Genomic DNA, 42,921 nt, shown 5'->3' on the forward strand with positions numbered 1-42,921 from the left:
CTGTTTAGCTGGAGCGAAGCGTGGTTTTTAAAAGTCACGGAGGGGTCTGCCATTCGTCGTATTGGCCACCTGCGCTGGCTGCGAAATATCGCCGTTGCGTTGGGCAATGCTCCCTGGGATGAAGCCATTCTTCACGCACTGGAAAGTCGCAGAGGTGAGCACCCACTTCTCGACGAACACATAGAGTGGGCGGTTGCTCAGCAAATCGAGAAGAGAAATGCCTGCGTAGTTGAGGTGCAGCTACCGCAGAAACAACGTTTGGTCAGGGTCATTGAGAAGGGTCTGCCGCGCGACGCTTAAGTCATCCACAGCTTGTGTATAAAAATAAAAACACATTGATATTCAAGAGGGAAAAAATCGTCAAGTGATCGCATTAACAATTTGCAATGATAATTAAATTAATAATTTCAAATAGTTAAAATGATACTATTCACCCGGCGAAGTTTTTTGCATTCCAGGAATAATACCCGAACCTGTGGATAAGTCTGTTTACAAGAGTATGTCAATGACGAAACAAAACGTCCCCAACGCGATTATTCGTTGTGGATATTTTTATTGGGGTAAGAATTTGGAGCGGGAAACGAGACTCGAACTCGCGACCCCGACCTTGGCAAGGTCGTGCTCTACCAACTGAGCTATTCCCGCTTGGGTGTGTCTGTGCTTAATAAGCACTTTCAAATTTTGGAGCGGGAAACGAGACTCGAACTCGCGACCCCGACCTTGGCAAGGTCGTGCTCTACCAACTGAGCTATTCCCGCTTGGGTGTGTCTGTGCTTAATAAGCACTTTCAAATTTTGGAGCGGGAAACGAGACTCGAACTCGCGACCCCGACCTTGGCAAGGTCGTGCTCTACCAACTGAGCTATTCCCGCAAATCTGTACTGCTTTTGTTGCTGTCGTAATTCGCATTTCTGCGTCTTTACGGGAGGCGCATTATACGAGAAATCCGTTTAGCTGCAACCCCCCTGAAAGCGTTTTTTTCGAAAATTCGTTCAAATGATTAATTTACAATCAAGCTGAACAATTTAGCGTCAAAAAACCGGTGACGCAAGCCACCGGAGAACAAAATCAAAGATTAATAAAATGTTCGCGATAGTAAGCAAGCTCAGCAACAGATTCACGAATGTCGTCCATCGCCTGATGTGTTCCCTGCTTGGTGAAGCCCGCGAGGATTTCCGGCTTCCAACGACGCGCCAGCTCTTTGAGCGTGCTGACGTCCAGATAGCGATAATGGAAATACGCCTCCAGCTCCGGCATGTATTTAAACAGGAAACGACGATCCTGCCCGATGCTGTTGCCGCAGATAGGTGATTTCCCTTCCGGAACCCACTCTTTCAAAAAAGCCAGCGTGGCCAGTTCAGCTTCACGATCGCCCATGGTGCTCGCCTTCACGCGCTCCACCAGCCCGCTACCGGTATGCGTACGTACGTTCCAGTCATCCATTAATGCCAGCTGTTCGTCGGACTGGTGCACCGCAATTGTCGGTCCTTCAGCCAGAATATTCAGGTTGGCATCCGTCACCAGCGTGGCGATCTCAATAATGCGATCGCGCTCGGGATCCAGACCTGTCATCTCCAGATCGATCCAAATCAGGTTGTTTTCATTGGCACTCATGCTATTTTCCACCCTTCAGCGTCACATTCAGTGTGACTACATTGATCTAAAATTGTGTGTATCATAAATGTTTTGCCCATCATGGGCGACCAGGAGCCAGTCCGATTGAGTAAGAATAAACTCTCCAAAGGCCAACAGCGCCGTGTGAACGCCAATCACCAGCGTCGTCTTAAAACGTCCACGGAGAAGCCCGACTACGACGACAACCTGTTTGGCGAAACCGCTGAAGGCATCGTTATCAGCCGTTTTGGCATGCATGCCGACGTAGAGTCTGCTGACGGTGAAATTCACCGTTGCAACATCCGCCGTACAATTCGCTCGCTGGTTACTGGCGATCGCGTAGTCTGGCGCCCGGGTAAAGCGGCAGCTGAAGGCGTGAATGTCAAAGGTATCGTTGAAGCGGTACACGATCGTACTTCGGTACTGACACGCCCCGACTTTTACGACGGGGTAAAGCCTATTGCCGCCAACATCGACCAGATCGTTATTGTCTCAGCCATCTTACCCGAGCTGTCACTCAATATTATCGACCGGTATCTGGTAGCCTGCGAAACGCTACACGTTGAACCGATTATCGTGCTGAATAAGATCGATCTGCTGGATGATGAAGGCATGGCCTTCGTTAACGAACAGATGGATATCTATCGCAACATTGGCTATCAGGTGTTGATGGTATCAAGCCGCACTAAAGACGGCCTGAAACCGCTTGAAGAAGCATTAACCGATCGCATCAGCATTTTTGCCGGTCAATCGGGCGTAGGTAAATCCAGCCTGCTCAATAATCTCCTCGGCCTGCAGGAAGAGATCCTGACCAATGATGTCTCTGACAACTCCGGCCTTGGACAGCACACCACCACGGCCTCTCGCCTGTATCACTTCCCACACGGCGGCGACGTTATCGACTCCCCTGGCGTACGTGAGTTTGGACTGTGGCATCTGGAGCCGGAACAAATCACGCATGGCTTTGTCGAATTCCATGACTACCTGGGCCATTGCAAATACCGCGACTGCAAGCATGATACCGATCCAGGCTGCGCTATCCGTGAGGCTGTAGAAAAAGGGGCCATAGCCGAAACCCGGTTTGAAAATTATCACCGCATCCTGGAAAGCATGGCGCAGGTAAAAACGCGTAAAAACTTTTCTGATACAGACAACTGACAACTAAGCTAAGCATCGCTAGAATCGTCCCCCCTTTTTTCAGGATCCGGCCCGTATGCCGGATCGGGAACAAATTATGGCCTGGAGGCTACCTTGTTAAACTCATTTAAGCTTTCGCTACAATACATTCTGCCGAAACTATGGCTCACTCGCCTGGCGGGTTGGGGTGCGAGCAAACGAGCGGGATGGCTGACCAAACTGGTTATCGATCTGTTCGTGAAATATTACAAGGTCGATATGAAAGAGGCGCAAAAGCCGGATACCGCCAGCTATCGCACCTTCAACGACTTCTTTGTTCGCCCGCTGCGCGATGATGCTCGCCCGATTAATACCGATCCAAACGTACTGGTCATGCCCGCTGACGGTGTGATTAACCAGTTAGGCAACATCGAGGAAGACAAACTGCTGCAGGCTAAAGGGCACAGCTATACCCTTGAAGCGCTGCTGGCTGGCAACTATCAGATGGCGGACAAATTCCGCAACGGTACGTTTGTAACCACTTACTTGTCTCCACGCGATTACCACCGTGTACACATGCCGTGTAACGGTATCCTGCGTGAAATGATGTATGTGCCGGGCGATCTCTTCTCTGTAAACATCCTGACTGCGCAAAACGTACCGAACCTGTTTGCCCGCAACGAACGTGTAATCTGTCTGTTTGATACCGAATTTGGCCCGATGGTGCAGATTCTGGTCGGCGCGACCATCGTCGGCAGTATTGAAACCGCATGGGCTGGCACCATTACTCCACCGCGTGAAGGCGTCATCAAGCGCTGGACCTGGCCGGAAGGCGAAAGCGAAGGGTCGGTGGCGCTGCTGAAAGGTCAGGAAATGGGCCGCTTTAAGCTCGGTTCCACCGTCATCAACCTGTTCGCACCTGGCAAAGTTAACCTGGTTGAGCAGTTGCAGGATCTTTCCGTGACCAAAATCGGCCAGCCAATGGCCATCTCGACCGAGACTTTCGTGACGCCAGAGGCAGAACCGGCCCCGCTGGCGAAAGAAGAGATCGAAGCAGAACACGATGCCAGCCCGCTGGTTGACGACAAAAAAGACGAAAGTTAAACATAGGAATCGCTGCTGTGCGCCTGATTATCACTTTTCTGATGGCCTGGTGCCTCAGCCTGGGGGCGTACGCTGCGACGGCCCCCGATGCCAAACAACTCACCCAGGAACTGGAGCAGGCAAAAGCGGCAAAACCCGCTCAGCCAGAAACCGTCGAGGCGCTCCAGTCCGCGCTGAATGCCCTTGAGGAGCGTAAAGGCTCTCTCGAGCGCGCCCAACAATATCAGCAGGTTATTGATAACTTCCCCAAGCTGTCCGCAACGTTACGCGCGCAGCTTAGTAACCTGCGTGATGAACCGCGCAATGTGCCAACCGGACTCACTACCGATGCGTTAAACCAGGAGATCCTCCAGGTTAGCAGCCAACTGCTGGAAAAGAGTCGTCAAGCCCAGCAGGAGCAGGATCGCGCCCGGGAAATCGCCGACTCGTTAAGCCAGCTTCCTCAACAGCAAACCGATGCCCGCCGCCAGCTCAATGAGCTTGAGCGACGCATTGGTACGGCCAACGGCAATTCCGCGCAGAATCAGGCGATGCAGGCTGAATCCGCCAAACTTAAAGCCCAGGTCGATGAACTGGAGCTGGCGCAGCTTTCCGCCAATAACCGTCAGGAACTGGCGCGTATGCGCTCCGAACTGGCGGAAAAACAGAGTCAACAACTCGACGCTTACCTGCAGGCTTTGCGCAACCAGCTTAACAGTCAACGTCAGCGTGAAGCTGAGCGAGCGCTGGAAAGCACTGAACTGCTGGCGGAAAACAGCGCGGGACTGCCGGAAGGCATTGTCGACCAGTTCAAGGTAAACCGCGAGCTGTCTCAGGCCTTAAACCAGCAAGCACAGCGTATGGACCTGGTCGCTTCGCAGCAGCGTCAGGCCGCCAGCCAAACGCTGCAGGTGCGTCAGGCATTGAATACGCTGCGAGAGCAGTCTCAGTGGCTTGGGGTTTCAAATATGCTGGGAGAAGCGCTGCGAGCGCAGGTATCCCGTCTGCCGGAAATGCCTAAACCTCAGCAGTTGGATACCGAAATGGCGCAGCTTCGCGTACACCGCATGCGCTATGAGGATCTCCTCAACAAACAGCCGCAGCTGCGTCAAATTCATCAGGCCGATGGACAACCGCTGACCGCTGAACAGAGCAGCATCCTCAACGCCCAGCTACGCACCCAGCGTGAGTTGCTGAACTCATTGTTACAGGGCGGCGATACGCTGATCCTTGAGCTGACCAAGCTCAAAGTTTCCAACAGCCAACTGGAAGATGCGCTAAAAGAGGTCAATGAAGCGACGCACCGCTACCTGTTCTGGACGTCAGACGTTAGCCCTATCTCGCTCTCCTGGCCTGTCGACATCGTTCAGGATCTGCGGCGTCTGATCTCATTAGATACGTTTAATCAGTTGGGCAAAGCCAGCATCATGATGCTGACCAGCAAAGAAACGCTGCTACCGCTGTTCGCGGCGTTGGTGTTAGTTGGCTTTAGCCTCTCTTCGCGCAAGCACTTCACCCGTTTCCTTGAACGCTCGTCCGCGCGGGTCGGGAAAGTCACCCAGGACCACTTCTGGCTGACAATACGCACGGTATTCTGGTCAATACTCGTCGCTTCACCATTGCCAGTGCTGTGGGCAACGCTCGGTTACGGATTGCAGGAAGCCTGGCCTTATCCGTTGGCTGTCGCGATCGGCGATGGCGTTACCGCCACGGTGCCCATGCTGTGGGCGGTAATGATCTGCGCCACCTTTGCACGTCCCAACGGTCTGTTCATTGCCCACTTTGGCTGGCCGCGGAACCGCGTCGCGAAAGCCATGCACTATTACCTGATGAGCATCGGGCTGATTGTCCCGTTGATCATGGCGGTGATTATGTTTGATAACCTCAATGACCGGGAATTCTCCGCCTCACTGGGGCGTCTGTGCTTTATTCTGATTTGCGGTGCGCTGGCGGTCGTAACCCTGAGCCTGAAACGCGCCGGGATACCGCTGTACCTCGATAAAGAGGGCAACAGCGATAACATGGTCAACAGCATGCTGTGGAATATGCTGATGGGTGCGCCGCTGATTGCCATTCTCGCCGCGGCAGTAGGCTACCTCGCCACGTCACAAGCCCTGCTGGCACGTCTGGAAACGTCTGTAGCGATTTGGTTCTTATTACTGGTGGTGTATCACGTTATCCGCCGTTGGATGCTGATTCAGCGTCGCCGCCTGGCGTTTGACCGCGCCAAGCATCGACGCGCAGAAATGCTGGCGCAGCGCGCGCGGGGCGAAGAAGAACCACCGCATTCCACCAGCCTTGAAGGCGCGATTGACGTTGATGAAAGCGAAGTGGATTTGGATGCTATCAGCGCGCAATCGCTGCGCCTGGTGCGTTCTATCCTGATGCTTATCGCCCTGCTCTCGGTCATTGTACTGTGGTCAGAAATTCATTCCGCTTTCGGCTTCCTGGAAAACATCTCGTTGTGGGATGTCACCTCCACGGTTCAGGGCGTGGAAAGCTTAGAACCGATAACGCTGGGCGCGGTGCTTATCGCGATTCTGGTATTTATCATCACCACCCAGTTAGTGCGCAACCTACCCGCACTGCTGGAGCTGGCACTACTGCAACATCTGGATTTAACCCCCGGCACCGGTTATGCCATCACCACCATCACCAAGTATCTGCTGATGCTGATTGGCGGTCTGGTTGGCTTCTCGATGATCGGTATTGAATGGTCCAAACTGCAATGGCTGGTGGCGGCTCTCGGTGTCGGTCTGGGCTTTGGTTTGCAGGAGATCTTCGCCAACTTTATTTCCGGTCTGATTATCCTGTTTGAAAAACCAATCCGCATTGGCGACACGGTGACGATTCGCGATCTTACCGGTAGCGTGACGAAAATTAATACCCGCGCCACCACTATCAGCGACTGGGACCGCAAAGAGATCATCGTGCCCAACAAAGCCTTTATCACCGAACAGTTTATCAACTGGTCGTTATCCGATTCGGTCACCCGTGTGGTGTTAACCATCCCGGCACCGTCAGAGGCGAACAGCGAGGAGGTTACGCAGATCCTGCTGACTGCCGCGCAGCGCTGTTCGTTAGTTATCGATAACCCGGCGCCAGAAGTCTTCCTGGTTGACCTGCAACAAGGCATTCAAATCTTCGAACTGCGTATTTATGCCGCCGAGATGGGGCATCGCATGCCGCTGCGCCATGAAATCCACCAACTGATTCTGGCAGGCTTCCGCGAGCACGGTATTGATATGCCGTTCCCTCCGTTCCAGATGCGTCTGGAGAGCCTCGGCGGTAAGCAAACAGGGAGAACATTAAGTTCTGCAGGAAGAGGCCGTCGCCCGGCAGGGAGTTTGTAACGCACAATGCAGGCAAGAAATGCCGGATGGCGACCCGTTGGGTCTTATCCGGCCTACGGGTCTGCAATTAACCTGTAGGCCCGATAAGCTTGCGCCATCGGGCATTTCATCGCCGATTACAGACATTTTCGGGCTTAATATGCGTCCGGATCGGCAACAGGCAATAAACGCCAGATGGCCTTTATTCCACCGCCCACTCAGGCTCGTTGGTCGTGCGACGGCTGTAGTTCTGATAAATCGCCATCGCCAGCAGTGAGAAGAAGATCGGACCGCCGGTCATCCACAGTGCGCTGTTCCAGTCTCCGGCTTCAATTACCGGCTGGATGATGGTGAACACATTAGCAAACGTCACTACCAGCACGACCACTCCCGTTGCCAGCAGCGTCGCCGCTCGGGTTTTAAAGACAACAAACGGCCTTTCCAGACCCGGACGGGATTTAAAGAACGGAAACGCCAGCGCCAGGAACAGATACGGCAGCGTCATCGAGACGTTCGCCATCAGCGTCAGTTTGTTATAGAACGCCGAAGCCGTATCGCCACCAAATGAAACCAACAGGATAAACAGGCTCACCAGCAGGCACTGTAACCACATTGCCGTCGTCGGCATCCCTACGGCATTCAGTTTGGTCATCGGCGCGGGCCACAACGCCTTCGGCGTGCCCTGAATAATCGCTTTCAGCGGTGAGTAGCTGAGGGTGAAAAAAGCGCCGGTATAGGCAAGGAACATGGAAAGCCCGGTAATACGTGCAAACCATACGCCCATCACCATCGCGGCATCAGGGGAAAGATGCAGCGCATTACCCAACGTCATTCCGAGGCTTTTCATCAGGATATAGGTAATATTCCCGAGGTTAACTGAGCTATTACTTAATACCTGCTGCCAGTTGGTGCTAACGCCCCATAAAAAGATGGCCAGTGAATAACCAACAGAAATGACAATAGCGGCAAAGACAATGCCTTTAGCAAAGTTCTTTTCTGGTTTTTCTGTTTTATCAACCAGTCCACCCACAGCTTCAATTCCGCCATAAGCAAAAATAGCAAACACAACAAATGACAACATAGCCAGCCCGGACTGATATCCCGGATTAGGCGAGGAGATGAAATTAATATCCTGTGCAAAGTGGCCACCAGTTAATAACAAAATAGCGACACTCACTAACAACAGAACTAAATTAAGACACATTACGGCAATTCCACCTACAGCCGTAATACGCGCAATCTTATTAATACCCCGGGAGGCTACGCAGGTCACCAGAATCATCCAGCCGACGGCGAGCAGTCCGACAACCTGCGTAGGCTCAAGCCCCGCGACACGCCAGTGCTGCGTCATGTCTGCGCCAAACAAGAAGGTTGAAAAAGGTACCCAGACTTTCGCCGCAGTACTTACCATCCATATCACATAAGATGAAAACCACATAAACGTGCCGATAAACGCATAACGCGGTCCAACGCTATTATTCATCCACGAATAGATTCCACCCTCTTCTTTCCGATAGGCAGAACCCATTTCCGCCATCATTAAAGCAAATGGAATAAAGAATAATAATGCAGAAAATATATACCACGGAATCGCGCTATACCCCATTAAATAGAACGCGGAGGGGCTATTAGCAAAACCGAAAACTGACGTAAATATCATGAGAATGAGACCTATCAGGCTCATCTTTTTTATTGTTTGGGTCATTAAACCATCCCTTACTCTGGCAAGCGTTTAACAAACGCCGCTCACCGGTTGGCACTGCTCTCTTTGCAGAGTTCAGCGATAAAAAAACAACACAGAATTGATACCTAAACGATATCAAATATCCAGGTGTAAATTGTGGCTATTAGAGGGGAAATGAAAAAATATGCTACAAAGTGGCGATTAAGCCACCACTTTGTATTGCTGAAGAGTAAGTTATGCGCGATCGACTGTAAATGCGATTACCTCGGCCAGGCTCTCTGCGCCCAGCGCCAGCATCACCAGACGGTCAACGCCCAGCGCCACGCCTGAGCAATCCGGCATGCCGACTTTCAGCGCTTCCAGCAGGTTGGTATCGATAGGTTGCTGTGGTAAGCCTCGTGCGGCACGTTTGCGGTTATCCTGTTCAAACCGCTGCTGCTGTTCGCGCGCGTCGGTCAATTCATGGAAACCATTCGCCAGCTCAATACCTTTGTAATAAACCTCGAAACGTTCAGCCACGCGGTGATCTTCGGTACTGATTTGCGCCAGTGATGCCTGGCTGGCCGGGAAATGATACACAAACGTCGGCTTGTCTTTACCAATATGCGGTTCAACACCCATCGTAAACAGCAGTTGCAGTAAGGTATCCCGGTCTTCTTCGGTATCAGCGATATTGCTGAGATCCAATTTCGCCGCCACTTCCCGCAGTTGGGTTTTATCCGCAGACAGCGGGTCAATCTCCAGATGGCGCTGGAAGGCCTGCTGGTAAGAAAGGCTTTCCGCAGGTGAGCAGTCCAGCACCTGCTGGAGCAAATCATCCACTTCATTCATCAGGCGATACATATCGTAGTGCGGACGATACCACTCAAGCATGGTGAATTCAGGGTTATGATGGCGCCCCATCTCTTCATTACGGAAGCTGCGGCACAGTTGATACACCGGGCCGCATCCTGCCACCAGCAGGCGCTTCATATGGTATTCAGGGCTGGTCATTAAATAGAGATTCATTCCCTGAGAGTGTCCAGGGCCAACGAAACGCGTTTCGAACGGGAACAGGTGGATGTCCGTTACCGTTGCCTGACTCATACAAGGGGTCTCAACCTCAAGCACGCCACGATCGGCAAAAAAGCGGCGAATCTCCGCTATAATTGCTGCACGTTTCAACAGATTGGGGATGGACGCGCTCGGCTGCCAGGTTGCCGTTTCGCTCATGGTTGTTTCTCCGATTTATGACAAGGGCACGAAGTCTACTCGTATCGCGCTAACGAGACAAATTTCAGGCAGCACTAATCATCACTGGCAATTGGATAAAAAAAGCGACTTAGGGTGGTTTAGTAATTAAATTAATCAAATTCAATGATAATTCCCCCCTATGACACGCTAAAAAAATCGAACACGTCAAATTTCCCGCACATCCCTAAGACTATACTATTGTACCTATAAAGGAGCAGTGGAAACGCGTTCATAACCTGTTTGAAGCCGATGAAGCATCTGATTTCAGGCAGGGATGAAATAACAACAATCTGGAGGAATGTCGTGCAAACCTTTCAAGCCGATCTTGCCATTATAGGCGCCGGTGGCGCGGGATTACGTGCTGCAATTGCTGCCGCACAAGCAAATCCCAACGCTAAAATCGCACTGATCTCAAAAGTGTACCCAATGCGCAGCCATACCGTTGCTGCCGAAGGCGGCTCTGCTGCTGTCGCGCAGGATCATGACAGCTTTGACTACCATTTTCACGATACGGTAGCAGGCGGAGACTGGCTGTGTGAGCAGGATGTCGTGGATTACTTTGTCCACCACTGCCCAACTGAAATGACGCAACTGGAACAATGGGGCTGCCCATGGAGCCGTCGTGAAGACGGTAGCGTCAACGTACGTCGCTTCGGCGGCATGAAAATCGAGCGTACCTGGTTTGCCGCGGATAAGACCGGCTTCCACATGCTGCATACGCTGTTCCAAACATCTTTGCAGTTCCCGCAGATTCAGCGCTTTGACGAACACTTCGTTCTGGATATCCTGGTTGACGACGGTCATGCTCGCGGCCTGGTTGCCATGAACATGATGGAAGGCACGCTGGTGCAAATCCGTGCTAACGCTGTCGTGATGGCAACGGGCGGCGCAGGTCGTGTTTACCGTTACAACACCAACGGCGGCATCGTAACCGGCGACGGTATGGGCATGGCGCTGAGCCACGGCGTTCCGCTGCGTGATATGGAATTCGTTCAGTATCACCCAACAGGTCTGCCAGGCTCCGGTATCCTGATGACTGAAGGCTGCCGTGGTGAAGGCGGTATTCTGGTTAACAAAAACGGCTACCGTTATCTGCAAGACTACGGCATGGGTCCGGAAACTCCGCTGGGCGAGCCAAAAAACAAATACATGGAACTCGGCCCGCGCGACAAAGTTTCTCAGGCGTTCTGGCACGAATGGCGCAAAGGCAACACCATTTCCACTCCGCGTGGCGATGTGGTTCACCTCGACCTGCGTCACCTCGGCGAGAAAAAACTGCTCGAACGTTTACCGTTCATCTGCGAACTGGCGAAAGCTTACGTGGGTGTCGATCCGGTTAAAGAACCGATCCCGGTACGTCCGACCGCGCACTACACCATGGGCGGTATCGAAACCGATCAGCACTGTGAAACCCGCATTAAAGGTCTGTTCGCTGTCGGCGAATGTTCCTCTGTTGGTCTGCATGGCGCTAACCGTCTGGGCTCTAACTCCCTGGCAGAACTGGTGGTCTTCGGTCGTATGGCCGGTGAGCAGGCAGCAGAACGCGCTGCAACGGCTGGCGCTGCAAACAGTGCCGCTCTTGATGCACAGGTTGCTGGCGTTGAAAAACGTCTGAAAGATCTGGTTAATCAGGAAGGTAACGAAAACTGGTCTAAGATCCGTGACGAAATGGGCCTGTCCATGGAAGAAGGTTGCGGTATCTACCGTACGCCGGAACTCATGCAGAAAACCGTTGATAAGCTGGCGGAACTGCAGGAACGCTTCAAGCGCGTACGTATCACTGATACCTCCAGCGTCTTCAACACCGACCTGCTGTATACCATCGAACTGGGTCACGGTCTGAACGTTGCTGAATGTATGGCGCACTCTGCTCTGGCGCGTAAAGAATCCCGCGGCGCGCACCAGCGTCTGGATGAAGGCTGCACCGAGCGTGACGATGTGAACTTCCTCAAACACACCCTCGCCTTCCGCGATGCTGACGGCACGACTCGCCTGGAATACAGCGACGTGAAAATCACCACTCTGCCACCGGCTAAACGTGTTTACGGTGGCGAAGCGGAAGCAGCCGATAAGAAGGAGAAGGCGAATGGCTGAGATGAAAAACCTGAAAGTTGAGGTGGTGCGCTATAACCCGGAAACCGATACCGCGCCGCACAGTGCTTTCTACGAAGTTCCTTATGATGAAACCACGTCACTGCTGGATGCGCTGGGCTACATCAAGGATAACCTGGCACCGGACCTGAGCTACCGCTGGTCCTGCCGTATGGCGATCTGCGGCTCCTGCGGCATGATGGTCAACAATGTACCGAAACTGGCATGCAAAACCTTCCTGCGTGATTACACCAACGGCATGAAGGTTGAAGCGCTGGGCAACTTCCCGATTGAGCGCGATCTGATCGTCGACATGACGCACTTTATCGAAAGCCTGGAAGCAATCAAACCGTACATTATCGGTAACCCGCGTACACCGGATCAGGGTCCAAACACCCAGACTCCGGCGCAGATGGCGAAGTATCATCAGTTCTCCGGTTGCATCAACTGTGGTCTGTGCTATGCCGCGTGTCCGCAGTTCGGCCTGAACCCTGAGTTCATTGGACCGGCTGCGATTACGCTGGCGCATCGTTACAACGAAGATAGCCGCGACCACGGTAAGAAGGAGCGTATGGCTCAGTTGAACAGCCCGAACGGCGTCTGGACCTGTACTTTCGTGGGCTACTGCTCCGAAGTCTGCCCGAAACACGTCGATCCGGCTGCGGCCATTCAGCAGGGTAAAGTTGAAAGTTCAAAAGACTTTCTTATCGCTACCCTGAAACCACGCTAAGGAGTGCACGATGACGACTAAACGTAAAGCCTATGTGCGGCCAATGACGTCCACCTGGTGGAAAAAGCTGCCATTTTATCGTTTTTACATGCTGCGTGAAGGCACGGCAGTTCCGGCAGTCTGGTTCAGCATTGAACTGATTATCGGCCTGTTTGCACTCAAGCATGGTGCAGAGTCCTGGATGGGCTTTGTCGCCTTTTTGCAAAACCCGGTGGTGGTAATCCTTAACATTATCGCCCTGGCAGCAGCGCTGCTGCATACCAAAACCTGGTTTGAGCTGGCGCCAAAAGCAGCCAACATCATCGTAAAAGACGAAAAAATGGGGCCAGAGCCGATCATCAAAGGTCTCTGGGCAGTTACTGTGGTTGCGACAGTAGTCATACTGTTTGTTGCCCTGTTCTGGTAAGGAGTCCGGAATGATTAATCCAAATCCAAAACGCTCTGACGAACCCGTATTCTGGGGCCTGTTTGGTGCAGGCGGTATGTGGAGCGCAATCATTGCGCCGGTAATGATCCTGCTGGTAGGCATTATGCTGCCGCTGGGCTTTGTTCCTGATGCTTTCAGCTATGAACGCGTACTGGCATTCGCTCAGAGCTTCATCGGACGTGCGTTTCTGTTCCTGATGATCGTTCTGCCGCTGTGGTGTGGTTTACACCGTATGCACCACGCGATGCATGACCTGAAAATCCACGTGCCTGCTGGCAAATGGGTCTTCTACGGACTGGCAGCAATCCTGACCGTTGTAACGGCTATTGGTATTCTGACCATCTAAGTACATGCGTTAATTATCAGGCCCGCCATTGGCGGGCCTTTTTATTTGTGCAGCATTCCTGTCAACCAACGGGAAAATTCACGCATCGCGGGTGTCTCCGGACGCGATTGCAAACGCGTTATCCAGTAACTTCCCAAATCAATCTGCGTTAAAAACGGTTGAACGATTCGTTCCCTACTGAGTAAATGCGTGAACATTCTGACTGGTGCAATTGCCACACCGATCCCCGCCTGCGCGGCTTCCAGCATGGTGACGGACGAATCAAACACCACCACGTTGTGCGTCGGTGACGGGGGCGCCTCTCCGGCGGCCTGCATCCAAAGCGTCCATTCATCCCGCCGATACGATCGTAATAACGGAAATTTCAGGATGTCCGCAGGCGTTTGAATCTGCGAAGCCAATGTTGGCGAACACAGTGGAGACATCAACGCGCTACATAAATATTGCGCGTCGGTATCGTGCCAGGCTCCCCCTCCGTAGCGAATGGTATAATCCAGCCCTTCGGCAGCGGGATCCACGCGGTTATTATGGGTAGAAATATGCAAATCAATATGCGGGTAACTGCGCTTAAAATCGCCCAGTAGAGGAAACAGACACCCAACCGCAAAGGTCCCCACCACGCCAATTTTAAGTTTTTCCTGGGTCTGTTTGGTGGCAAAACGATCCAGCATCCCCGCCATACGATCGAAAGAGTCATTAAGTACAGGTAACAGACTTTCCCCTTCAGTCGTCAACATTAATCCACGAGAACCGCGCACAAAAAGCTGACAATTTAGCTGCTGCTCCAGCGATTTTACATGCTGGCTGATGGCAGAATGCGTCACATTGAGCTCAATCGCGGCGCGGGTAAAACTGAGATGTCTGGCCGCGGCTTCAAAAGCCCGCAGCGAGTTAAGAGGGATATAGCTACGCGTCATCATCCGGCCTGTTAGAAAAACTTATATCTGCTGCTAAATTTAACCGTTTGTCAACACGGTGCAAATCAAACACACTGATTGCGTCTGACGGGCCCGGACACCTTTTTGCTTTTAATTACGGAACTGATTTCATGATGAAAAAATCGTTATGCTGCGCTCTGCTGCTGACAGCCCCTTTCTCCACGTTTGCCGCAGCCAAAACAGAACAACAGATTGCCGATATCGTTAATCGCACCATCACCCCGTTGATGCAGGAGCAGGCTATTCCGGGTATGGCCGTTGCCGTTATCTACCAGGGAAAACCCTATTATTTCACCTGGGGTAAAGCCGATATCACCAATAACCACCCAGTCACGCAGCAAACTCTGTTTGAGCTAGGGTCGGTCAGTAAGACGTTTAACGGCGTGTTGGGCGGCGATGCTATCGCCCGCGGCGAAATTAAGCTCAGCGATCCGGTCACGAAATACTGGCCAGAACTGACAGGCAAACAGTGGCAGGGTATCAGCCTGCTGCACTTAGCCACCTACACGGCAGGCGGCCTGCCGCTGCAGATCCCCGATGACGTTACGGATAAAGCCGCATTACTGCGTTTTTATCAAAACTGGCAGCCGCAATGGGCCCCGGGCGCTAAGCGTCTTTACGCTAACTCCAGCATTGGTCTGTTTGGCGCGCTGGCGGTGAAACCCTCAGGAATGAGTTACGAAGAGGCAATGACCAGACGCGTCCTGCAACCATTAAAACTGGCGCATACCTGGATTACAGTTCCGCAAAGCGAACAAAAAGATTATGCCTGGGGCTATCGCGAAGGGAAGCCTGTACACGTTTCTCCGGGACAACTTGACGCCGAAGCCTATGGCGTGAAATCCAGCGTTATTGATATGGCCCGCTGGGTTCAGGTCAACATGGACGCCAGCCGCGTTCAGGAGAAAACGCTCCAGCAGGGCATTGCGCTTGCGCAGTCTCGCTACTGGCGTATTGGCGATATGTACCAGGGATTAGGCTGGGAGATGCTGAACTGGCCGCTGAAAGCTGATTCGATCATCAACGGTAGCGACAGCAAAGTGGCATTGGCAGCGCTTCCCGCCGTTGAGGTAAACCCGCCCGCCCCCGCAGTGAAAGCCTCATGGGTGCATAAAACGGGATCCACTGGAGGATTTGGCAGCTACGTAGCCTTCGTTCCAGAAAAAAACCTTGGCATCGTGATGCTGGCAAACAAAAGCTATCCTAACCCTGTCCGTGTCGAGGTGGCCTGGCACATTCTTGAAAAGCTGCAATAACTAACGATGAGGCCCAGGATATTGGGCCTCCTTTCTTTCTCTTTTTTTCCTGTTGTCATCTACACTTAACAAAAATACAGCAAGGAAAATCCCATGCGCATTTTGCCCGTCGTTGCTGCAGTTACGGCTGCATTCCTGGTTGTCGCGTGTAGCTCCCCGACACCGCCGAAAGGCGTTACCGTGGTAAATAACTTTGATGCCAAACGCTATCTGGGAACCTGGTATGAAATTGCGCGCTTCGACCATCGTTTCGAGCGCGGATTGGATAAAGTGACCGCAACATACAGCTTGCGCGACGACGGCGGCATCAACGTTATTAACAAGGGCTATAACCCTGACAGGGAGATGTGGCAGAAAACGGAAGGGAAAGCCTATTTCACCGGCGACCCAAGCAGAGCCGCGCTTAAGGTTTCTTTTTTCGGCCCCTTCTATGGCGGGTATAACGTAATTGCACTCGACCGGGAATATCGTCACGCGCTGGTTTGTGGCCCGGATCGCGACTACCTGTGGATCCTTTCACGGACCCCTACTATTTCAGATGAAATGAAACAGCAAATGTTAGCCATCGCGACCCGGGAAGGGTTTGAAGTGAATAAACTGATTTGGGTGAAACAGCCTGGCGCTTAGTGAGTGCTCAGCTTCAGACCAATAATACCAGCAACGATCAGCCCAAGGCTCAGCAAACGTGCCGGGCTGGCAGACTCACCCAGCAGTAAAATCCCTGTAATGGCCGCCCCAACAGCGCCAATACCGGTCCAGACCGCATAAGCTGTTCCAACAGGCAACGTGCGCATTGCCCAGGAGAGCATGGCGATGCTGACGATCATCGCCGCAATAGTGATAATGCTTGGCGTAAGACGCGTAAAACCGTGGGTGTATTTCAGGCCAATCGCCCATACGACTTCGAGCAAACCTGCAATTAATAAAACGATCCAGGACATATCAGGCTCCAGAACTATGGGGCCGTCCCCGGTGTATGAAGCGTTTGCAGGTCGTCCTGCAAAGCTGATGTGTGAAATGGCATTTTTGCCCGGAAGAAAATGAATTTCAACCTTTTTATTCACTGCCTGCTAAAAGCAAGAATTAAGCATAATTAGCGGCGTAGTTCCCGCATTTGGCACTCATCGGAGTTCTCTATGATGAAGGGCTTTCTGAAACCAGAAAGTCGATTGCCCCTCTTCTGAATGCGAAACGTTTATGCTTAAAATTTTAGTGATTGACCGGTGCCACTTTACCCGCACAGGGATAGAGGCCTTGCTTAATCATTCTGGCAGGTTCAGCTCCTCATTTCTGGTATCAGGAATCAATAATCTCCTGTTAGCAAAAGAGCATATTTTGCAATGGAAACCGCATCTGGTGATCGCGGATTTATACAGTTTTATTAGCGAGACGCACTCCAGTCCGCCAATTAAACCTTTTTTTATGAGTTGTGGCGTCATCCCACTGATTTTACTGCAATCAGCAGACAGACAGCATGCCCCCATCGTGCCCTCTCAATCCGTAGCCCATTCGGTCTTGACCAAGCACACCACGCTGAACACACTCTCCAACACAATTCAGGAAGCGCTTCAGGTTCGCCCCGCATTAGAAATAGCCAAAAACGCCACGCCTTTGCTTACGCCGCAGGAGGAGAAAGTATTATCAATGTGGATGGATGGTGTGAGTAACAATGCCATTGCCGCCGCGCTCAGCATTCATGGCAAAACGGTCTACACCTATAAGCGGAATATCCGTATGAAACTGCACCTGGGGAACCGCTTCTCGCCGTTCCTTTCACTCCCAGGGAAGGGAGATTAACGGTACGACACGTACGTCGTACCGTTCTTCATTATTGCTGAGCTTTTGTCGCTGCACCAGAGATTGCGCTACCGCCTTCAGAGATATCCTGTCCTACGCCTCGTGTGGTATTACACGCGGTTAAAACGGAAGAAAGTACCAACACAGAAAAGATCGCAGCAATTGTCTTCTTAACCATAACGTCTTCCTTTTCTAGCCAATATTGTTTGTGTATAGCTACTTAATAATAGACAAGATCCGGGAGTGTGATGGATAAACAACCGTTTTTAAGACTATATGAAAGGATTAGCTGGCGGCGTGTGAAATTGAGTTGCCAAGATGTTTGATGTCTTCACCGAAGCCGCGCGCGGTATTGCATCCTGCCAGAAGGGTGCTGGTGAAAAGGAGTAGCATTACAAGACCGAGAAGACGTTTCATCATTCCTGCCCTGGAAAAAGTATGGCGCAGCAACCTGCGCCATAAGATCAAATGGAAGACTTATTTTACGCGAGAAACGTATTCGCCGGAGCGGGTATCCACTTTGATCACTTCGCCGATCTGTACGAACAGCGGAACTTTAACGACTGCGCCGGTAGACAGGGTAGCCGGTTTGCCGCCAGTACCAGCGGTATCGCCTTTCAGACCTGGGTCGGTTTCAACAACTTCCAGCTCAACGAAGTTCGGCGGAGTTACGGAGATCGGCTGACCGTTCCACAGGGTCACGATGCATTCAGCCTGGTCCAGCAGCCATTTAGCGTTATCGCCTACCGCTTTCTCGTCTGCAGCCAGCTGTTCGAAAGTGGTGTTATTCATAAAGTGCCAGAACTCACCGTCGCTATACAGGAAGGTCAGGTTCATGTCGGCTACGTCTGCGCCTTCAGCGGAGTCAGTAGACTTGAAGGTTTTCTCTACGCGAGTACCGGTCAGCAGGCGACGCAGCTTAACGCGCGCAAACGCCTGGCCTTTACCTGGTTTAACGAATTCGCTGGCTTCAACCGCATAAGGTTCGCCGTCCAACATGATTTTAAGACCAGCACGAAAATCGTTGCTATAGTACGTTGCCATAAGGCCCTCTGAAAATTGTTAACTGGTAGCTAAGCCACAAAATGGCGCATATTGTAACCCTAAATACCCCATCCAGAGAAGATTGGTTATCGCAACTTGCCGATGTTGTGACCGATCCCGATGAACTTCTGCATCTTTTGAACATAGATGCAGATGAAAAACTGTTGGCCGGACGCGACGCGAGACGGCTTTTCGCCCTGCGCGTGCCGCGTGCGTTTATTGCCCGCATGGAGAAAGGCAACCCGGACGATCCGCTTTTACGTCAGGTACTGACTGCCCAGGAAGAGTTTGTGGCCGCGCCAGGCTACTCAACCGACCCACTGGAAGAACAGCACAGCGTGGTTCCCGGTCTGCTGCATAAATATCGCAATCGGGCACTGCTGCTGGTTAAAGGCGGTTGCGCGGTAAATTGTCGCTATTGCTTCCGCCGTCATTTCCCATACGCCGAAAATCAGGGCAATAAGCGCAACTGGCAGGTCGCCATCGACTACATTAACGCGCACCCTGAGCTGGATGAAATCATCTTCTCTGGTGGCGATCCGTTAATGGCCAAGGACCACGAACTGGACTGGTTGCTCACGCAACTGGAAGCTATCCCGCACATTAAGCGTCTGCGTATTCACAGCCGTTTGCCGTTAGTGATCCCGGCGCGCATTACAGAAGGACTGGTCGAGCGTTTTGCGCACTCCTCCTTGCAGATTCTGCTGGTCAATCACATTAACCATGCCAATGAAATTGATGAGACGTTTCGCCAGGCGATGAGCAGTCTGCGCGCCGCGGGCGTTACGTTACTCAACCAAAGCGTATTGCTGCGTGGCGTGAACGATAACGCACAAACCCTGGCTAACCTTAGCAACGCACTGTTTGATGCCGGTGTGATGCCCTATTACCTGCACGTGCTGGATAAAGTGCAGGGTGCCGCACACTTTATGGTCAGCGACGATGAAGCGCGTCGCATTATGCGTGAGCTTCTGACGCTAGTTTCCGGCTATATGGTCCCCAAACTGGCGCGTGAAATTGGTGGAGAGCCAAGTAAAACACCGCTGGATCTGCAGTTACGTCAACAATAGCCATTACTGAGTGTCCGATTCCGGACACTCACCACGATTACTTATTATTTAAATCCCCACAAGTGGAGCCTCGCTTTTAATCTGTGCTATTTTAATTAGCGCAGTTCAATCATTCATTCGTAAATTTCATCAATAGTTTCAAATGCAGAATATTAATAAATATATGGTTAGGGAGAACCTTTTATGGCTATAAGTATTAAGGGCGTTAATACTGGCATTATTCGCCAAAAGAATGAATTTGTTGCCATGGCATTAAAAATAAAAGAACCAAGAAACAAAGAATCTCTCTTTTTTCTCTCTCCACTTGGACTTAGAGACCTGCTTATCGCGCTGGAGAGCCGGCTGTACGCCATTTCACAGCTAAACACAGACGAGCGTATGCAATATGAAAAGACATGTGATAAAGCCAGCAAAAAAATGCACGAGAATATTCCGTCAATTCAGGAAGATGAACTAAAAAATGCGGATATTAACCGTCGCATAAATTCGCTGATGTTAGTGGATGACAAAGGCGAGAATTTAACATTTTCTCTGACGTTGCATGACGGACAAACATGCGAATTACTGGTTAATGAATTACAGATTCAGGTGCTGGCGCATGCAATTATTCACGCAATAAATAATGCTGGCATGAGAGAACTCGCGCTACGAATAACATCGCTGCTGGATTTCCTGCCGCTGTACGATGTTGATTGTCAGCAAAACGACAATCTGGAATACGACTCTTATACACAACCCGAATGGAAACATAACCTGTTTAATCATTATCTGGCGATTATTTACCGCTATACAGATGATAAAGGAAAAGCCCAGTTCTGTGGTTCGGTAGTGAAAACTCGCGCCCTTTCCGGTAGCAAAGAAGCCGAAGCCATTACTCGCCGCCTTCTCGACTTCAGCCCGCGGCTGAAAAAACTTGCCGGTGTACCGTGCCAGGTGTTTGTCAGAACGTTGACGGGTGATAAGACGCAAAAGCTCAATCAGGATCAGTGCCTGCGCGCATTGCATCATTTACGCGTTCAGTCTGCGCATAAGACTCAGAATGCCTGATGGCGCTGCGCTTATCAGGCCTACGATCATTCGTACCGTAGGCCGGATAAGACGCTTTAGCGTCGCCATCCGGCATCAGCAGCAGTTCTCAATTAGGGCACTTATAAACCTGTCCAATCATCTCGCTGGCGGTAGGAACAAAGCTGGACAGCATTCCCTGCGATGGGCTGCTGACGCCATAAATCACGTTACCGCCCATTGCCGCAGCCTGGTTACGCAGATCGTTTGCTGCGCCACGCATTGAGCCGCCCTCTTCGCCGTGCTGGCCTGAAAGCCAGTTGCTTTGCTTACCGGTTGCGGTGCCTATCAGTTGGCACTCTGCGCCAGGCTTGTCTTCAACAAAACGTACGCTTTGCCCGGCTGAACTCAGTTCATTGCTGGAGCTACAACCCGCCATCAGTAGCGCGGCACCAACGATCCCTGCTAAATATTTCACGTGCATGTCATTCCCCATATTCAATTAGTTGGACCTTATGTCCGTAGCTGAATCATATACTAAAAAGATGACCAAAAGAAAAACCCCCAGACATTTCTGCCCGAGGGTTTCTCATTTTTCGCGAGATGCGTATTTAATCAAATAATTCAAGTTGCAGGCAGGCGGCAAGTTCATGAATCCCCAGGAGCTTACATGAGTAAGTGACTGGGGTGAACGAACGCGGCCAACGAACCTGCGGCTTGAAGTATGAAGATTAAATTACATCATGCCGCCCATTCCACCCATGCCACCCATACCGGCAGCACCTAAGTCAGGCGCATCGCCTTTCGGCAGGTCGGTAACCATGCACTCGGTGGTGATCATCAGACCCGCAACAGAAGCCGCGTACTGCAGAGCAGAACGAGTTACTTTGGTTGGATCCAGGATACCCATGTCGATCATGTTGCCGTATTCTTCAGTTGCAGCGTTGTAACCGTAGTTACCGTCACCAGCTTTCACGGTGTTAGCCACTACAGACGGCTCTTCGCCGCAGTTCAGTACGATTTGACGCAGTGGGGATTCCATTGCGCGCAGCGCAACTTTGATACCTACGTTCTGGTCTTCGTTCTGACCTTTCAGGCCGGCAATTTTAGACGCTACGCGAATCAGCGCAACACCACCACCAGCAACCACGCCTTCTTCTACCGCAGCACGGGTAGCGTGCAGGGCATCTTCAACGCGGGCTTTCTTCTCTTTCATTTCAACTTCAGTCGCAGCACCAACTTTGATAACCGCAACGCCGCCTGCCAGTTTCGCTACGCGCTCCTGCAGTTTTTCACGGTCATAGTCGGAAGTTGCTTCTTCGATCTGCTGACGAATCTGAGTCACGCGACCCTGGATTGCAGCTTCGTCGCCCACGCCATCAATGATGGTGGTGGTATCTTTGTTGATAACAACGCGTTTCGCCTGACCCAGATCTTCCAGAGTTGCTTTTTCCAGCTCCATACCGATCTCTTCAGAGATAACGGTACCACCGGTCAGGGTAGCGATATCCTGCAGCATTGCTTTACGACGATCGCCGAAGCCAGGTGCTTTAACCGCAGCGACTTTCACGATACCGCGCATGGTGTTAACAACCAGAGTTGCCAGCGCTTCGCCTTCAACATCTTCAGCGATGATCAGCAGCGGTTTGCCTGCTTTCGCTACAGCTTCCAGAACCGGCAGCATTTCGCGGATGTTGGAGATTTTCTTGTCAGCCAGCAGAATGAACGGGCTTTCCAGTTCTACTGCGCCAGTTTCCGGCTTGTTGATGAAGTAAGGAGACAGGTAGCCACGGTCGAACTGCATACCTTCAACCACGTCCAGTTCGTCCTGCAGACCGGTACCGTCTTCAACGGTGATCACGCCTTCTTTACCGACTTTGTCCATCGCTTCAGCGATCAGTTTACCTACGGTTTCGTCGGAGTTAGCGGAGATGGTACCAACCTGAGCAATAGCTTTAGAGTCGGAGCACGGTACGGACAGTGCTTTCAGTTCTTCAACAGCAGCAGCGACAGCTTTGTCGATACCACGTTTCAGATCCATCGGGTTCATGCCCGCAGCAACGGCTTTCAGACCTTCAGTGATGATGGACTGAGCCAGTACGGTTGCGGTGGTGGTACCGTCACCTGCAGCGTCGTTCGCTTTAGAGGCAACTTCTTTCACCATCTGCGCACCCATGTTTTCGAACTTGTCTTCCAGTTCGATTTCACGTGCTACGGAAACACCATCTTTAGTGATGGTCGGTGCACCGAAAGATTTATCCAGAACTACGTTACGGCCTTTTGGACCGAGGGTAACTTTCACTGCATCTGCCAGTACGTTTACGCCGCGCAGCATTTTCACACGAGCGTCGTTACCGAATTTTACGTCTTTAGCTGCCATTTTCTCTTTCCCTTAAATTCGTATGTTCAGTGTCGTTCGCGGATTAGGCTTCAACAATCGCCAGGATGTCGCTTTCAGACATGATCAACACTTCTTCATTGTCGATCTTCTCAGATTTAACTCCGTAGCCATCGTTGAAAATAACGATATCGCCGACTTTCACGTCCAGCGGCTGTACGGTACCGTTGTCCAGGATGCGACCCTTACCGACAGCGATGATTTCGCCACGAGTTGATTTACCTGCTGCAGAACCAGTCAGTACGATGCCGCCAGCAGATTTGGATTCAACTTCTTTACGTTTGACGATCACACGATCATGTAACGGACGAATACTCATTGATAGCTCTCCTTTGAGAAAGTCTTTATCAGTTATGGGTGACGCCGGCCCGTAAACGGTTTCCCGGCTAGTGACCAGAGAGATGGGGATGGGGTTTTGTGCCTTCAAGGGGGCAAGCGAAAAAAATTTTTTATCAGCAGAAAATCCCGTCAAAACGCCGACGCACCTCACATTTCATAACGATTTCAGTCACGTCGTCATAAGCAAATCTGATTGTGATACCATCAAAAATCTGCGCTGTAGCCCGGTCAATGGGCATAACCGGATAACAACTTATGAGCGGACTGAAACAAGAGCTGGGACTGGCTCAGGGCGTTGGCCTGTTGTCGACATCATTGTTAGGTACAGGCGTTTTTGCCATCCCCGCGCTGGCCGCACTGGTTGCGGGCAACAACAGCCTGTGGGCATGGCCGGTGCTGATTGTTTTGGTCTTTCCTGTGGCAATTGTCTTCGCCGTACTGGGTCGTCATTTTCCCAGCGCAGGCGGTGTGGCGCATTTTGTCGGCATGGCCTTTGGTTCACGCCTGGAGCGCGTCACCGGATGGCTATTTTTGTCGGTCATTCCCGTCGGCTTGCCTGCGGCATTGCATATCGCCGCCGGATTCGGTCAGGCGATGTTTGGCTGGCATGACGAGCAGCTTTTGCTGGCTGAGCTCGGTACGCTGGCATTGGTTTGGTACATCGGCTCCCGCGGCGCAAGCTCCAGCGCGAATCTACAAACGGTCATTGCAGGACTGATTGTTGCCCTGATTGTTGCTATCTGGTGGGCGGGCGATCTGACACCTGGCGAAATCCCCTTCCCTGCGATTACCGATATTGAGCTTCCCGGCCTGTTCGCCGCGTTGTCGGTCATGTTCTGGTGCTTTGTCGGCCTTGAAGCGTTTGCTCACCTGGCGTCTGAATTCAAAAATCCGGAGCGAGACTTCCCACGCGCACTGATGATCGGCCTGCTGCTGGCAGGGTCTGTTTATTGGGCATGCACCGTTGTCGTTCTCCATTTTGGTGCCTACGGCGAGCAAATGGCGGCCGCAGCGTCGCTGCCAGAGATCGTCGTGCAACTGTTTGGCGTACAAGCTCTGTGGGTCGCCTGCATCATTGGTTATCTGGCCTGTTTTGCCAGCCTCAACATTTATATACAAAGCTTCGCCCGGCTGGTCTGGTCGCAAGCGCAGTATAAGCCGGAGAGTTATCTGGCTCGTCTGTCCCCCCGACACCTTCCGCGCAATGCGCTAAACGCCGTATTGGGCTGTTGCGTAATCAGTACTCTGTGCATCTATATGCTGCAAATCAATCTCGATGCGTTAATCGTCTACGCCAACGGCATCTTTATTATGATTTATCTGCTGTGCATGCTGGCAGGTTGTCGATTACTGAAAGGGCATTATCGCGTACTGGCGGTCATTGGCGGTCTGCTGTGCCTACTGCTACTGGCGATGGTCGGCTGGAAGAGTCTGTACGCGTTGATTATGCTGGCAGGACTGTGGCTGTTTTTACCCCGCAGGCCGGATAAGGCAACGTTGACGCCATCATCCGGCCTATAAACACTTTTGCCGGATGACGCTAACGCTTATCCGGCCTACATACTGATGCTTAATCCCGACGATCGTCTTTATGTTCGATGCTGTCGCGCTTGTCATCCTTGCGCTGAAATTCACCATCAAAAGTCTCACCGCCACCCGTTCCGGCGCTAAAACCACCGCCAGGCATACGCGAAAAACGCAAATGTGGCAGCAGTTTCATCGTCAGATGTTTTTGCACCGGGGGTAATAAAAGAAGAAGACCGAGGAAATCGGTGAAAAATCCGGGCAGCACCAACAGCAGACCGGCAATAATCAGCGATACGCTTTTGATCATTTCTGCAGCCGGACTTTCACCTGCCGCCATTTTCTGTTGCATCAGTAAAAAGTTCTTAAATCCCTGATTACGAACCAGAGACATACCGATAACCGATGTAAAAATAACCAAAATCAGCGTCATCAGGACGCCCATCACATGGGCAACCTGAATAAAAATAGATATCTCTATGTAAACATAGAGAAAAATGGCAAGTAATGGTATCCAGCGCAAAGGGATCTCCTGTTAATAACAGCCGTTTTGTTCAACTTCTGTTCGAAAAATTATGTTAATCGCATCGATTTGATATTGTGGTGGTTAGCAAAATTTCAAGTGGCTTGTACACTAATATTTGGGGTTAATCACAAAGGGGTGATCCATTTCACAGAATAATAAATAAGGGGTAAATTCCACGCTTTAAGTGATCCAGATTACGGTAGAAATCCTGAACCAGCATATGATCTCGGGTATCAGACCGATGCAGGGGATAATCGTCGGTCGAGAAACAATCGAAATCACATATATCCTGTGTGTTTAGTCAAATCATTGGCAGCTTGAAAAAGAAGGTTCACATGTTAAACAACATTCGTATCGAAGAAGACTTGTTGGGTACCAGGGAAGTTCCAGCGGACGCCTACTACGGTGTCCACACTCTGAGAGCGATTGAAAACTTCTACATTAGCAACAACAAAATCAGCGATATTCCTGAATTTGTTCGCGGTATGGTAATGGTTAAAAAGGCAGCGGCTATGGCCAACAAAGAGCTGCAAACCATTCCTAAGAGTGTGGCAAATGCCATCATCGCGGCGTGTGATGAAGTCCTGAATAACGGAAAATGCATGGATCAGTTCCCGGTAGACGTTTACCAGGGTGGTGCGGGTACCTCCGTCAACATGAACACCAACGAAGTTCTGGCCAATATCGGTCTGGAACTGATGGGTCACCAGAAAGGTGAATATCAGTACCTGAACCCGAACGACCACGTTAACAAATGTCAGTCTACCAACGACGCATACCCAACTGGCTTCCGTATCGCTGTATACGCATCCATCATCAAACTGGTTGATGCACTGAACCAGCTGCGCGAAGGCTTCGAGAAAAAAGCTGTTGAATTCCAGGACATCCTAAAAATGGGTCGTACCCAGCTGCAGGATGCTGTACCGATGACCCTCGGTCAGGAATTCCATGCTTTTAGCGTACTGTTGAAAGAAGAAGTGAAAAACATTAGCCGTACCGCTGAGCTGCTGCTGGAAGTTAACCTCGGCGCGACAGCAATCGGTACTGGTCTGAACACACCGAAAGAGTACTCTCCGCTGGCAGTACAGAAACTGGCTGAAGTCACCGGCTTCGCCTGTGTTCCGGCAGAAGATCTGATTGAAGCAACTTCTGACTGTGGCGCATACGTTATGGTGCACGGCGCACTGAAACGTCTGGCTGTGAAGATGTCCAAAATCTGTAACGACCTGCGTTTGCTCTCCTCTGGTCCGCGTGCGGGTCTGAACGAGATCAACCTGCCGGAACTGCAGGCTGGTTCTTCTATCATGCCAGCTAAAGTGAACCCGGTTGTTCCGGAAGTCGTAAACCAGGTGTGCTTCAAAGTCATCGGTAACGACATCACTGTAACCATGGCATCTGAAGCTGGTCAGCTGCAGCTGAACGTAATGGAGCCGGTCATTGGTCAGGCAATGTTTGAATCCATTCACATTCTGAGCAATGCTTGCTACAACCTGCTGGAAAAATGCGTTAGTGGTATCACTGCTAACAAAGAAGTCTGTGAAGCGTTTGTATTCAACTCCATCGGCATCGTTACTTACCTCAACCCGTTCATTGGTCACCACAACGGCGACATCGTCGGTAAAATTTGTGCCGAAACCGGTAAGAGCGTACGTGAAGTTGTCCTGGAGCGCGGTCTGTTGACCGAGTCTGAACTGGACGATATCTTCTCTGCACAGAACCTGATGCACCCTGCTTATAAAGCAAAACGTTATACTGATGAAAGCGAACAGTAATCGTGTAGGGTAGTACCGGAGAAGGCACGTCATGATGACGTGCCTTTTTTCTTACTCGAAGTTACTTAAAAACAACAATTTAATATCAACTTGTTAAACAACAAGGAAGGCTAATATGATAGTTTTAGAACTTATCATCGTTTTGCTGGCAATCTTTTTAGGTGCCAGACTTGGGGGTATCGGTATTGGATTTGCAGGTGGGCTGGGTGTTCTGGTTCTCGCCGCTATCGGCGTAAAACCCGGTAATATCCCGTTCGATGTTATTTCCATCATCATGGCGGTTATCGCTGCCATTTCAGCTATGCAGATTGCAGGTGGTCTGGACTATCTGGTTCATCAAACTGAAAAACTGCTGCGTAAAAACCCGAAATACATCACGATCCTTGCACCTATCGTGACCTATTTCCTGACTATCTTCGCAGGTACCGGCAACATCTCTCTGGCAACGCTGCCAGTTATCGCTGAAGTTGCGAAAGAACAAGGGATCAAACCTTGCCGTCCGCTCTCTACTGCAGTGGTTTCTGCACAGATTGCGATTACGGCTTCTCCAATCTCCGCAGCCGTGGTTTACATGTCTTCCGTAATGGAAGGTCATGGCATCAGCTACATTCACCTGCTGTCCGTGGTCATTCCTTCCACCCTGCTGGCTGTTCTGGTCATGTCCTTCCTGGTAACTGCGCTGTTCAACTCCAAACTGTCTGACGATCCGATTTATCGTAAGCGTCTGGAAGAAGGCCTGGTTGAACTGCGTGGTGAAAGACAAGTTGAAATCAAAGCGGGCGCAAAAACTTCTGTTTGGTTGTTCCTGCTGGGCGTGGTTTGTGTCGTCGTATATGCGATCGTCAACAGCCCAAGCCTCGGTCTGGTCGCTAAGCCGCTGATGAACACCACCAACGCAATCCTGATCATCATGCTGAGCATCGCGACGCTGACCACGATCATCTGCCGCGTTGAAACTGACTCCATCCTGAACTCCAGCACTTTCAAAGCCGGTATGAGCGCCTGTATTTGTATCCTGGGTGTTGCATGGCTGGGTGATACCTTCGTATCTCACAACATTGACTGGATCAAAGATACTGCAGGTAGCGTAATTCAGGGTCATCCGTGGCTGCTGGCTGTCATCTTCTTCTTTGCTTCTGCACTGCTGTACTCTCAGGCTGCAACCGCTAAAGCACTGATGCCGATGGCTCTGGCTCTGAACGTTTCCCCACTGACTGCTGTTGCGTCTTTCGCCGCGGTTTCTGGCCTGTTCATTCTGCCAACCTACCCAACTCTGGTTGCGGCAGTTCAGATGGATGACACCGGTACAACTCGCATCGGTAAATTCGTCTTTAACCATCCGTTCTTCATCCCGGGTACTCTGGGTGTGGTTCTGGCTGTCTGCTTCGGCTTCTTGCTGGGCAGCTTCATGCTGTAAGTTTTTCCTGCAGGGTGCCTGGGCGCCCTGCAGTTCCTCCTCCCCACCCCGCTTTAGCTAACATCCTTCCCTCGTCCGTTGTATAGTGACCATTCTTTTGCTGGTTACTCTGTTCTTTCGAGGTGTTTATGCTTGATGTAAAGAGTCAGGATATTTCCATCCCCGATACCGTTGTGGTGCTCTGTACCGCCCCGGATGAAGCAACCGCCCAGGATCTCGCCGCCAAAGTGCTGGCGGAAAAGCTGGCTGCTTGCGTGACCCTGCTACCCGGTGCGACCTCCCTCTACTATTGGGAAGGCAAACTGGAACAGGAATATGAAGTCCAGATGATTTTAAAAACCACCGTCACACACCAGCAAGCCCTTCTCGATTGCCTGAAGTCACATCATCCGTATCAAACGCCTGAACTTCTGGTTTTACCCGTCACTCACGGAGACTTTGATTACCGCTCATGGCTCAACGCATCCTTACGCTGATCCTGCTGCTGTGCAGCACATCTACCTTTGCCGGATTATTTGACGCGCCTGGCCGCTCGCAGTTTGTTCCTACCGATCGGGCGTTTGTTTTTGATTTTCAGCAAAACCAACACGATCTGAACCTCACATGGCAGGTTAAAGATGGCTACTATCTGTATCGCAAACAGATAAGCATTACGCCATCTCAGGCCGATATTGCTGAGGTAAAACTGCCGCCAGGCGTCTGGCATGAAGATGAGTTTTACGGCAAAAGTAAGATTTACCGTAAACAGCTGACTGTCCCGATCACGATCAATCAGGCTAAGTCTGGCGCAACATTAACGATCACATATCAGGGCTGCGCCGACGCCGGATTTTGCTATCCGCCAGAAACAAAAACGGTGCCATTAAGTGAAGTGTCTGCTGGTTCCGCGGCCGCCTCTGAGCCAGCCCCAGCCACTGCAGATCCGCAAGAGAAACCGCAGCCCACGGCCCAACTCCCCTTCTCCGCACTGTGGGCATTGCTGATCGGAATTGGTATCGCGTTTACGCCTTGCGTACTGCCGATGTATCCGTTGATTTCCGGTATCGTACTGGGTGGCAAGCAGCGCTTATCAACCGGACGGGCACTGCTGCTGACGTTTATCTACGTTCAAGGGATGGCGCTCACCTATACCGCGCTGGGTTTGGTTGTTGCAGCCGCCGGTTTGCAGTTCCAGGCTGCGCTTCAGCATCCCTACGTCCTGATTGGCCTTGCCGTCATCTTTACGCTGCTGGCTCTGTCGATGTTTGGCTTGTTCACGCTGCAATTGCCTTCATCACTGCAAACGCGTCTCACGCTAATGAGTAACCGCCAGCAAGGCGGATCTCCCGGCAGCGTCTTTGCGATGGGGGCGATTGCTGGCCTCATCTGTTCTCCTTGCACAACGGCCCCGCTAAGCGCGATTTTGCTGTATATCGCTCAGAGCGGGAACATGTGGCTGGGAGGTGGCACACTGTATCTGTATGCGTTGGGGATGGGATTACCCCTGATGCTGATTACCGTATTTGGCAACCGCCTGCTGCCTAAAAGTGGCCCATGGATGGAACATGTCAAAACCGCTTTTGGCTTTGTCATTCTGGCGCTTCCCGTCTTCTTACTCGAACGTATCGTTGGCGACGAGTGGGGCGTTCGCTTATGGTCACTGCTAGGCGTCGCGTTCTTTGGCTGGGCGTTCATCACCAGCCTGCAGGCAAAGCACGCCTGGATGCGTATCGTGCAGATTGTCCTGTTAGCCGCAGCACTGGTAAGCGTGCGTCCATTGCAAGACTGGGCGTTCGGCGCGCCATATGCTCAAACCCAGGCACATCTTAACTTCACGCCGGTGGCATCGATAGATGCGTTAAATCAAGCACTGGCGCAAGCTAAAGGCAGGCCAGTCATGCTGGATCTATATGCCGACTGGTGTGTAGCCTGTAAGGAATTTGAAAAGTACACGTTCAGTAATCCGCAGGTTCAGCAAGCGCTAGGCAACACAGTGCTATTGCAGGCGGATGTGACAGCAAACAATGCACAGGATGTCGCACTCCTGAAACATCTACAGGTTTTAGGTTTGCCGACTATCTTGTTCTTTGATGCCGAGGGGAAAGAGCACCCGGAAGCTCGGGTTACGGGCTTTATGGATGCCGCGACCTTCAGCGCACATTTGCGCGATCGCCAACCGTGAGCGACACTTGCAACAGGAAATACGGAGGAGAATACCGTGCAACGTGAAGATGTCCTGGGAGAAGCCCTGAAATTACTTGAGGTGCAAGGGATAGCCAATACCACGCTGGAAATGGTGGCCGAACGCATCGATTATCCTCTGGATGAACTGCAGCGCTTTTGGCCCGATAAAGAGGCCATTCTGTACGATGCGCTGCGTTACCTCAGCCAGCGGGTGGATATCTGGCGGCGTCAGCTTTTACTGGATGACACGCTGAGCGCTGAGCAGAAATTACTGGCGCGCTACACTGCGCTGTCCGAATGCGTGAGCAATAATCGCTATCCCGGCTGTTTGTTCATCGCCGCCTGTACGTTTTACCCCGATCCCGGGCATCCGATCCATCAGTTAGCCGATCAGCAAAAAAAGGCGGCACATGACTTCACCCATGAGCTGCTGACGACGCTGGAAGTTGACGACCCGGCAATGGTCGCCAAACAGATGGAACTGGTGCTGGAAGGCTGCCTGAGCCGCATGCTGGTTAATCGTAGCCATGCTGATGTCGAAACGGCACACCGCCTGGCTGAAGATATCCTGCGCTTTGCCCAGTGCCGAATGGGCGGTGCGCTGACCTAAGCGAGCATTATCTGTTTTCGTCGTCTCTGCCGGATAGATTTGTGCAAACTTCAGGCATAACCATGCAGATTGCCGCAATATTAAGCGGTTGAACAATGTTTCCAGAAATTTGATTGACTGACAGACGTGAATACGGTTTAATGCGCCCCGTTGCCCGGATAGCTCAGTCGGTAGAGCAGGGGATTGAAAATCCCCGTGTCCTTGGTTCGATTCCGAGTCCGGGCACCACTATTTAGAAGAACCCGCCTATGGCGGGTTTTTTGCTTTCAGGGCTCCGCAAGATTTCTTATCGTTTTGCCCACAGCGACTCCCACCCCACCTCATCACGACACTTAAACCTTTCACTGGAACCACGATGGTACTGCAAAAAATATAGCGGTATCAGGCACACCTCTTTGTCTGGCGTGCTTAACCGTAGGCTAAATTTGAGTAATTTATCTGAACAACCTTGGGCACAATACTGTTGCGGGAGCGCCAGGTCGCGGGAGGCATACCGAACTGGGCACTGAACCAGCGGGTGAAGGAACTGGGCATAGAGTAGCCTAGCATGTCAGCGATATGGCCAAGAGAGTAGCCTGGATTCTGCAGGTAGCGAATAACCAGATCGCGCCGCACTTCATTGATAAGCTCGCTGAAGGTCGCTCCGCTCTCTTCCAGATGGCGTTGCAGGGTCCGCACATTCATCCCCAGGGTGCGAGAGATCTGCTCTATGGTGGCGCGTCCCATGGGTAACCGCAGGTAGATAGACTTACGTACATCGAACAGCAAAGACTGGCGGTTTTCCACCAGCAGGGAGTCGAGATAGTTGCGCGCATGGCGGGCCATGGCCTTGTTGGCCAGCGGATTGGCGATGTCCAAATCGGCAGCCTTACAGACAATACCATTGAATTCACAGCCAAATTCCACCTTACAACCGAATATGCGTTTGTGGACGGTGAGATCCTTCGGCGCAGAGTGGGTGAAGTTGATGCTGATGGGATGCCAATTTGCACCAACGCCAACCTGAGCAGCGCAAAAACGATACATAACCCCAACCGCAAGCTCCGTGGCATGGCGTGACGAGATGGGGATGTCGGTGATCACCTCCTCGCGAATGATAACCGTCTTACCCGCCTCCTCAACGAAGATTGCCAGCGAGTCATTGCACAGGTGGCGATACTGCACTATCCCCTGTAGCGCATCGCGCAGAGTGGGCAGGTGACTGAGCAGCAGACTTATCTCGCCAAAATCCGACAGATGACGATGCTCCGCCATCCGCAGACCCAGGGTATCGCACCCGCTGACGAGGGCAGACTGTTCAATAAGCTTAATGGCAGTGGAGACGGGAATGCGTTGATTAGGCATACCCAGGACGTAAGCACTGAGCCCCACCTGCGCTAATAAATGCTGCGTATTGAGGCCGAGTTGACGAGTGACGTCCAGATAATTGGTGAGGATGGCAGCTCTGGCTAAGACAGTCATAGTGCAGCTTCCTTAAAGGATTAATCTGTGTCGAAAACTGTTTGCTAACATTTAATTAGCAGTCACGTAACAAAATGGAAAGTTTTTCATCTCCGTTTTGCAACATTGACACTTCCCTTTTTTGAAAAAGTGGGATAGCGCTGGCAGAGGTCTTAGTCTTATTTGCTCCTGTCGTGAAATGACAAATCCATGGCGTCAAAAGTAAAGCAATGTGAATGTTTGGGCTTTACTGTTGCTCGCGAGACCCTGGGCTCTGGCAGGGCCCGTATGGAGAGCAAAAAGTCATATGGATAAATTGCATACCAAGGCTACAGTGCTAATCGTCCCCGGATTACGCGAACATGTAGCGGAACATTGGCAGACACATCTGGCGGCAAGCCTCGCCAGCGTGCGTTCAGTACCTCCTCTGACCCAGGACAAGCTCAATTGCCGTGCTCGTGTCGAGGCCATTGCACAGGCGCTCACGCAGATAGATGGCCCCGTCATACTGGTGGCGCACAGTGCCGGTGTACTGATGACAGTGCATTGGGCGCTGCAGCATCAACACCAAATCCAGGGGGCTTTGCTGGTCACCCCGCCAGATCTTGACGCCCTTTGGCCAGCCCAGTACCCGAGCCATGAAACCCTACAGGCTGGGGGCTGGTATCCGTTGCCACGCACGCGGTTGCCGTTTCCAAGCCTTGTGGCCCTCAGCAACAATGATCCCCTTGCCAGCGCTGACGCAGTGCGAGCCATGGCGACCGACTGGGGCAGTGAGATTGTTGAACTGGGTGCCGTGGGTCACCTCAATCCGGCAAGCGGCTTCGGTCCATGGCCCCAGGGACTGGAGCTGGTGCGCCGCCTCGACATCTGAAGCAAACGCCAGGGAGTAAAGGCCAACCTTCATCTACAATTGCCATCATACCGAGCAAATAATGAGTCAACGAGGAATCTGGATGGTGAAAACAAGAGTCATACAGTCAGCGCAGGGAGCCCATGCCTATCCGTTGCTGATCAAGAGCTTGCTGCTGTCGGGTGGGCGTTCTCATCCCGAGCGAGAAATCGTCTACGCCGACAAGCTGCGTTACGACTATCGCACCCTCAAACAGCGCATCCATCGCCTGGCAAACATGCTGACAGCGGCCGGTGTCATGCCTGGAGACACCGTCGCCCTGCTAGATTGGGACAGCCATCGCGCCCTCGAGTGCTTCTTCGCGGTGCCTATGATTGGTGCCGTGCTACACACGGTGAACGTCCGCTTCTCGGCGGACCAAATCGCTTACACCATGAATCATGCCGAGGACAACCTGGTACTGGTGCACGACGACTTCTTGCCGGTTGTCGAGTCACTGGCAGAGACGCTAACCACTGTCCGGGGATACATCCAGCTTAGCGACGAAGAATCGAAGGCAACCAGCCTGCCGGTGCTGGGGGAATATGAGACCCTGCTGGCCGCAGCGGGAGATCGCTTTGACTTCCCCGACTTCGATGAAAACTCGGTAGCGACCTTGTTCTACACCACTGGAACCACGGGCAATCCCAAGGGGGTCTACTTCAGCCATCGTCAGCTGGTCCTGCACACACTCAATGAGCTGGGTCTCCTGGCAGCCCACGAGGGACAGTCGCTGCTACGATCGAACGATGTCTACATGCCGATCACTCCTATGTTTCACGTGCACGCCTGGGGCGCTCCCTATGTCGCAACAATGCTGGGTGTGAAGCAGGTCTACCCCGGTCGTTACGAACCCAACAAGCTGGTGCGGTTCTATCACGATGAGGGTGTAACCTTCTCGCACTGTGTGCCAACCATCTTGCAAATGATCCTCGAGTGCGACGAAGCCACACGGACCGATCTGTCGGGATGGAAGATGTTGCTGGGTGGCAGTTCACTGTCCCTTGGACTGGCGACACAGGCCCACCATAAGGGCATACGCATTCACGCTGGCTATGGTATGTCTGAAACCTGTCCCCTGCTCTGTATGACCCACTTAAGCGATGCCGAGCTGGCCCTTCCCATGGATGAGCAGTTACCCCTGCGGATTCGGACCGGCCTGCCTGTTCCGTTGGTGGATCTGCGTATCGTCGATGGCGAAGGTCGGGAGGTAGTGCACGACGGCGAAGCCCTGGGTGAAATAGTGGTGCGAGCCCCTTGGCTGACTCAGGGCTACCTGAAGGAACCCGAGAAAGGAGCTGAGCTATGGAATGGCAGTTGGCTGCATACCGGCGACATTGCCTCTATCGATCCCCATGGGATAGTGGAAATAAAGGATCGCATCAAAGACGTAATCAAGACGGGCGGTGAGTGGATAAGCACGCTGGAGCTGGAGAGCCTCATCAGCTCACACGCGGCTGTCAGGTCGGTAGCCGTCGTCGGGATACCTGATGAACAGTGGGGCGAACGCCCCCTGGCTCTGGTGGTTTGTAAGGAAGGGGAGGACCTGGAGCCGCAGGCCATAGTGGCGCATCTGCAAGGATTCGTCGACCGCGGCCACATCAATAAATGGGCGATCCCACGACAGATAAGGATAGTCCCGGAAATTCCCAAAACCAGCGTCGGCAAGATCAACAAGCGCTTGATCCGCGAGCTCGAAGCCAGCAATGGGAAGGAAAGCATTTAAGCGATCTGTCGCATTCATAGCGTAAGGTTAACAACAGTCACGCTGTCTATATTTCAGGTAGCATGTCGGTATCAATGCTCTGCCGGGGATCTCACCGTCCCCGCGCGGATGCTGATCGCCCTTTAGCAAAATGGGTGCCCGTTCAATGCCAGCTTCGGTGAAGTTAATATCGCCGGCATTCTCCAGTATCAAATCAATACATTCCGTCGCCAACGCATCAGTGTGGGCCATTAATAACAGGCCTCTGCTTAGCACTTTTCAGCATAGTGATTGCTCATTAAATTCAAATAATTGCCCCTTAAGAAACATTATTACGGCCATCTAGCGGGGTCATATTTTGCTGGTTTCCCCCAGCTAAAATGATGAATTCACGGCGGTCGTCACGAGATGAAAAGCGGCTGTCGCCAGATGAAAAGCGAACATCTACGTAACCACCTAGATTCAATTCAGTTCGAGGCATTTTGCCCACATTAAAGACGAGCTGGAGAATAAAGATGGCCAGAGCCATACGCTTTTATGAGACTGGGGGGCCGCAGGTACTGCGCTGCGAAGACGTCAACGTCGGAGAGCCCGGCCCCGGTGAAGTTCGCCTGCGCCAGGTCACTGTCGGTCTGAACTATGCCGACACCTATTTCCGCAATGGTACCTATCCTGTCCCGATGCCGAGTGGCATGGGCGTCGAGGCGGCTGGGGTAGTCGAGGCCATCGGCACCGGGGTGACTAACGTGGCGGTGGGCGATCGTGTCACCTACACAGGGTTCCTCAATACCCTCGGCGCTTATGCAACTGAGCGACTGATCCCAGCAGCACCGCTCATCAAGCTACCCGACAACATTTCTTTCGAGACGGCTGCCGCCATGACCATGCGCGGGCTGACTTCTGCCTATTTGATGCGCCGCATCCATCACTTCAAGCCCGGTGACACCATCTTGTTGCATGCCGCCGCGGGTGGTGTCGGCCTTATCGTTGCCCAGTGGGCTAAGCTGCTCGGCTTGACTGTGATCGGCACCGTCTCCAGTGAGGCTAAAGCCGAGGTGGCTCGTGCCCATGGCTGCGATTACATCATCGACTATAGCCATGAAGATGTGGCCAAACGCGTGCGCACCCTGACTGAGGGCGTCGGCGTCAATGTTGTGTTCGACAGCGTCGGTAAGAGTACCTTCATGGGCTCGCTGGACTCGCTCAAGCGTCGCGGCCTGATGGTCTGCGTCGGCACCGCGTCCGGCCCAGTCCCACCCTTCGATCCTGTATTGCTGGCGATGAAGGGATCTCTCCATCTGACCCGCCCGGCGCTGGCCGACTACATCGCCGATCCGGTCGAAAAAGCGGCCCTTGCCGCCGAGCTATTCGAGCATGTCGGCAGCGGGCGTATCCGAATTGAGATCAACCAAAAATATGCACTGCAAGATGCGGTAAAAGCCCACAGCGATCTCGAATCTCGCAAGACCACGGGCTCATCGATCTTTGTCATCTAGGGGAGCATGGTATGCGTGTAGAACAACTGACCTACCATATCGGCGCTGAGCTAAGCGGTGTTCGTCTGGCCGACGCGATTCATGACACAGGCCTGTTTAAGGAGATCCGGGCACAACTGCTCCGACACCGGGTTCTTTTCCTGCGTAAGCAGGAAATCAGCCGTGCCGAACACGTCGCTTTCGCCAGATTATTCGGCGAGCTGGAGGATCATCCGGTGATAGGCAGTGACCCGGATCATCCTGGTTTGGTTCGTATCTACAAGACGCCAGATGTGGTGAACGAACGTTATGAAAATGCCTGGCACACCGACGCGACCTGGCGCGAAAAGCCGCCACTGGGCTGCGTGTTGCGCTGTGTCGAGAGTCCGCAAGTGGGTGGAGATACGCTCTGGGCCAACATGGTAGTGGCCTATCAGAACCTGCCCGACGAAATAAAACAGAAAATAGCAGGCTTGCGTGCCTACCATAGTCTGGAAGCCAGCTTCGGAGCGACTGCCCCCATCGAGAAGCGGCTGGCACTCAAGGCACAGTTCCCGGACGCAGAGCATCCGGTGGTGCGAACCCATCCAGAAACAGATGAGAAGATCCTGTTCGTCAACGCGTTCACCACGCACTTTAGCAACTACCATACCCCGCAGCATGTTCGCTACGGACAGGACTATAGCATGGGTGGCAGTGACCTACTGCGCTATCTGATAAGCCAGGCCTACCTTCCTGAATACCAGGTTCGCTGGCGCTGGCAGTCCGACAGTATCGCCATCTGGGACAACCGCAGCACCCAGCACTATGCCGCAATGGACTACCCGCCTTGCCACCGCAAGATGGAGCGGGCCGGGATCATGGGCGACAAACCCTTCTAGATTCTATCGCCGCCCAGGTGAATTTGCCTGGGTGGATCAACGACTCATCAAGACCCTTATACCAGGAGAGAATAGATGCAATTTTTTGACGATTCCCTGCACCCGGAGAACATGGAAAAGGTCGTGATCACCGTGGCTCCTTACGGCCCGGAGTGGGCGCCAGAAGACTTCCCGGAAGATATCCCAGTCACCATGGGGGAGCAAATCCAGAAGGCAGTGGATTGCTACGAAGCCGGTGCAACGGTGCTGCACCTGCATGTACGTGAGTTAGATGGTACCGGCTCCAAGCGACTGTCCAAGTTCAACGAGCTGATTGCCGGGGTGCGCAAGGCCGTACCGGATATGATTATTCAGGTTGGAGGCTCCATATCTTTCGCCCCGGAAAGTGATGGCGAGGCGGCCAAGTGGTTATCTGACGACACCCGCCACATGCTGGCTGAGCTGACGCCTAAGCCGGATCAGGTCACGGTCGCCATTAACACCACCCAGATGAACATTATGGAGCTGCTCTATCCGGAATACCTGGAAGGTACCTCTCTGGCTAACCCGGCTTTGCAGGCCGCTTACAGTGAAATGACAGTACCGGCGGGTCCGGCCTGGGTAGCAGAGCATCTCAGACGCCTACAAGCTCATGGCATCCAGCCACATTTTCAGCTGACCGGCATGCACGCCTATGAAACGCTGGAGCGTCTGGTGCGCAAGGGAATCTACATGGGCCCACTCAATCTGACCTGGATAGGCATCGGCGGCGGTTTCGATGGCCCCAACCCACATAACTTCATGAACTTCGTCCAGTGCGTACCAGATGGATGCACCCTGACAGCCGAATCCCTGCTCAAAAACGTGCTTCCCTTCAACATGATGGCCATGGCTATAGGTCTGCACCCGCGCTGCGGCATTGAGGACACCATTATTGGTCAGAACGGTCAGCGCATGAGCTCGGTCGAGCAGATCAGACAGTGTGTACGGGTGGCGCACGAGTTGGGCCGCGATGTGGCAAACGGCAAGGAAGCTCGCGCTATCTATCGTATCGGTGTGCAGTACGACAGTATCGAGCAAACGCTGATAGCCAACGGCATGGCACCGAATCGCAAAGCTGGCGAGAAAGGTGTACCGCAGCGCTGCTAAACGAGATACGCCGCTCCTCCACTGCGGGTGGGGCGACCTGACAAACGCGGTTTGCAAAAAGGTCACCGTCCTGAGCACTCCGTGGCGCGGACAAATGAATGAGGAACTGTATGGCTACGTATCATATCAACAACGATGACGAAGCGAGCAAGGTTACCGTTCCGCGTCGTTATGCCTGGATTGTCTTTGCGCTGACCTTTGGATTGCTTATCTCAGACTATATGTCGCGTCAGGTACTCAACGCCATCTTCCCCATGCTGAAGGGAGAATGGGCGCTTACGGATACTCAGCTTGGTCTGCTCAGCGGTATAGTGGCGCTAATGGTCGGGTTACTGACCTTCCCGCTCTCTCTGCTGGCGGATCGCTTTGGCCGGGTAAAAAGCCTGGCGCTGATGGCCATGTTGTGGAGCCTGGCGACGCTGGGCTGTGCCGTGGCCCAGAGTTACGAACAGATGTTCATCGCCCGCTTCCTGGTCGGAGTGGGCGAGGCTGCTTATGGCAGCGTTGGTATCGCCGTCGTGGTCTCTGTCTTCCCCAGGGAGATGCGGGCTACTTTGTCAGGTGCTTTCATCTCCGGCGGTATGTTTGGCTCTGTACTGGGTATGGCTTTCGGTGGTTTTCTGGCCCATCTGATGGGCTGGCGTCTGGCCTTCGCTGGCATGGCGCTGTTCGGACTGGTGCTGGCGGCGCTCTATCCCATCATCGTCAAGGAAGGCCGCATTTCGCCCGCGGGTAGCGTAGCTCGCCCTGCCCCTGCGGCCTACAGCAAGTCGTTGCGTACGCTCTATTCCAGTCGCTCCGTGATTTCAGCCTATGTTGGTAGCGGCTTGCAACTGTTTGTCGGCGGAACCGTCATCGTCTGGATGCCGAGCTATCTTAACCGTTATTACGAAATGGGCACGGATAAGGCGGGAAGCATTGCCGCCATAATAGTGCTGTTCAGCGGCGCGGGTATGATCCTCTGCGGCATTCTGAGCGACAAGTTGTGCCGGAACAGACCCGATCGCAAGATAAGCCTGGCCATTTTCTACAGCCTCAGCAGTTGCGCACTCTTGTCGCTGGCGTTCGCCTTGCCGACCGGTTTGCCCCAGCTGGTCTCGATTTGTCTGGGCATGTTCATCGCCACTGGCACTTCGGGCCCAGCGGGTGCCATGGTCGCCAACTTGACCAGCGCCAGCGTACACGGCACAGCCTTTGCCACCCTGACCCTAGCGAACAATTTGCTCGGGCTGGCGCCTGGTCCCTTTGTCACGGGACATATCTCCGATCTTATCGGTCTGGATAAAGCCTTCCAGCTAGTGCCTCTGGTCAGTATCGTGGTGGCAGCCATCTTCTTCTATGCCAAGCGGCACTATCACAAAGATATGGCCAGGCTGGAAAGTGATTCACCACCATCCATTGCTTGTGAACCGGACGCCACTCCCCATACCCATGGGGCTCGGACATAAACAGAATCGTGAAAGGAACCGCAAGATGAAAGCAAAATACATCACCGTTCCGGTCGGGCGCGTACCCGCTCCCGGTCAACGCGCCTTGATCGAGACAGAGGGCAAGAGTCTGGCGCTGTTCAACGTTGCCGGGCAGTTCCACGCCATTGATGATAGCTGTCCCCATCAGGGGGCGTCCCTGTGCGGAGGTCGTTTGGAAGGGGAAGTTATCCAGTGCTGCGCCCACGGTCTACGTTTCGATCTGCGCACAGGGTATCTGCTCAATTCAACCCAGCTTAAGGTCTGTCGCTACCCAGTCGAGCAAGTAGGCAATCAGCTCATTATCGTCATCGGCGCCTTCCATCCAGCCTGATCATTTACCTAAATCTGCTTTATTCAACAACGCCAGATTCACCCTCACTCATGCTTTCTTTGCTTTGAATGAACCGGAGCGCCAAATAAAGGTCTGGTGCCAGAATCATGTCGTCATCTTTCATTGTCGGTCGACTCTCCTTAAACCAGCGTGTTAACTCCGTTTTCCGGCCCGCAAGAATTAACTTAATCTGCCGCCCCTTCAGGTCCCGTTTTAACTCATTAATGGTTGCCAGAACGCTGATATCTGAATAGGTAAAGCAAGAAACGGCGTCAATGACCACCCATTTAGGTTGTAGTACTGCACCATCGACTAAATTCAAAACGCGGCGCTTAAAATAGGCCACATTAAAATAGGTCAGCGGTGAGTTAAACCGGTACATCAACACGCCAGGGATCATTTTCACATCGGTTGTATTACCTAATGAGTGAATCATCCCATTTTCGTCAATTCCCAATAAGTGTTCAGTAGGACGGAAAACTGTGCGCAGGAACTGCAACAGACCCAACAATACCGCAAGGCCAATCCCCTGAATAACACCAATAATCAGAACACAGCCAAAGGTGAAGAACGCCAGGCGAAATGCGGGTTTATTTCTTCGCCTCAGGTTCCAGAGTCCGCGTAAATCAATTAATGACCACGATGCATAAATTAGAACAATGCCTAATGCAGATACCGGAATAAATTGTAATGGCTGCGTGAAAAATACCACGACGATTCCGATGATTAAGGCAGCAACAACGGAAACAAGCTGGCTTTTCCCTCCAGAGGAATCATTTACTGCAGTCCGGGAATCGGCTCCGCTAATCGCAAACCCCTGAGATAAACCAGACATTAGATTCGCGACACCCAAAGCCCTGAACTCAGCATCAGCATTTATTTCGTATCCGTTTTTCGCGGCAAAACTGCGAGCGGTGAGCATCAGGCTAACAAAACTGACTAACGCCAGGTTCAGCGCAGGGATCAATAAATCACGCGCCAGACCAGGCTGAAACGAGCCCCAGTGAACGACGGGCAAACCAGACTGAAAGCCCGATCCCCCAATAGTGGCAATCCCATACTGCTGTGCAGATGTGATCCATACCAGTGCCGTTGTTATCACAATAGCAATCAACGGTGCTGGCCATTGGCTACGAAACGTTTTGATAGCTATTAAAATCGCTAACGTTAGGATGGAGATCCCTAAGGTTAATAAATGAATTTCTGAGAGTCGGCCAGGCAGGGCAATGATCTTCTCAATCACTTGCTCTTCATCAAGCGTAATCCCCAATACCTTACCGAGTTGCCCGACAATAATCGTCACGGCAACCCCGTTAAGCAGACCCGTTAGAATGGGATGCGAAAGCAAGTCAGCAAGCGCGCCCAGGCGAAATTTACTGGCAAGCAGGCACCATCCCCCCATCATCACAGTCATGACAATTGTCAACTGCCAGTGAAGTTCTGGGTTTCCGGAAGAAAGAGGAACCACAACGGCCGCAATCACCGCGCAGGTCGTGGCATCAGGACCAACAATCAATTGGCGGGAAGAACCAAACAGCGCATAAGCTAGCATTGGCAAAACGCAGGAATATAACCCGACGATAGCCCCGACTCCCGCCAACTCAGCGTAAGCAATCGCAACCGGTAGTGCTACGGCAGCAACGGATAACCCGGCTTTAACATCATGTTTTAGCCAGCTTTTATCGTACGCTAATAAATTTTTTAGCCCCGGCATGTAGTTTAATTCCATTTTTCCGAACACTTTATTCTCCGGATAGACCCTTACTTATAGATAAAGGTACACGTAACTGTCGCAGGCGATCCTGATATTTTCGGGAGGTAATACAGAAAATTCAGATTGGGGGTTTACCGCATATACCGCTGGATGGCTTGTGTTATGGAGGCTCAGGATATTGCTTTGCTCCCGATGGCACTGCGATGTGCCTGATGCGCTGCGCTTATCAGGCCTACAAAATACATTCAGCCCGCGGTTTTCATTCCACACAGACGCAAAAAAGCCCATCCGGCAGGATGGGCTTCTTCACTAAATTAATGCCTGGCAGTTTATGGCGGGCGTCCTGCCCGCCCCCCTCCGGGCCGTTGCTGC

Annotated in this window: 41 protein-coding genes and 4 tRNA genes (1 of these 45 running past the window's edge); 27 read left to right on the top strand and 18 right to left on the bottom strand. The window is 52.3% G+C overall.

From position 1 onward, the window contains the following. Nucleotides 1–300, top strand: the end of a protein-coding gene (queG, locus tag OGY09_RS02455) for a tRNA epoxyqueuosine(34) reductase QueG (protein WP_032942165.1). Its footprint begins 840 nt before the window's first position; 300 of the gene's 1,140 nt are visible here — the last part of the coding sequence; its start codon lies beyond the left edge, outside the window; its stop codon occupies nucleotides 298–300. 269 nt (nucleotides 301–569) lie between these two features. On the opposite strand, the gene OGY09_RS02460 is transcribed toward queG, so the two are convergent. From OGY09_RS02460 to orn, 4 genes are all read right to left on the bottom strand, one after another. Beyond that, a tRNA-Gly gene (locus OGY09_RS02460) sits at nucleotides 570–645 on the bottom strand. Nucleotides 646–682: 37 nt separating this feature from the next. Then, nucleotides 683–758, bottom strand: a tRNA-Gly gene (locus tag OGY09_RS02465). 37 nt (nucleotides 759–795) lie between these two features. Continuing rightward, nucleotides 796–871: transfer RNA gene (locus tag OGY09_RS02470), tRNA-Gly, on the bottom strand. 196 nt (nucleotides 872–1,067) lie between these two features. Next, on the bottom strand, nucleotides 1,068–1,613 hold the full coding sequence (gene orn / locus OGY09_RS02475; RefSeq protein WP_020996267.1) for an oligoribonuclease: 546 nt from the start codon (nucleotides 1,611–1,613) through the stop codon (nucleotides 1,068–1,070). 105 nt (nucleotides 1,614–1,718) lie between these two features. Here orn and rsgA point away from each other — a divergent pair, with 105 nt between their 5' ends. From rsgA to mscM, 3 genes are all read left to right on the top strand, one after another. Then, nucleotides 1,719–2,771, top strand: a complete 1,053-nt coding sequence (gene rsgA / locus OGY09_RS02480) for a small ribosomal subunit biogenesis GTPase RsgA (protein WP_172111153.1) — start codon at nucleotides 1,719–1,721, stop codon at nucleotides 2,769–2,771. A gap of 93 nt (nucleotides 2,772–2,864) precedes the next feature. Further along, on the top strand, nucleotides 2,865–3,833 hold the full coding sequence (asd, locus tag OGY09_RS02485) for an archaetidylserine decarboxylase (RefSeq protein WP_008785997.1): 969 nt from the start codon (nucleotides 2,865–2,867) through the stop codon (nucleotides 3,831–3,833). 17 nt (nucleotides 3,834–3,850) lie between these two features. Next, on the top strand, nucleotides 3,851–7,165 hold the full coding sequence (gene mscM, locus OGY09_RS02490) for a miniconductance mechanosensitive channel MscM (RefSeq protein ID WP_032942164.1): 3,315 nt from the start codon (nucleotides 3,851–3,853) through the stop codon (nucleotides 7,163–7,165). 181 nt (nucleotides 7,166–7,346) lie between these two features. On the opposite strand, the gene yjeM is transcribed toward mscM, so the two are convergent. After that, entirely contained in the window at nucleotides 7,347–8,849 is a 1,503-nt protein-coding gene (gene yjeM, locus OGY09_RS02495; RefSeq protein WP_032942163.1) for a glutamate/gamma-aminobutyrate family transporter YjeM, read from the bottom strand. Between the two features lie 213 nt (nucleotides 8,850–9,062). Then, nucleotides 9,063–10,040, bottom strand: a complete 978-nt coding sequence (epmA, locus tag OGY09_RS02500) for an elongation factor P--(R)-beta-lysine ligase (protein WP_003830517.1) — start codon at nucleotides 10,038–10,040, stop codon at nucleotides 9,063–9,065. Between the two features lie 324 nt (nucleotides 10,041–10,364). On the opposite strand from epmA, the gene frdA reads away from it, so the two are divergent. From frdA to frdD, 4 genes are read left to right on the top strand one after another with little or no spacing between them, the layout of a single operon-like run. Beyond that, complete coding sequence (gene frdA / locus OGY09_RS02505; protein WP_003830519.1) at nucleotides 10,365–12,155, top strand: fumarate reductase (quinol) flavoprotein subunit; 1,791 nt, start codon at nucleotides 10,365–10,367, stop codon at nucleotides 12,153–12,155. Further along, nucleotides 12,148–12,882, top strand: a complete 735-nt coding sequence (gene frdB, locus OGY09_RS02510; RefSeq protein WP_008785993.1) for a fumarate reductase iron-sulfur protein — start codon at nucleotides 12,148–12,150, stop codon at nucleotides 12,880–12,882. The genes frdA and frdB overlap by 8 nt, the downstream gene beginning before the upstream one ends. A 10-nt stretch (nucleotides 12,883–12,892) precedes the next feature. Beyond that, nucleotides 12,893–13,288: a fumarate reductase subunit FrdC gene (gene frdC, locus OGY09_RS02515; RefSeq protein ID WP_003025537.1), complete on the top strand. Its 396-nt coding sequence runs from the start codon at nucleotides 12,893–12,895 to the stop codon at nucleotides 13,286–13,288. Nucleotides 13,289–13,298: 10 nt separating this feature from the next. Beyond that, entirely contained in the window at nucleotides 13,299–13,655 is a 357-nt protein-coding gene (gene frdD / locus OGY09_RS02520) for a fumarate reductase subunit FrdD (protein WP_003025535.1), read from the top strand. 41 nt (nucleotides 13,656–13,696) lie between these two features. Here frdD and ampR read toward each other — a convergent pair whose 3' ends face one another. Further along, on the bottom strand, nucleotides 13,697–14,572 hold the full coding sequence (gene ampR / locus OGY09_RS02525) for a LysR family transcriptional regulator AmpR (protein WP_032942161.1): 876 nt from the start codon (nucleotides 14,570–14,572) through the stop codon (nucleotides 13,697–13,699). 131 nt (nucleotides 14,573–14,703) lie between these two features. Between ampR and OGY09_RS02530 the strand changes: the two genes are divergently transcribed. Together OGY09_RS02530 and OGY09_RS02535 are read left to right on the top strand one after the other, a co-directional pair. After that, a complete protein-coding gene (locus OGY09_RS02530) occupies nucleotides 14,704–15,849 on the top strand; it encodes a class C beta-lactamase CMY-86 (RefSeq protein ID WP_032942160.1) in 1,146 nt (381 codons plus the stop codon). 93 nt (nucleotides 15,850–15,942) lie between these two features. Beyond that, on the top strand, nucleotides 15,943–16,476 hold the full coding sequence (locus tag OGY09_RS02535) for a lipocalin family protein (protein WP_001221666.1): 534 nt from the start codon (nucleotides 15,943–15,945) through the stop codon (nucleotides 16,474–16,476). On the opposite strand, the gene sugE is transcribed toward OGY09_RS02535, so the two are convergent. Next, a complete protein-coding gene (gene sugE, locus OGY09_RS02540) occupies nucleotides 16,473–16,790 on the bottom strand; it encodes a quaternary ammonium compound efflux SMR transporter SugE (protein ID WP_000118520.1) in 318 nt (105 codons plus the stop codon). The genes OGY09_RS02535 and sugE overlap by 4 nt on opposite strands. A 256-nt stretch (nucleotides 16,791–17,046) precedes the next feature. Between sugE and OGY09_RS02545 the strand changes: the two genes are divergently transcribed. Beyond that, nucleotides 17,047–17,646, top strand: coding sequence for a helix-turn-helix transcriptional regulator (locus OGY09_RS02545; RefSeq protein WP_032942159.1), 600 nt, complete (start codon nucleotides 17,047–17,049; stop codon nucleotides 17,644–17,646). A 31-nt stretch (nucleotides 17,647–17,677) separates the two neighbouring features. Here the strand turns inward: OGY09_RS02545 and ecnB are convergent, their stop codons facing one another. The 3 genes from ecnB to efp form a co-directional block, all read right to left on the bottom strand. After that, a complete protein-coding gene (ecnB, locus tag OGY09_RS02550) occupies nucleotides 17,678–17,824 on the bottom strand; it encodes a lipoprotein toxin entericidin B (RefSeq protein ID WP_003025482.1) in 147 nt (48 codons plus the stop codon). 107 nt (nucleotides 17,825–17,931) lie between these two features. After that, entirely contained in the window at nucleotides 17,932–18,066 is a 135-nt protein-coding gene (ecnA, locus tag OGY09_RS02555) for a lipoprotein antitoxin entericidin A (protein ID WP_032942158.1), read from the bottom strand. Between the two features lie 57 nt (nucleotides 18,067–18,123). Next, nucleotides 18,124–18,690, bottom strand: coding sequence for an elongation factor P (efp, locus tag OGY09_RS02560; RefSeq protein WP_003025478.1), 567 nt, complete (start codon nucleotides 18,688–18,690; stop codon nucleotides 18,124–18,126). 41 nt (nucleotides 18,691–18,731) lie between these two features. Here efp and epmB point away from each other — a divergent pair, with 41 nt between their 5' ends. Together epmB and yjeJ are read left to right on the top strand one after the other, a co-directional pair. Then, on the top strand, nucleotides 18,732–19,760 hold the full coding sequence (gene epmB, locus OGY09_RS02565; RefSeq protein ID WP_032942157.1) for an EF-P beta-lysylation protein EpmB: 1,029 nt from the start codon (nucleotides 18,732–18,734) through the stop codon (nucleotides 19,758–19,760). A 183-nt stretch (nucleotides 19,761–19,943) separates the two neighbouring features. Then, nucleotides 19,944–20,807, top strand: coding sequence for a YjeJ family protein (yjeJ, locus tag OGY09_RS02570; RefSeq protein WP_032942156.1), 864 nt, complete (start codon nucleotides 19,944–19,946; stop codon nucleotides 20,805–20,807). Nucleotides 20,808–20,895: 88 nt separating this feature from the next. On the opposite strand, the gene OGY09_RS02575 is transcribed toward yjeJ, so the two are convergent. The 3 genes from OGY09_RS02575 to OGY09_RS02585 form a co-directional block, all read right to left on the bottom strand. Beyond that, nucleotides 20,896–21,249: a DUF4156 domain-containing protein gene (locus OGY09_RS02575; protein ID WP_003025468.1), complete on the bottom strand. Its 354-nt coding sequence runs from the start codon at nucleotides 21,247–21,249 to the stop codon at nucleotides 20,896–20,898. Between the two features lie 252 nt (nucleotides 21,250–21,501). Continuing rightward, a complete protein-coding gene (gene groL, locus OGY09_RS02580) occupies nucleotides 21,502–23,145 on the bottom strand; it encodes a chaperonin GroEL (RefSeq protein ID WP_003830576.1) in 1,644 nt (547 codons plus the stop codon). A gap of 43 nt (nucleotides 23,146–23,188) precedes the next feature. Beyond that, nucleotides 23,189–23,482 carry a co-chaperone GroES gene (locus OGY09_RS02585; protein WP_000027827.1) on the bottom strand — a complete coding sequence of 98 codons (294 nt, stop codon included), beginning with the start codon at nucleotides 23,480–23,482 and terminating at the stop codon, nucleotides 23,189–23,191. 275 nt (nucleotides 23,483–23,757) lie between these two features. Here OGY09_RS02585 and yjeH point away from each other — a divergent pair, with 275 nt between their 5' ends. Beyond that, the gene (gene yjeH / locus OGY09_RS02590) at nucleotides 23,758–25,023 is read left to right on the top strand and encodes an L-methionine/branched-chain amino acid transporter (protein ID WP_275399040.1); all 1,266 of its coding nucleotides are present in this window, start codon (nucleotides 23,758–23,760) and stop codon (nucleotides 25,021–25,023) included. A gap of 49 nt (nucleotides 25,024–25,072) precedes the next feature. Here yjeH and OGY09_RS02595 read toward each other — a convergent pair whose 3' ends face one another. Continuing rightward, nucleotides 25,073–25,549, bottom strand: coding sequence for an FxsA family protein (locus OGY09_RS02595; RefSeq protein WP_003025457.1), 477 nt, complete (start codon nucleotides 25,547–25,549; stop codon nucleotides 25,073–25,075). A 338-nt stretch (nucleotides 25,550–25,887) separates the two neighbouring features. On the opposite strand from OGY09_RS02595, the gene aspA reads away from it, so the two are divergent. From aspA to OGY09_RS02625, 6 genes are all read left to right on the top strand, one after another. Beyond that, the gene (gene aspA, locus OGY09_RS02600; protein ID WP_003830668.1) at nucleotides 25,888–27,324 is read left to right on the top strand and encodes an aspartate ammonia-lyase; all 1,437 of its coding nucleotides are present in this window, start codon (nucleotides 25,888–25,890) and stop codon (nucleotides 27,322–27,324) included. A gap of 115 nt (nucleotides 27,325–27,439) precedes the next feature. After that, nucleotides 27,440–28,741, top strand: coding sequence for an anaerobic C4-dicarboxylate transporter DcuA (dcuA, locus tag OGY09_RS02605; RefSeq protein ID WP_003830670.1), 1,302 nt, complete (start codon nucleotides 27,440–27,442; stop codon nucleotides 28,739–28,741). 128 nt (nucleotides 28,742–28,869) lie between these two features. Continuing rightward, the gene (gene cutA, locus OGY09_RS02610; protein ID WP_003025447.1) at nucleotides 28,870–29,217 is read left to right on the top strand and encodes a divalent cation tolerance protein CutA; all 348 of its coding nucleotides are present in this window, start codon (nucleotides 28,870–28,872) and stop codon (nucleotides 29,215–29,217) included. Beyond that, complete coding sequence (locus OGY09_RS02615; protein ID WP_032942155.1) at nucleotides 29,193–30,902, top strand: protein-disulfide reductase DsbD; 1,710 nt, start codon at nucleotides 29,193–29,195, stop codon at nucleotides 30,900–30,902. The genes cutA and OGY09_RS02615 overlap by 25 nt, the downstream gene beginning before the upstream one ends. Before the next feature lie 36 nt (nucleotides 30,903–30,938). After that, nucleotides 30,939–31,514: a transcriptional regulator gene (locus OGY09_RS02620; RefSeq protein WP_008785982.1), complete on the top strand. Its 576-nt coding sequence runs from the start codon at nucleotides 30,939–30,941 to the stop codon at nucleotides 31,512–31,514. 152 nt (nucleotides 31,515–31,666) lie between these two features. Next, nucleotides 31,667–31,742 (top strand) — tRNA-Phe (locus tag OGY09_RS02625). A 180-nt stretch (nucleotides 31,743–31,922) separates the two neighbouring features. Here OGY09_RS02625 and OGY09_RS02630 read toward each other — a convergent pair. Beyond that, complete coding sequence (locus OGY09_RS02630) at nucleotides 31,923–32,975, bottom strand: AraC family transcriptional regulator (RefSeq protein WP_032942153.1); 1,053 nt, start codon at nucleotides 32,973–32,975, stop codon at nucleotides 31,923–31,925. 286 nt (nucleotides 32,976–33,261) lie between these two features. Here OGY09_RS02630 and OGY09_RS02635 point away from each other — a divergent pair, with 286 nt between their 5' ends. Both OGY09_RS02635 and OGY09_RS02640 read left to right on the top strand, forming a co-directional pair. Then, complete coding sequence (locus tag OGY09_RS02635; protein ID WP_032942152.1) at nucleotides 33,262–33,828, top strand: RBBP9/YdeN family alpha/beta hydrolase; 567 nt, start codon at nucleotides 33,262–33,264, stop codon at nucleotides 33,826–33,828. Nucleotides 33,829–33,910: 82 nt separating this feature from the next. After that, entirely contained in the window at nucleotides 33,911–35,572 is a 1,662-nt protein-coding gene (locus OGY09_RS02640; protein WP_032942150.1) for a fatty acid--CoA ligase, read from the top strand. Between the two features lie 298 nt (nucleotides 35,573–35,870). Here OGY09_RS02640 and OGY09_RS02645 read toward each other — a convergent pair whose 3' ends face one another. Continuing rightward, nucleotides 35,871–36,080 carry a hypothetical protein gene (locus OGY09_RS02645; protein ID WP_032942147.1) on the bottom strand — a complete coding sequence of 70 codons (210 nt, stop codon included), beginning with the start codon at nucleotides 36,078–36,080 and terminating at the stop codon, nucleotides 35,871–35,873. Here OGY09_RS02645 and OGY09_RS02650 point away from each other — a divergent pair. The 5 genes from OGY09_RS02650 (at nucleotide 36,067) to OGY09_RS02670 (ending at nucleotide 40,835) form a co-directional block, all read left to right on the top strand. Further along, on the top strand, nucleotides 36,067–37,047 hold the full coding sequence (locus OGY09_RS02650; RefSeq protein ID WP_032942146.1) for a quinone oxidoreductase family protein: 981 nt from the start codon (nucleotides 36,067–36,069) through the stop codon (nucleotides 37,045–37,047). The two genes, OGY09_RS02645 and OGY09_RS02650, sit on opposite strands and share 14 nt — an antisense overlap. 11 nt (nucleotides 37,048–37,058) lie before the next feature. Continuing rightward, nucleotides 37,059–37,907: a TauD/TfdA dioxygenase family protein gene (locus OGY09_RS02655; protein WP_032942145.1), complete on the top strand. Its 849-nt coding sequence runs from the start codon at nucleotides 37,059–37,061 to the stop codon at nucleotides 37,905–37,907. A 75-nt stretch (nucleotides 37,908–37,982) separates the two neighbouring features. Further along, nucleotides 37,983–39,035 (top strand): beta-keto acid cleavage family enzyme, encoded by a 1,053-nt coding sequence (locus OGY09_RS02660; RefSeq protein ID WP_032942144.1) that lies wholly within the window; start codon nucleotides 37,983–37,985, stop codon nucleotides 39,033–39,035. A gap of 110 nt (nucleotides 39,036–39,145) precedes the next feature. Beyond that, on the top strand, nucleotides 39,146–40,483 hold the full coding sequence (locus tag OGY09_RS02665; protein WP_050592460.1) for an MFS transporter: 1,338 nt from the start codon (nucleotides 39,146–39,148) through the stop codon (nucleotides 40,481–40,483). 25 nt (nucleotides 40,484–40,508) lie between these two features. Then, nucleotides 40,509–40,835 carry a Rieske (2Fe-2S) protein gene (locus tag OGY09_RS02670; protein WP_032942143.1) on the top strand — a complete coding sequence of 109 codons (327 nt, stop codon included), beginning with the start codon at nucleotides 40,509–40,511 and terminating at the stop codon, nucleotides 40,833–40,835. A gap of 19 nt (nucleotides 40,836–40,854) precedes the next feature. On the opposite strand, the gene OGY09_RS02675 is transcribed toward OGY09_RS02670, so the two are convergent. Continuing rightward, the gene (locus OGY09_RS02675; RefSeq protein WP_050592459.1) at nucleotides 40,855–42,576 is read right to left on the bottom strand and encodes a SulP family inorganic anion transporter; all 1,722 of its coding nucleotides are present in this window, start codon (nucleotides 42,574–42,576) and stop codon (nucleotides 40,855–40,857) included. Between the last annotated feature and the right edge of the window lie 345 nt (nucleotides 42,577–42,921).

This window comes from Citrobacter sp. Cpo071, from assembly GCF_030332765.1.
GTDB lineage: Bacteria > Pseudomonadota > Gammaproteobacteria > Enterobacterales > Enterobacteriaceae > Citrobacter > Citrobacter portucalensis.

What these genes read in the sequence shown, in the direction of transcription:
- OGY09_RS02585 (WP_000027827.1), bottom strand. Translation starts at nt 23,482, where the DNA reads ATGAGTATTCGTCCGTTACATGATCGTGTGATCGTCAAACGTAAAGAA.
- groL (WP_003830576.1), bottom strand. Translation starts at nt 23,145, where the DNA reads ATGGCAGCTAAAGACGTAAAATTCGGTAACGACGCTCGTGTGAAAATG.
- OGY09_RS02635 (WP_032942152.1), top strand. Translation starts at nt 33,262, where the DNA reads ATGGATAAATTGCATACCAAGGCTACAGTGCTAATCGTCCCCGGATTA.
- aspA (WP_003830668.1), top strand. Translation starts at nt 25,888, where the DNA reads ATGTTAAACAACATTCGTATCGAAGAAGACTTGTTGGGTACCAGGGAA.
- OGY09_RS02655 (WP_032942145.1), top strand. Translation starts at nt 37,059, where the DNA reads ATGCGTGTAGAACAACTGACCTACCATATCGGCGCTGAGCTAAGCGGT.
- frdD (WP_003025535.1), top strand. Translation starts at nt 13,299, where the DNA reads ATGATTAATCCAAATCCAAAACGCTCTGACGAACCCGTATTCTGGGGC.
- yjeJ (WP_032942156.1), top strand. Translation starts at nt 19,944, where the DNA reads ATGGCTATAAGTATTAAGGGCGTTAATACTGGCATTATTCGCCAAAAG.
- yjeH (WP_275399040.1), top strand. Translation starts at nt 23,758, where the DNA reads ATGAGCGGACTGAAACAAGAGCTGGGACTGGCTCAGGGCGTTGGCCTG.
- ecnA (WP_032942158.1), bottom strand. Translation starts at nt 18,066, where the DNA reads ATGATGAAACGTCTTCTCGGTCTTGTAATGCTACTCCTTTTCACCAGC.
- frdB (WP_008785993.1), top strand. Translation starts at nt 12,148, where the DNA reads ATGGCTGAGATGAAAAACCTGAAAGTTGAGGTGGTGCGCTATAACCCG.
- OGY09_RS02670 (WP_032942143.1), top strand. Translation starts at nt 40,509, where the DNA reads ATGAAAGCAAAATACATCACCGTTCCGGTCGGGCGCGTACCCGCTCCC.
- orn (WP_020996267.1), bottom strand. Translation starts at nt 1,613, where the DNA reads ATGAGTGCCAATGAAAACAACCTGATTTGGATCGATCTGGAGATGACA.
- sugE (WP_000118520.1), bottom strand. Translation starts at nt 16,790, where the DNA reads ATGTCCTGGATCGTTTTATTAATTGCAGGTTTGCTCGAAGTCGTATGG.
- OGY09_RS02640 (WP_032942150.1), top strand. Translation starts at nt 33,911, where the DNA reads ATGGTGAAAACAAGAGTCATACAGTCAGCGCAGGGAGCCCATGCCTAT.
- OGY09_RS02535 (WP_001221666.1), top strand. Translation starts at nt 15,943, where the DNA reads ATGCGCATTTTGCCCGTCGTTGCTGCAGTTACGGCTGCATTCCTGGTT.
- epmA (WP_003830517.1), bottom strand. Translation starts at nt 10,040, where the DNA reads ATGAGCGAAACGGCAACCTGGCAGCCGAGCGCGTCCATCCCCAATCTG.
- OGY09_RS02630 (WP_032942153.1), bottom strand. Translation starts at nt 32,975, where the DNA reads ATGACTGTCTTAGCCAGAGCTGCCATCCTCACCAATTATCTGGACGTC.
- efp (WP_003025478.1), bottom strand. Translation starts at nt 18,690, where the DNA reads ATGGCAACGTACTATAGCAACGATTTTCGTGCTGGTCTTAAAATCATG.
- OGY09_RS02665 (WP_050592460.1), top strand. Translation starts at nt 39,146, where the DNA reads ATGGCTACGTATCATATCAACAACGATGACGAAGCGAGCAAGGTTACC.
- dcuA (WP_003830670.1), top strand. Translation starts at nt 27,440, where the DNA reads ATGATAGTTTTAGAACTTATCATCGTTTTGCTGGCAATCTTTTTAGGT.
- yjeM (WP_032942163.1), bottom strand. Translation starts at nt 8,849, where the DNA reads ATGACCCAAACAATAAAAAAGATGAGCCTGATAGGTCTCATTCTCATG.
- ampR (WP_032942161.1), bottom strand. Translation starts at nt 14,572, where the DNA reads ATGACGCGTAGCTATATCCCTCTTAACTCGCTGCGGGCTTTTGAAGCC.
- OGY09_RS02575 (WP_003025468.1), bottom strand. Translation starts at nt 21,249, where the DNA reads ATGCACGTGAAATATTTAGCAGGGATCGTTGGTGCCGCGCTACTGATG.
- epmB (WP_032942157.1), top strand. Translation starts at nt 18,732, where the DNA reads ATGGCGCATATTGTAACCCTAAATACCCCATCCAGAGAAGATTGGTTA.
- OGY09_RS02645 (WP_032942147.1), bottom strand. Translation starts at nt 36,080, where the DNA reads ATGGCTCTGGCCATCTTTATTCTCCAGCTCGTCTTTAATGTGGGCAAA.
- OGY09_RS02650 (WP_032942146.1), top strand. Translation starts at nt 36,067, where the DNA reads ATGGCCAGAGCCATACGCTTTTATGAGACTGGGGGGCCGCAGGTACTG.
- ecnB (WP_003025482.1), bottom strand. Translation starts at nt 17,824, where the DNA reads ATGGTTAAGAAGACAATTGCTGCGATCTTTTCTGTGTTGGTACTTTCT.
- OGY09_RS02615 (WP_032942155.1), top strand. Translation starts at nt 29,193, where the DNA reads ATGGCTCAACGCATCCTTACGCTGATCCTGCTGCTGTGCAGCACATCT.
- frdC (WP_003025537.1), top strand. Translation starts at nt 12,893, where the DNA reads ATGACGACTAAACGTAAAGCCTATGTGCGGCCAATGACGTCCACCTGG.
- OGY09_RS02545 (WP_032942159.1), top strand. Translation starts at nt 17,047, where the DNA reads ATGCTTAAAATTTTAGTGATTGACCGGTGCCACTTTACCCGCACAGGG.
- OGY09_RS02530 (WP_032942160.1), top strand. Translation starts at nt 14,704, where the DNA reads ATGATGAAAAAATCGTTATGCTGCGCTCTGCTGCTGACAGCCCCTTTC.
- OGY09_RS02660 (WP_032942144.1), top strand. Translation starts at nt 37,983, where the DNA reads ATGCAATTTTTTGACGATTCCCTGCACCCGGAGAACATGGAAAAGGTC.
- cutA (WP_003025447.1), top strand. Translation starts at nt 28,870, where the DNA reads ATGCTTGATGTAAAGAGTCAGGATATTTCCATCCCCGATACCGTTGTG.